Annotated in this window: 49 protein-coding genes, 2 tRNA genes and 1 pseudogene; 30 read left to right on the top strand and 22 right to left on the bottom strand. The window is 71.5% G+C overall.

Features of this window, described 5'->3' with window-relative positions:
- Positions 1 to 93: 93 nt before the first annotated feature.
- Positions 94 to 1,212, bottom strand: a complete 1,119-nt coding sequence (locus ACYVAQ_RS22375; RefSeq protein ID WP_460792802.1) for a glycoside hydrolase family 6 protein — start codon at positions 1,210 to 1,212, stop codon at positions 94 to 96.
- Between the two features lie 252 nt (positions 1,213 to 1,464).
- Between ACYVAQ_RS22375 and ACYVAQ_RS22370 the strand changes: the two genes are divergently transcribed.
- The 8 genes from ACYVAQ_RS22370 (at position 1,465) to era (ending at position 9,582) form a co-directional block, all read left to right on the top strand.
- Positions 1,465 to 2,397 (top strand): ABC transporter ATP-binding protein, encoded by a 933-nt coding sequence (locus tag ACYVAQ_RS22370; RefSeq protein WP_460792801.1) that lies wholly within the window; start codon positions 1,465 to 1,467, stop codon positions 2,395 to 2,397.
- Positions 2,394 to 3,182: an ABC transporter permease gene (locus ACYVAQ_RS22365; protein ID WP_460792800.1), complete on the top strand. Its 789-nt coding sequence runs from the start codon at positions 2,394 to 2,396 to the stop codon at positions 3,180 to 3,182. Before ACYVAQ_RS22370 ends, ACYVAQ_RS22365 begins: the two co-directional genes overlap by 4 nt.
- Positions 3,183 to 3,206: 24 nt before the next feature.
- Positions 3,207 to 4,337 (top strand): sensor histidine kinase, encoded by a 1,131-nt coding sequence (locus ACYVAQ_RS22360; protein ID WP_460792798.1) that lies wholly within the window; start codon positions 3,207 to 3,209, stop codon positions 4,335 to 4,337.
- Positions 4,334 to 4,948 (top strand): response regulator, encoded by a 615-nt coding sequence (locus tag ACYVAQ_RS22355; protein WP_460792797.1) that lies wholly within the window; start codon positions 4,334 to 4,336, stop codon positions 4,946 to 4,948. The genes ACYVAQ_RS22360 and ACYVAQ_RS22355 overlap by 4 nt, the downstream gene beginning before the upstream one ends.
- A gap of 53 nt (positions 4,949 to 5,001) precedes the next feature.
- The gene (locus ACYVAQ_RS22350; protein WP_460792796.1) at positions 5,002 to 6,375 is read left to right on the top strand and encodes an FAD-binding oxidoreductase; all 1,374 of its coding nucleotides are present in this window, start codon (positions 5,002 to 5,004) and stop codon (positions 6,373 to 6,375) included.
- Positions 6,372 to 7,679 (top strand): class I SAM-dependent methyltransferase, encoded by a 1,308-nt coding sequence (locus tag ACYVAQ_RS22345; protein WP_460792795.1) that lies wholly within the window; start codon positions 6,372 to 6,374, stop codon positions 7,677 to 7,679. The genes ACYVAQ_RS22350 and ACYVAQ_RS22345 overlap by 4 nt, the downstream gene beginning before the upstream one ends.
- A gap of 71 nt (positions 7,680 to 7,750) precedes the next feature.
- Entirely contained in the window at positions 7,751 to 8,545 is a 795-nt protein-coding gene (locus ACYVAQ_RS22340; protein ID WP_460792793.1) for a siderophore-interacting protein, read from the top strand.
- Entirely contained in the window at positions 8,542 to 9,582 is a 1,041-nt protein-coding gene (era, locus tag ACYVAQ_RS22335; RefSeq protein ID WP_460792792.1) for a GTPase Era, read from the top strand. The genes ACYVAQ_RS22340 and era overlap by 4 nt, the downstream gene beginning before the upstream one ends.
- A 73-nt stretch (positions 9,583 to 9,655) precedes the next feature.
- Here the strand turns inward: era and ACYVAQ_RS22330 are convergent, their stop codons facing one another.
- From ACYVAQ_RS22330 to ACYVAQ_RS22320, 3 genes are read right to left on the bottom strand one after another with little or no spacing between them, the layout of a single operon-like run.
- A complete protein-coding gene (locus ACYVAQ_RS22330) occupies positions 9,656 to 10,456 on the bottom strand; it encodes a septum formation family protein (protein ID WP_460792791.1) in 801 nt (266 codons plus the stop codon).
- Positions 10,456 to 11,253 (bottom strand): septum formation family protein, encoded by a 798-nt coding sequence (locus ACYVAQ_RS22325; RefSeq protein ID WP_460792789.1) that lies wholly within the window; start codon positions 11,251 to 11,253, stop codon positions 10,456 to 10,458. The genes ACYVAQ_RS22330 and ACYVAQ_RS22325 overlap by 1 nt, the downstream gene beginning before the upstream one ends.
- A 10-nt stretch (positions 11,254 to 11,263) precedes the next feature.
- Positions 11,264 to 11,776 carry a flavodoxin family protein gene (locus ACYVAQ_RS22320; RefSeq protein ID WP_460792788.1) on the bottom strand — a complete coding sequence of 171 codons (513 nt, stop codon included), beginning with the start codon at positions 11,774 to 11,776 and terminating at the stop codon, positions 11,264 to 11,266.
- A 149-nt stretch (positions 11,777 to 11,925) separates the two neighbouring features.
- On the opposite strand from ACYVAQ_RS22320, the gene leuA reads away from it, so the two are divergent.
- Both leuA and ACYVAQ_RS22310 read left to right on the top strand, forming a co-directional pair.
- Positions 11,926 to 13,671 carry a 2-isopropylmalate synthase gene (leuA, locus tag ACYVAQ_RS22315; RefSeq protein WP_460792787.1) on the top strand — a complete coding sequence of 582 codons (1,746 nt, stop codon included), beginning with the start codon at positions 11,926 to 11,928 and terminating at the stop codon, positions 13,669 to 13,671.
- 3 nt (positions 13,672 to 13,674) lie between these two features.
- The gene (locus ACYVAQ_RS22310; RefSeq protein WP_460792785.1) at positions 13,675 to 14,490 is read left to right on the top strand and encodes a shikimate 5-dehydrogenase; all 816 of its coding nucleotides are present in this window, start codon (positions 13,675 to 13,677) and stop codon (positions 14,488 to 14,490) included.
- A 75-nt stretch (positions 14,491 to 14,565) separates the two neighbouring features.
- Here ACYVAQ_RS22310 and ACYVAQ_RS22305 read toward each other — a convergent pair whose 3' ends face one another.
- The 3 genes from ACYVAQ_RS22305 to ACYVAQ_RS22295 are packed head-to-tail and all read right to left on the bottom strand — an operon-like array spanning position 14,566 to position 18,196.
- The gene (locus ACYVAQ_RS22305) at positions 14,566 to 15,642 is read right to left on the bottom strand and encodes an esterase/lipase family protein (RefSeq protein WP_460792784.1); all 1,077 of its coding nucleotides are present in this window, start codon (positions 15,640 to 15,642) and stop codon (positions 14,566 to 14,568) included.
- A 29-nt stretch (positions 15,643 to 15,671) separates the two neighbouring features.
- Positions 15,672 to 16,583, bottom strand: a complete 912-nt coding sequence (locus ACYVAQ_RS22300) for a diacylglycerol/lipid kinase family protein (RefSeq protein WP_460792783.1) — start codon at positions 16,581 to 16,583, stop codon at positions 15,672 to 15,674.
- Positions 16,580 to 18,196 (bottom strand): FAD-binding oxidoreductase, encoded by a 1,617-nt coding sequence (locus tag ACYVAQ_RS22295; protein ID WP_460792782.1) that lies wholly within the window; start codon positions 18,194 to 18,196, stop codon positions 16,580 to 16,582. The genes ACYVAQ_RS22300 and ACYVAQ_RS22295 overlap by 4 nt, the downstream gene beginning before the upstream one ends.
- A gap of 17 nt (positions 18,197 to 18,213) precedes the next feature.
- Here ACYVAQ_RS22295 and ACYVAQ_RS22290 point away from each other — a divergent pair, with 17 nt between their 5' ends.
- Both ACYVAQ_RS22290 and ACYVAQ_RS22285 read left to right on the top strand, forming a co-directional pair.
- Positions 18,214 to 18,807: a TetR/AcrR family transcriptional regulator gene (locus tag ACYVAQ_RS22290; protein ID WP_460792781.1), complete on the top strand. Its 594-nt coding sequence runs from the start codon at positions 18,214 to 18,216 to the stop codon at positions 18,805 to 18,807.
- Positions 18,804 to 20,348 carry a glycerol-3-phosphate dehydrogenase/oxidase gene (locus tag ACYVAQ_RS22285; protein ID WP_460792780.1) on the top strand — a complete coding sequence of 515 codons (1,545 nt, stop codon included), beginning with the start codon at positions 18,804 to 18,806 and terminating at the stop codon, positions 20,346 to 20,348. Before ACYVAQ_RS22290 ends, ACYVAQ_RS22285 begins: the two co-directional genes overlap by 4 nt.
- A 65-nt stretch (positions 20,349 to 20,413) precedes the next feature.
- Here the strand turns inward: ACYVAQ_RS22285 and ACYVAQ_RS22280 are convergent, their stop codons facing one another.
- Positions 20,414 to 21,169 (bottom strand): ion transporter, encoded by a 756-nt coding sequence (locus tag ACYVAQ_RS22280; protein ID WP_460792779.1) that lies wholly within the window; start codon positions 21,167 to 21,169, stop codon positions 20,414 to 20,416.
- Between the two features lie 19 nt (positions 21,170 to 21,188).
- On the opposite strand from ACYVAQ_RS22280, the gene recO reads away from it, so the two are divergent.
- The 3 genes from recO to ACYVAQ_RS22265 all read left to right on the top strand — a co-directional run bounded on the left by recO (position 21,189) and on the right by ACYVAQ_RS22265 (position 23,011).
- Complete coding sequence (recO, locus tag ACYVAQ_RS22275; protein WP_460792778.1) at positions 21,189 to 21,941, top strand: DNA repair protein RecO; 753 nt, start codon at positions 21,189 to 21,191, stop codon at positions 21,939 to 21,941.
- A gap of 38 nt (positions 21,942 to 21,979) precedes the next feature.
- Entirely contained in the window at positions 21,980 to 22,138 is a 159-nt protein-coding gene (locus ACYVAQ_RS22270; RefSeq protein WP_460792777.1) for a hypothetical protein, read from the top strand.
- A gap of 66 nt (positions 22,139 to 22,204) precedes the next feature.
- Positions 22,205 to 23,011 (top strand): isoprenyl transferase, encoded by an 807-nt coding sequence (locus tag ACYVAQ_RS22265; RefSeq protein WP_460792804.1) that lies wholly within the window; start codon positions 22,205 to 22,207, stop codon positions 23,009 to 23,011.
- Here ACYVAQ_RS22265 and ACYVAQ_RS22260 read toward each other — a convergent pair whose 3' ends face one another.
- From ACYVAQ_RS22260 to ACYVAQ_RS22235, 6 genes are all read right to left on the bottom strand, one after another.
- Positions 23,012 to 23,926 (bottom strand): SDR family oxidoreductase, encoded by a 915-nt coding sequence (locus ACYVAQ_RS22260; protein WP_460792776.1) that lies wholly within the window; start codon positions 23,924 to 23,926, stop codon positions 23,012 to 23,014.
- Between the two features lie 127 nt (positions 23,927 to 24,053).
- Positions 24,054 to 24,914 (bottom strand): metal ABC transporter permease, encoded by an 861-nt coding sequence (locus ACYVAQ_RS22255; RefSeq protein WP_460792775.1) that lies wholly within the window; start codon positions 24,912 to 24,914, stop codon positions 24,054 to 24,056.
- Positions 24,911 to 25,708 carry a metal ABC transporter ATP-binding protein gene (locus ACYVAQ_RS22250; protein ID WP_460792774.1) on the bottom strand — a complete coding sequence of 266 codons (798 nt, stop codon included), beginning with the start codon at positions 25,706 to 25,708 and terminating at the stop codon, positions 24,911 to 24,913. Before ACYVAQ_RS22250 ends, ACYVAQ_RS22255 begins: the two co-directional genes overlap by 4 nt.
- Complete coding sequence (locus tag ACYVAQ_RS22245) at positions 25,705 to 26,661, bottom strand: metal ABC transporter substrate-binding protein (protein ID WP_460792773.1); 957 nt, start codon at positions 26,659 to 26,661, stop codon at positions 25,705 to 25,707. Before ACYVAQ_RS22245 ends, ACYVAQ_RS22250 begins: the two co-directional genes overlap by 4 nt.
- Before the next feature lie 45 nt (positions 26,662 to 26,706).
- Complete coding sequence (locus ACYVAQ_RS22240; protein WP_460792772.1) at positions 26,707 to 27,264, bottom strand: TetR/AcrR family transcriptional regulator; 558 nt, start codon at positions 27,262 to 27,264, stop codon at positions 26,707 to 26,709.
- On the bottom strand, positions 27,261 to 29,504 hold the full coding sequence (locus ACYVAQ_RS22235) for a molybdopterin-dependent oxidoreductase (protein ID WP_460792771.1): 2,244 nt from the start codon (positions 29,502 to 29,504) through the stop codon (positions 27,261 to 27,263). Before ACYVAQ_RS22235 ends, ACYVAQ_RS22240 begins: the two co-directional genes overlap by 4 nt.
- 50 nt (positions 29,505 to 29,554) lie before the next feature.
- Here ACYVAQ_RS22235 and ACYVAQ_RS22230 point away from each other — a divergent pair, with 50 nt between their 5' ends.
- From ACYVAQ_RS22230 to ACYVAQ_RS22205, 6 genes are all read left to right on the top strand, one after another.
- Positions 29,555 to 29,860 carry an antibiotic biosynthesis monooxygenase family protein gene (locus ACYVAQ_RS22230; protein ID WP_460792770.1) on the top strand — a complete coding sequence of 102 codons (306 nt, stop codon included), beginning with the start codon at positions 29,555 to 29,557 and terminating at the stop codon, positions 29,858 to 29,860.
- Positions 29,861 to 29,919: 59 nt separating this feature from the next.
- Positions 29,920 to 31,317 carry a glycine--tRNA ligase gene (locus tag ACYVAQ_RS22225; protein ID WP_460792769.1) on the top strand — a complete coding sequence of 466 codons (1,398 nt, stop codon included), beginning with the start codon at positions 29,920 to 29,922 and terminating at the stop codon, positions 31,315 to 31,317.
- 4 nt (positions 31,318 to 31,321) lie between these two features.
- Complete coding sequence (locus ACYVAQ_RS22220; RefSeq protein ID WP_460792768.1) at positions 31,322 to 32,026, top strand: hypothetical protein; 705 nt, start codon at positions 31,322 to 31,324, stop codon at positions 32,024 to 32,026.
- On the top strand, positions 32,023 to 33,195 hold the full coding sequence (dusB, locus tag ACYVAQ_RS22215) for a tRNA dihydrouridine synthase DusB (RefSeq protein WP_460792767.1): 1,173 nt from the start codon (positions 32,023 to 32,025) through the stop codon (positions 33,193 to 33,195). Before ACYVAQ_RS22220 ends, dusB begins: the two co-directional genes overlap by 4 nt.
- Positions 33,196 to 33,319: 124 nt before the next feature.
- On the top strand, positions 33,320 to 34,150 hold the full coding sequence (locus ACYVAQ_RS22210; protein ID WP_460792766.1) for a mucin-2 protein: 831 nt from the start codon (positions 33,320 to 33,322) through the stop codon (positions 34,148 to 34,150).
- A 31-nt stretch (positions 34,151 to 34,181) separates the two neighbouring features.
- Positions 34,182 to 35,405 (top strand): deoxyguanosinetriphosphate triphosphohydrolase, encoded by a 1,224-nt coding sequence (locus ACYVAQ_RS22205; RefSeq protein WP_460792765.1) that lies wholly within the window; start codon positions 34,182 to 34,184, stop codon positions 35,403 to 35,405.
- 76 nt (positions 35,406 to 35,481) lie between these two features.
- Here ACYVAQ_RS22205 and ACYVAQ_RS22200 read toward each other — a convergent pair whose 3' ends face one another.
- Positions 35,482 to 36,405, bottom strand: coding sequence for a hypothetical protein (locus tag ACYVAQ_RS22200; RefSeq protein ID WP_460792764.1), 924 nt, complete (start codon positions 36,403 to 36,405; stop codon positions 35,482 to 35,484).
- Positions 36,406 to 36,468: 63 nt separating this feature from the next.
- Positions 36,469 to 37,272: a L,D-transpeptidase gene (locus ACYVAQ_RS22195; protein ID WP_460792762.1), complete on the bottom strand. Its 804-nt coding sequence runs from the start codon at positions 37,270 to 37,272 to the stop codon at positions 36,469 to 36,471.
- A 164-nt stretch (positions 37,273 to 37,436) separates the two neighbouring features.
- Between ACYVAQ_RS22195 and ACYVAQ_RS22190 the strand changes: the two are divergent.
- From ACYVAQ_RS22190 to ACYVAQ_RS22180, 3 genes and pseudogenes are all read left to right on the top strand, one after another.
- Positions 37,437 to 37,622: pseudogene (locus ACYVAQ_RS22190) on the top strand (CHC2 zinc finger domain-containing protein); the annotation flags it as partial.
- 417 nt (positions 37,623 to 38,039) lie between these two features.
- Complete coding sequence (gene dnaG, locus ACYVAQ_RS22185; protein ID WP_460792803.1) at positions 38,040 to 40,247, top strand: DNA primase; 2,208 nt, start codon at positions 38,040 to 38,042, stop codon at positions 40,245 to 40,247.
- 81 nt (positions 40,248 to 40,328) lie between these two features.
- Positions 40,329 to 40,401: transfer RNA gene (locus ACYVAQ_RS22180), tRNA-Asn, on the top strand.
- 24 nt (positions 40,402 to 40,425) lie between these two features.
- Here ACYVAQ_RS22180 and ACYVAQ_RS22175 read toward each other — a convergent pair.
- Both ACYVAQ_RS22175 and ACYVAQ_RS22170 read right to left on the bottom strand, forming a co-directional pair.
- The gene (locus ACYVAQ_RS22175; protein ID WP_460792761.1) at positions 40,426 to 41,292 is read right to left on the bottom strand and encodes an SCO6745 family protein; all 867 of its coding nucleotides are present in this window, start codon (positions 41,290 to 41,292) and stop codon (positions 40,426 to 40,428) included.
- A 55-nt stretch (positions 41,293 to 41,347) separates the two neighbouring features.
- Positions 41,348 to 41,749, bottom strand: a complete 402-nt coding sequence (locus ACYVAQ_RS22170) for a hypothetical protein (protein ID WP_460792760.1) — start codon at positions 41,747 to 41,749, stop codon at positions 41,348 to 41,350.
- Between the two features lie 117 nt (positions 41,750 to 41,866).
- On the opposite strand from ACYVAQ_RS22170, the gene ACYVAQ_RS22165 reads away from it, so the two are divergent.
- The 4 genes from ACYVAQ_RS22165 (at position 41,867) to ACYVAQ_RS22150 (ending at position 45,778) form a co-directional block, all read left to right on the top strand.
- Positions 41,867 to 42,577: a response regulator transcription factor gene (locus ACYVAQ_RS22165; RefSeq protein WP_460792758.1), complete on the top strand. Its 711-nt coding sequence runs from the start codon at positions 41,867 to 41,869 to the stop codon at positions 42,575 to 42,577.
- On the top strand, positions 42,577 to 43,971 hold the full coding sequence (locus ACYVAQ_RS22160; protein WP_460792757.1) for a sensor histidine kinase: 1,395 nt from the start codon (positions 42,577 to 42,579) through the stop codon (positions 43,969 to 43,971). The genes ACYVAQ_RS22165 and ACYVAQ_RS22160 overlap by 1 nt, the downstream gene beginning before the upstream one ends.
- Before the next feature lie 83 nt (positions 43,972 to 44,054).
- Positions 44,055 to 45,683: an LCP family protein gene (locus ACYVAQ_RS22155; RefSeq protein WP_460792756.1), complete on the top strand. Its 1,629-nt coding sequence runs from the start codon at positions 44,055 to 44,057 to the stop codon at positions 45,681 to 45,683.
- A 21-nt stretch (positions 45,684 to 45,704) separates the two neighbouring features.
- Positions 45,705 to 45,778 (top strand) — tRNA-Ile (locus ACYVAQ_RS22150).
- Here ACYVAQ_RS22150 and ACYVAQ_RS22145 read toward each other — a convergent pair.
- The 3 genes from ACYVAQ_RS22145 to ACYVAQ_RS22135 are packed head-to-tail and all read right to left on the bottom strand — an operon-like array spanning position 45,776 to position 48,665.
- Entirely contained in the window at positions 45,776 to 46,831 is a 1,056-nt protein-coding gene (locus ACYVAQ_RS22145; protein WP_460792755.1) for a DNA adenine methylase, read from the bottom strand. The two genes, ACYVAQ_RS22150 and ACYVAQ_RS22145, sit on opposite strands and share 3 nt — an antisense overlap.
- Positions 46,832 to 46,840: 9 nt before the next feature.
- Complete coding sequence (locus ACYVAQ_RS22140) at positions 46,841 to 47,671, bottom strand: DUF72 domain-containing protein (protein ID WP_460792752.1); 831 nt, start codon at positions 47,669 to 47,671, stop codon at positions 46,841 to 46,843.
- A gap of 34 nt (positions 47,672 to 47,705) precedes the next feature.
- Positions 47,706 to 48,665, bottom strand: coding sequence for a serine/threonine-protein kinase (locus ACYVAQ_RS22135; RefSeq protein ID WP_460792751.1), 960 nt, complete (start codon positions 48,663 to 48,665; stop codon positions 47,706 to 47,708).
- A 105-nt stretch (positions 48,666 to 48,770) separates the two neighbouring features.
- Here ACYVAQ_RS22135 and tyrS point away from each other — a divergent pair, with 105 nt between their 5' ends.
- Together tyrS and ACYVAQ_RS22125 are read left to right on the top strand one after the other, a co-directional pair.
- Positions 48,771 to 50,042: a tyrosine--tRNA ligase gene (gene tyrS, locus ACYVAQ_RS22130; protein WP_460792750.1), complete on the top strand. Its 1,272-nt coding sequence runs from the start codon at positions 48,771 to 48,773 to the stop codon at positions 50,040 to 50,042.
- Positions 50,042 to 51,079: an alpha-hydroxy-acid oxidizing protein gene (locus ACYVAQ_RS22125; RefSeq protein WP_460792749.1), complete on the top strand. Its 1,038-nt coding sequence runs from the start codon at positions 50,042 to 50,044 to the stop codon at positions 51,077 to 51,079. The genes tyrS and ACYVAQ_RS22125 overlap by 1 nt, the downstream gene beginning before the upstream one ends.
- A gap of 93 nt (positions 51,080 to 51,172) precedes the next feature.
- Here the strand turns inward: ACYVAQ_RS22125 and ACYVAQ_RS22120 are convergent.
- Positions 51,173 to 51,398 (bottom strand): hypothetical protein (locus tag ACYVAQ_RS22120; protein ID WP_460792748.1); only part of this gene is annotated, 226 nt, incomplete at its 5' end.

Below are 51,398 nucleotides of genomic sequence, written 5' to 3'. Positions count from 1 at the left end.
TCTTGACCTTCGACAAGCCAAGAATCCCGCGCCAGACAGGCACTTCCGTGCGTTACGCGCCGTACTCAACCCCGGCGACATGAAATCTCGAGGCTAGGGCCCGGCCGGGCTGGTGGTGTCGGTCGCGCTCGACGGGGACGGCGTCCACGAGCCCCCGCCCGTCACGTTCACCATGCTGTACGGCGTGGTCCGGGCCGCCTGCAGCGCCCGCGCACGGTTGTACGGCGAGGCCTGGCGGGTCAGCCACGGGCGTCCGAACCAGAGGTAGCCGTCGACGTACTGGGCGCGGTAGGTGCCGACGTTCCACGTGGGGGCGTGCCCGAGGGTGACGCACTGCGTGGCCGTCGGCGAGGTGCACACGGCCGCGTTGTTGAAGTCGGAGCCGAGCTTGCCCTCGTGCGTGTGCCAGTAGCCCCAGGTGAACCCGCGCCCGTCGTCGGCGGTGTCGAGGACGGCGTGCTTGCCGGCGTACCCCTGCGACGCGAGCGAGGTCTGCAGCGCCCTGGCGTAGGCCACGTTGCTCGCGATCGGCGAGTAGTGCGTGGCGCCGAGCGCGAAGCCGCGCGCGTACTGCACGCCCGACCTGACGAGGAGCGTCGTCGCCTTGTCGACCGGCAGCCAGTCGGCATCGCCGGAGTCGAGGTAGACGGTCGTGTTCGGCAGCGCCGAGAGCTGCTGAGCGGCGGCCCGCACGAGCCCCTCCCGCTTCGCTGCGTCCGGTACGACGGGAGCACTCGTCCGGTTCGGCGGCGCCAGCTCGGCCAGGTCCGGCTCGAGCACCACCACGGCGCGCGTCGAGCCGATCGCGCTGACCGCCGCCTGCATCCACGCCTGGTACGCCGCCACCTCGGCGTCGGTCATCCGCTGGTCGCGGTTGGCCTCGCCGCGCGGGAAGATCCGGAACAGCGCCATCGGCACCAGGGCGTTCGGCCCGTCGAGCGCCTGCACCTTGGCGATGTAGCGCTGGATGACCGTCACGACGTTCGAGGTCGGGATGCCCATGGTGAACCAGCGCACCCGCGACTGCCCCTCGATCCTCCCGAGCAGCGCCTTCGTAGCGCCGGTCTGGACGGCCCATTCCTGCGCGAGGTCGTCGCCCGCGTCCCGACCCCACGGCCCTCCGGCGAGGGGGTTCACGGTGCTGCCCGCGACGGCGGCGCTGGCCGGACGCACGACCAGCGATCCGGCGTACGCCATCATCAAAGCGGCCACGAGGGCGCAGAGAGCGGCGGATCCTGCACGTCGGGTGCGAGGGGAGCGCAGGTCGTTCACGGGGACTCTCCAAGGTCGTCGGCGGACGGCGTCAGTCCGTCCCGAGTACCCATCGGCCCGATGCGCAACAGCCTGAGCGCCCACCATGGCATCTCCGCTGGGGCAGGTGGGGCGGATCGGCTGACAAATGTCAGGGGTGGGTCGTGACGCCTGGTCGAGGTCCTGCGGCCCCGGACGGGGCAGGCTGCTGCCATGACCACGAACCCCCTGTCCGTCCCCGCGATCCGGCTGGACGGTGTCACCAAGGACTTCGGGTCGGTGCACGCGGTGCGCGGCATCGACCTGGAGATCAACGCCGGCGAGGTGGTGGCCTTCCTGGGCCCGAACGGCGCCGGCAAGACCACGACCATCGACATGATCCTGGGCCTCTCCACCCCCACGTCCGGTACGGCGGAGGTCCTCGGGCTCAAGCCCCGCCAGGCGATCGCCCGCGGCCTGGTGTCCGCGGTCATGCAGACCGGCGGCCTGCTCAAGGACCTCACGGTCCGGGAGACCGTCGAGTACACCGCGAGCCTGTTCGCCGACAGCCGTCCCGTCGACGAGGTGCTCGCCGGCGCGGGCATCACCGGCATCGCCGAGCGCAAGGTCGGCAAGTGCTCGGGCGGCGAGCAGCAGCGGCTGCGGTTCGCCATGGCGCTGCTCTCCGATCCCGCCCTGCTGCTGCTCGACGAGCCCACCACGGGCATGGACGTCGAGGGCCGCCGGGCCTTCTGGTCCGCGATCCGCGAGGACGCGCAGAAGGGCCGCACCGTGCTCTTCGCGACGCACTACCTCGAGGAGGCCGACCAGTACGCCGACCGCATCGTGCTGGTCAGCCACGGCCGCATCGTCGCCGACGGCAGCGGAAGCGAGATCAAGGCCCTCGCCTCGGGTCGCACCCTGCGGGCCACCCTGCCGACCGACGCCGAGCGGATCGCCGGCGACCTGCGCGGCATGGCCGGCGTCGACAGCGTCGAGCTGCGCGGCGACAGCGTGATCGTGCACGCCAAGGACAGCGACGCGATCGCCCGGCACCTGCTGACCACCACCGACGCCCGCGACCTCGAGGTCGCGGCGAAGGGCATCGAGGAGGCGTTCCTGAGCCTCACCGGGGACCAGTCCGACACCGAGGAGAACCAGCGATGAGCACCACCACCTACGACCCGAGCGTCCGCCGGGTCCCCCCGATGGGCGGCTTCAGCCTCGCCGTCCTCCGGATCGAGCTCAAGCGGATGCTGCGCAACCGCCGCACGATGATCTTCACCCTGGTCATGCCGGTGCTGCTCTACCTGCTGATCGGCACGAACTCGTCGTACGGCTCCGAGCGCGAGGGATCGGGCAACGTCTCGGCGTACATCATGATCAGCATGGCGGTGTACGGCGCCGTTCTCGCCTCCACCAGCGGCGGCGCCATGGTGGCGACCGAGCGGGCCCTCGGCTGGTCCCGCCAGCTGCGGCTCACCCCGCTGTCGCCGACGGCCTACATCCTGATCAAGTCGATCGTCGCCATGGGCCTGGGCCTGCTCTCGGTGCTGGCCGTCAACGTGATCGGTCTCGTCAACGGCAAGGCCGAGATGCCCACGCACGCCTGGATCCTCGCCGCGCTGCTGGCCTGGCTCGGCTCGATCGTGTTCGCCGCGTTCGGCCTGTTCATGGGCTACCTGCTGCCGTCGGAGAACGTCATGCAGATCCTCGGCCCGGTCATGGCCGGTCTCGCCGCCCTCGGCGGCCTGTGGTTCCCGATCGCGCCCCACTCGGTGCTCGGCCACATCTCGGCGCTCACCCCGATCTACGGTCTGGCCGAGCTCGCCCGCTGGCCCCTGTACGGCGGCGCCCCGCACGTCGGCTGGGTCGCGAACCTGGTCTTCTGGCTGGCTCTCTTCGTCGCCGGTGCGGCGTGGCGGATGAGCAAGGACACGGCGCGGGTCTGAGACCCGGCTAGCGTGCCGACCATCATGCAGCAGAACGGCGTCAGCCCCGCCGAGGCGGACCTCATGGAGTCGGGTCCGCGTCGGTGGGGCGCGCTGTTCGCCGCCGTCTGGATGTTCTACCTGCTCCAGCCGATCGAGGCGGGCTGGGACCGCGGCGACCTGCGCGGCTGGGTCGCGATCGTGGCGGTCGTGGTCTTCGCGGTCGTCTACCTGGGCTGCTTCGTCGTGCTGCGCTCGCGACGCCCCCTGGGCGGCCCCTTCCGGATGGTCGTCCGCCCGGCCGCCGCGGCCGCGCTGGTCGGTGCCGAGATCGTCCTCGCCGTCGTCACCGCGGTCTGCGTGGGCCAGACCGCCACCTCGATGGCCGTGTACGTCGCCGTGACCTCGATGCTCTGCCTCGGCAGCCTGTGGGGCTGGGTGACCGTCGTGGTCGTGGCCGCGGGCGCCTACGGGGCGGGCGTCCTCGTGCCGGGATGGCACGAGGAGTCGGGTCTGCTCGCCGGCATCTTCGTGGCGGCGCTCGCGATCTGGGGCATCGGCCAGGCCATCAACCGCAACGTCGCGCTGCTGTCGGTCCGCGAGGAGAACATCCGCCTGGAGCTGGCCGACGCCCGCAACCGGTTCGCCCGCGACCTGCACGACATCCTCGGCCACTCGCTCACCGTGATCACGGTCAAGGCCGAGCTCGCCCAGCGGCTGCTCGACCACGACCTCGAGCGCACCCGTGCCGAGCTGGCGGACCTGGAGCGGCTCTCGCGCGACGCCCTCGCCGACGTACGCCGCGCGGTGGAGGGCTACCGCGAGATCACGCTGCCCGGCGAGATCGCCCGGGCCCGCAACGCCCTGCGGACCGCGGAGATCCGCGCCGTGCTGCCCAACTCGACCGACGACATACCGACCGACGTGCGCGAGCTGTTCGCGTGGACGGTCCGCGAAGGAGTGACCAACGTGATCCGCCACAGCGCCGCCTCGACCTGCACGGTCCGGCTGACCCCGACGAGTGCCGAGGTCCGCGACGACGGTCGCGGTGCCGACGCGCCCGGGGGCATCGGTCACGGGCTCGTCGGCCTGCGCGAGCGCGCCGAGGCGGTCGGGGCGACGGTCACCGCCGGTCCGGTCGACGGTGGCTTCAGCCTGAAGGTCACGCGCGCATGAGCACGCCGATCCGCCTGCTCCTCGCCGACGACCAGGCGCTCGTGCGGGGCGCGCTCTCCGCGCTGCTGCAGCTGGAGTCCGACCTCGAGGTCGTGGCCGAGGTCGGCACGGGCGACGAGGCCGTGGCGAAGGCGCGCGCGCTGCAGCCCGACGTGGCGCTGCTCGACGTCGAGATGCCCGGCCTGGACGGCATCTCGGCGACCGCCGAGGTGATCAGCGCGTCCCCGGGCACCCGCGTGCTCATCGTGACCACCTTCGGCCGGCCCGGCTACCTGCAGCGCGCGCTGCAGGCCGGCGCCTCCGGGTTCGTCGTCAAGGACACCCCCGCCGCGCAGCTGGCCGACGCCGTACGCCGGGTGCACCAAGGCCTGCGCGTCGTCGACCCCGCGTTGGCCACCGACTCCCTCGTCAGCGGCCAGTCGCCCCTCACCGCGCGGGAGACCGACGTGCTCCGGGCCGCCCGCAACGGCGCGTCGGTGGCGTCGATCGCGAAGACGCTGTTCCTGTCCGACGGCACCGTCCGCAACCACCTGTCGGCGGCGATCGGCAAGACCGGCGCGGCCAACCGCACCGAGGCGGTGCTCATCGCCGAGCGGAACGGCTGGTTGTGATCCGCAACAACCCGCCGAGACGGCTGTCCTTTCCTGGTAGTAGCGTTTCTGCCATGCCGGAAGCACGGGAAGTCGGCTGGGACAGCCACCGCGATGCGGTGGCCCGGCTCGCCGCGTCGTACCAGCGGATCGCGCCGGGCCAGCCGGTGCGGCTCGCGAAGCGCACCACGAACCTGTTCCGCCAGCGCTCGGCCTCCGACGCGCCCGGGCTGGACGTCGGCGGCCTCGACGGTGTCATCGAGGTGCTCCCCGACAGCCCCGACGGGCCGGTCGCCGAGGTGCAGGGCATGTGCACCTACGAGCGGCTCGTCGACGCCACCCTCGCCCACGGCTACATGCCGTACGTCGTCCCGCAGCTGCGCACCATCACGCTCGGTGGTGCGGTCACCGGTCTGGGCATCGAGTCGACCAGCTTCCGCAACGGCCTGCCGCACGAGTCGGTGCTGGAGATGGACGTGTTCACCGGCGCGGGGGAGGTCGTCACGACGCGACCGGGCGAGGAGCTGTTCGACGCGTTCCCGAACTCCTACGGCAGCCTCGGCTACGCCACCCGGCTGCGGATCAGGCTCGAGAAGGTGCTCGGGGACGTGGCGCTGCGCCACGTGCGCTTCGACGACGCCGCGCTGCTGGCCAAGACGATCGCCGAGATCACCGCGACCAGGGAGTACGCCGGCCAGCGGGTCGACGGCCTCGACGGCGTGGCGTTCGCGCCCGACGAGCTCTACCTCACGCTCGCGCGGTGGACCGAGGAGGGAGGCGTCACCTCCGACTACGCCGGCCAGGACATCTACTTCCGCTCGATCCAGGAGCGCGAGACCGACCTGCTCACCGCCTACGACTACCTGTGGCGTTGGGACACCGACTGGTTCTGGTGCTCGGGCGCGTTCGGCGCGCAGGATCCCCGGATCCGCCGGTTCTGGCCGCGACGCTGGCGCCGCTCGGACGTCTACATGAAGCTGCTCCACCTCGACCGCCGCTTCGGCATCGCCGACCGGCTCGACCGTCGCGCCGGCCGACCCGAGCGCGAACGCGTGGTGCAGGACATCGAGGTCCCGCTGGACCGGCTGCCCGAGTTCCTCACCTGGTTCGACCAGGAGATCGGGATGCGCCCGGTCTGGCTGTGCCCGCTCGTGGCGACCCGAGCCTGGCCGCTCTACCCGCTGACGGCGGGGGAGCCCTACGTCAACGTCGGCTTCTGGGGCACCGTCCACGTCGGCCCCGAGGCCGCGAGCAGCCCGAAGAACCGGGCGATCGAGGCGAAGGTGCACGAGCTGGACGGACACAAGTCGCTCTACTCCGATGCTTTCTACGACGAGCCGACCTTCGCGGCGCTCTACAACACCGGCCACCTGGAGCGGGTCCGTGAGCGCTTCGACCCTCAGGGCCGGTTGACCAACCTCTACGACAAGGCGGTGAAGCGGCGATGAGCGTCAAGATCGCTCCGGCTATCGACTCCCTCTTCGACGGTGGACTCCCGTTGCGGCTGACGGCGTACGACGGAAGCAGCGCGGGCCCCAGCGACTCCGAGTACGCCATCGAGCTGGTGCGTCCGCGCGGGCTGGCCTACATCCTCACCGCCCCCGGCGACCTCGGCCTGGCGCGTGCGTACGTCGCTGGCGACCTCGTCCTGCACGGCGCGCACCCGGGCAACCCGTACGGTCCGTTCAGCCTGCTCAAGAGCCACACCGACTTCGGGACCCCGCGACCGAGCCAGATCGCCGATCTGGTGCGGGCTCTCGGCATCCGCAACCTGCTGCCTCCGGCTCCGCCGCCGCAGGAGCACCTGCCCGGTTGGCGGCTGCGGGTCGAGGCGCTGCGCAGCAACGTGGTCGGTGCGCTGATCGGCTGGGGCCGGCACTCCCAGGAGCGCGACGCTGACGCCATCCGTCACCACTACGACGTCTCCAACACCTTCTACGAGCACGTCCTCGGTCCGTCGATGACCTACACCTGCGCGGTGTACCCGACGGCCGACGCGACCCTCGAGGAGGCGCAGTTCCACAAGTACGACCTGATCTGCCGCAAGCTCGACCTGCAGCCCGGCCAGCGGCTGCTCGACCTCGGCTGTGGCTGGGGTGGCATGGTCCGGCACGCCGCGAAGCACTACGGCGTGCAGGCGCTCGGCGTCACCCTGTCGCGCGAGCAGGCGTTCTGGGCCGAGCAGCGGATCAAGGCCGAAGGACTCGACGAGGTCGCGGAGGTGCGCTTCTCCGACTACCGCGACGTGGCCGAGGGCGACTTCGACGCGGTGAGCTCGATCGGGCTCACCGAGCACATCGGCGTGGCCAACTACCCGGCGTACTTCGCCTTCATCGAGGGCAAGCTCAAGCCCGAGGGCCGGCTGCTCAACCACTGCATCACCCGCCACGACAACGCCACGTCCGAGCGCGCGGGCGCGTTCATCGACCGCTACGTCTTCCCCGACGGCGAGCTCGCCGGTTCGGGCACGATCGTCAGCGCGGTCGAGGACGCCGGGCTCGAGGTCCAGCACCACGAGAACATCCGGATGCACTACGCGAAGACCCTCCAGGGCTGGAGCGAGAACCTGGTCGAGCACTGGGACGAGTGCGTCGCCGAGACCGACGAGGGCACCGCCCGCGTGTGGGGCCTGTACATGGTGGGATCGCGGATCGCCTTCGAGCGCAACGAGATCCAGCTGCACCACGTGCTCGCCACGAAGAACGCCGAGGGCAGCAGCGGCTACCCGCTGCGTCCGGACTTCGGCGTGTAGTCGTTGGTCGAGTAGCCCGAGCCGCTAGGCGAGGGCGTATCGAAACCAACGGGACCGATAGCCTTGCCCTGATGAGCAGACGGGCCGAGGAGTACGCCGCGCAGGTGCTGCGCCGCGAAGAGCTGAGTGACCACTTCGTGCGGCTGACCCTCGGCGGGGACGGTCTCGCCGGCTTCGCCTCGACGAGGATCCCGGACGAGTGGGTCGGTCTGGTCGTGCCTGGCCAGTTCCAGAGCCGCTACTACACGGTGCGCTCGTGGAGTGGCGCCGAGCTCGTCGTCGACGTCGTCGTCCACGAGGTCGGCCTGGTCACCGAGTGGGCACTCGGCCGCGCGGGCGACCCCGTCGGCCAGACCGTCACGATCACCGAGCCGAAGGGCTCCTTCGCGCTGCCCGAGGACGCGGGCTGGCTGCAGCTGGTGGGTGACCTGACCGCGATGCCGGCGATGGCCCGGATCGCCGAGACGTACGCCGACCGGCTGCCCGTGCGCATCCACGCCGAGGTGCCGGACGACCCGGAGACGCTCGCCGGGTACCTCCCGGGCAGTGCCGAGGTCACCTGGGCCCAGGGCCACGGCGACGGCCTCGCCGCCTCCGTCGAGGGCTCCGAGCTCCCGGCCGGCACCGGCTACTTCTGGATGGCCGGTGAGTCCGCGCAGATGCGCGCGATCCGCAAGCACCTCATGCGCGAGGTGAGGATGCCGAGTTCGCACTACGACGTGATGGGCTACTGGCGCGCGGTCAAGGAGCGCCAGCTCCGCGCGGTCGACCCCGGGCCGATCTGGCGGGCGGGCAAGGCGGCCGGCAAGTCCGACGACGAGATCTGGGCGGACTACGACGCCGCCCGGGCAGGGGGAGACCAGTGAGCCGGGAATTCGACCACGAGGACGACGCCTTCGATGACGAGCTGGACGACGACCTCGACGAGGACTTCGCCGGTCTGCCCGCGCCGGCTCCGGCGCCCGCGTTCGGGTCCGGCGACGTGCCGGAGGGCTACCGCAGCGGCTTCGCCTGCTTCGTCGGCCGACCCAACGTCGGCAAGTCCACGCTGACCAATGCACTCGTCGGCCAGAAGATCGTCATCACCTCCGACAAGCCGCAGACGACGCGCACCGTGGTCCGCGGCATCGTCCACCGCGAGGACGGCCAGCTGATCCTCGTCGACACCCCCGGCCTGCACCGGCCCCGCAACCTGCTCGGCGAGCGGCTCAACGACCTGGTCAAGGCCACCTGGGCCGAGGTCGACGTGGTCGCGGTCTGCTTCCCCGCGGACCAGAAGATCGGCCCGGGCGACCGGTTCCTCGTCGAGGAGCTCGGCAAGGTCCGGCGTACGACGAAGATCGCGGTGGCCACCAAGACCGACCTGGTCGACCACGAGCGCCTCGGCGAGCACCTCCTCGACATCGCCCGGCTGGGCCAGGAGACCGGCACCGACTGGGCCGAGGTCGTTCCGGTGTCGTCGGTGTCCGGCCACCAGATCGACCTGCTGGCCGAGCTGCTGATCGGCCTGATGCCCGAGGGCCCGCCGCTCTACCCGGACGGCGACCTCACCGACGCGCCCGAGGAGATCCTCGCCGCCGAGCTGATCCGCGAGGCCGCGCTCGACGGCGTCCGCGACGAGCTGCCACACTCCATCGCCGTCGTCGTCGAGGAGATGGGCCTGCGCGAGGACCGCCCCGAGGACCGGCCGCTGCTCGACATCCACGCCAACCTGTACGTCGAGCGCGACTCCCAGAAGGGCATCGTGATCGGCAAGAAGGGCGCCCGGCTGCGCGAGGTCGGCACCAACGCCCGCCAGCAGATCGAGGCGCTCCTCGGCACCCCGGTCTACCTGGACCTGCACGTCAAGATCGCCAAGGACTGGCAGAAGGACCCCCGCCAGCTCCGCAAGCTCGGCTTCTGATGCGTCGTACCTGGCGTTCTGGCTGACTTTCGCGTGTCTGGGCAGCCGAATCGCCGGGTACGACGGAGCCGAGTCAGCCCTTGAACCAGCAGATCCCGTAGTGCTGGTCGAGCGACCAGTCGCCCGCGGTGGGCCACTCGTAGCTCCACTGGAAGCTGAGCGGGTCGGACGTCACAGCCCCCGCGGCGTCCTCGCAGCGCACCTTGCCGGCGGCCTTGGCCGCCGCGCGACCGGGGTAGCGCACGCCGGCGATCGGGACGACCGCGATGGCGCGCCAGGAGTGGCGGGTGCCGCACTGGACGCGGTGGAACCCGGGCGCTCCCGGGGCCGCGGTACCGCACATCGCGAGCGCGGTCCGGCGCTTCGGGGCCCTCAGCGCGCCGTGCAGGCTGGCCTTCAGCGTCGACAGCGAGTCGGAGTCGGCGACCGCGACGGCGTCGCAGCGGAACCAGTTCGCGCCCTGGCCGGACTGGGCGACGGTGGGCGTGAACCAGACGGCGCGCACCATGCTCAGCCGGGTCTGGGCCGTCGTACCGCCGAGGAAGCCGCCCAGCCGGCGGCGGCAGGTGTCGGCGACCTGGGCCGAGACGTGGTCGGAGTCGACGGCGAGCAGGTGGCCGTCGACGTAGGTGTCGAGCTGGCCGACGTAGTAGGTCTCGGTCGTGTGCGCGGCCGTGCAGGAGGTCGGGGTGACCTGGCTGGTGGGCGCCACGGCCTGCGTCATCGTCATCGCGTAGCAGGCGTGCGGGGCCGGCGCCGCCGGGGGCGCAGGTGCGGGCGCCGGCGTCGTCGGCGCGGCGACCGGCGCGGTGGGGGAGCTGCACCCGGCGAGCAGCAGCGCGCCGGTCAGCAGGAGTCCGAGGAGGCGCGCCATCAGCTCGTCGTCATCGCCCAGCAGACCGAGCGCCGGTTGCCCAGCTCCCACTCGGCCTGGTGGAAGAACGTGTAGCCGTACTGGAAGGTCGCCGGGTAGTTGAGCCACGCCTTCACCGAGCTCGCGCAGAACGCGTCGCTGCGGGAGTCGGCGACCCGGTCGCCCGGGTAGGCGTCGCCGGGCTCGCCCAGCTTGATGGTGGTCACGGCCCGCCAGTTGTGCTTCTCCGAGCACGCGACCTTCGTGGCCTGGGGGAGCGTCGGGCCGACCGCGCAGGCGAGCCAGTGGTCGTCCGGCCGACCCGCGAGCATCCCCCTCGCGTCCGCGGGCAGCGGGCGGTACGTGGTGCTGGTGGAGTTGCCGCCGACGACGTCGCAGCGGTACCACCGCGCGCCCTTGCCCCACGCCTTCTGCGAGGGCCGGAACCAGGCCCAGCTGATCGTGGTGCGCAGGACCAGGCTCTCGTCGGCGCCCACGAACTTCTCGAACGCGCTGGAGCAGGTCGCATAGGCCCACCGGCTCAGCGACTGCGCGTCGTAGTCGACCTGCGCGAACTGGCTTGGCAGGTCACCCACGGCGTACGTCTGCGCGGTGTGCCGGCTCGTGCACGGCACCGTGGCCGTCGCGTTGGCCGGTTGGGCCACGTCGGCGGGCGTGAGCAGCCGGCAGGCGCCGTTCGGCGGAGGAGTCACGGCGTCGACCTGGGCCGGGTCGGTGTTCGAGCCCTGCTGCTGCGCGCTGCACGCGGTCACCGCGAGCGCGAGAGCGAGGATCCCGAGAGCGCTGCGGAGCGTCACACGGCCCCCTTCAGCCCATCGACAGCAGTGCCGAAATCGTAGCGCCCAGCTCGTAGGCGCCCTCCCGCGCCTGCTCGTCCACGTCGCCGATCACCCCGAGCACGTCGTACCCCTGCTTCCAGCCGAGCGCGCCCACGATCGACTGCACCGACCGGATCGCCCCCGTCAGGTCGTAGCGGCCGTGCAGCCACAGCCCGTACGGCCGGCCCGCCGTCTCGCCGCTCTGCTGGTCGGTGGTTGAGCCTGTCGAAACCCCGCCGCTGTCGTCCAGCGCGCCGCCGACCGCGAGGAAGGTCGAGTCGAAGAAGTGCTTGAGCGCGCCGCTCATGTAGCCGAAGTTCGCGGTCGTCCCGAGGACGTACCCGTCCGCCGCCAGCACGTCCTCCGCGGTCGCCTCCAGCGCCGGACGTACGACGACCTCCACGCCCTCGATCGCCTCGTCGCCCGCGCCCGCCACGACCTGCTCGAGCAGCGCCTGCATGGAGTGGCTGGGGGAGTGGTGGACGACGAGAAGCCGGGTCACGCTTCAAGCCTAGGGGCTGTTATGGTGGAGACATCATGATGCGCGCACTGCTTCTTAGCGGCCGCAGCGAGGTCTGACGAAGCCGGACCCCCTCGCTGCGGAGTGAGTCGCGCGCCCGGCAATCCGTCTTGAACGAAGCCGAGGAAATCATGACCACCATCCCTGCTCAGCAGCCCAGCGGTATGCCCTTCGAGCGCTACCGCGCCTTCGAGCCCGTCACGGTCCCCGACCGCACCTGGCCCGACCAGAAGATCACCCACGCCCCGCGCTGGCTGTCCACCGACCTGCGCGACGGCAACCAGGCCCTCATCGACCCGATGAGCCCGGCCCGCAAGATGAAGATGTTCGAGCTGCTGGTCCAGATGGGCTACAAGGAGATCGAGATCGGGTTCCCGGCCGCGAGCCAGACCGACTTCGACTTCGTCCGCCAGTTGATCGAGGGCGACAAGATCCCGGACGACGTACGCGTCTCGGTGCTGACCCAGGCCCGCGAGGACCTGATCGCGCGCACCGTCGAGTCGCTGCAGGGCGCCGACAAGGCGACCGTCCACCTCTACAACGCGACGGCTCCGCTGTTCCAGCGCGTCGTCTTCAACGTCACCGAGGCCGAGTGCATCGCGATCGCGACGCGCGGCACCGAGTGGGTGATGAAGTACGCCGAGCAGATGCTGGCCGGCACCGACTTCGGCTACCAGTACAGCCCGGAGATCTTCACCCAGACCCCGACCGACTTCGCGCTCGAGGTCTGCGAGCGGGTCTCCGACGTGTGGCAGCCCGAGCCGGGCCGCGAGATCATCCTGAACCTGCCGGCGACCGTCGAGATGTCGACGCCGAACACCTACGCCGACCAGATCGAGTACTTCGGCCGGCACCTGACCCGCCGCGACGTCTCCGCGATCAGTCTGCACCCGCACAACGACCGCGGCACCGCCGTCGCCGCCACCGAGCTGGCGCTGATGGCCGGCGCCGACCGGGTCGAGGGCTGCCTGTTCGGCCACGGCGAGCGCACCGGCAACGTCGACCTGGTGACGCTGGCGATGAACCTGTTCAGCCAGGGCATCGACCCGCAGGTCAACCTGTCCGACATCGACGAGATCCGCCGGACCGTCGAGTACTGCACCCAGCTGCCGGTCCACCCGCGCCACCCGTACGCCGGCGACCTGGTCTACACGGCCTTCTCCGGCTCTCACCAGGACGCCATCAAGAAGGGCCTGGAGGACCTGGACCGGATCGCCGCGGAGCAGGGCCGCAGCGTGCGGGACATCCCGTGGGAGGCGCCGTACCTGCCGATCGACCCGAAGGACGTCGGTCGCACCTACGAGGCGGTCATCCGCGTCAACAGCCAGTCCGGCAAGGGTGGCGTCGCCTACGTGCTGAAGGCCGAGCACAGCCTGGACCTGCCGCGTCGCGCGCAGATCGAGTTCAGCCGGGTCATCCAGCAGCGCACCGACACCTCCGGTGGCGAGGTCACGCCGGACGAGATCTGGTCGATCTTCCAGCACGAGTACCTGGACCGCGAGGAGCCGTACGAGCTCGTCAGCTTCTCCTCGACCACGAGCGAGGACGGCGAGGACCAGCAGGAGGTCAAGCTGGTCGTCCGTGGCGAGGAGCGCAGCTTCACCGGCCTCGGCAACGGACCGGTCGCGGCGTTCGTCGACGGCATGCGTCAGGCGGGTGCGGACATCCGCGTCCTCGACTACGCCGAGCACGCCCTGTCGGCCGGCGGCGACGCCGTCGCGGCGGCGTACGTCGAGTGCGAGATCGCGGGCGAGATCGTGTGGGGCATCGGCATCCACCACAACATCGTCACGGCCTCGCTGCGCGCGGTCGTGTGCGCGGCCAACCGCGCCCAGGCAGTGACGATCCCCGCGGAGCCGATCCCGCCGATCGGCTGACGCGTGCCGATCCTCCACAAGGACCAGCAGCTCTGCGTGTCCCTGGCCGCCCGGCCGAGCAACATCGGGACCAGGTTCCACAACTTCCTGTACGACGAGCTCGACCTGCCCTTCGTCTACAAGGCGTTCGCGCCGACCGACATCGAGCAGGCCGTCGCCGGCGTACGCGGGCTGCCGATCCGTGGAGCATCGGTGTCGATGCCGTACAAGGAGGCGGTGATCCCGCTCCTGGACGGCCTCGATGCCAGCGCGCGGGCGATCGACTCCGTCAACACGATCGTCAACGACGACGGTGTGCTCACCGGCTACAACACCGACTACCTCGCCGTGGAGACCCTGCTGCGAGGCTGGTCGGTCGACCCGTCGTCGAGCGTGCTGCTGCGCGGGAGCGGCGGCATGGCCAAGGCCGTGCTCGCCGCTCTCGCCGGCGTGGGCTTCACCGACCTCACCGTCGTGGCCCGCAACGAGGAGGCGGGGCGAGTACTGGCGGAGGCGTACGACGCGCGCTGGGTCCCGGAGGTCGGCGACCGCACCGCGCAGGTCCTCGTCAACGTCACCCCGCTCGGCATGCAGGGCCCGGAGGCCCACGTGCAGTCCTTCGACGACGCCGCTGTGGCGGCGGCCGAGGTCGTCTTCGACGTCGTCGCCCTGCCCGCGGACACCCTGCTGGTGCGGGCCGCGCAGGCCCGGGGCAAGCGGGTGATCTCGGGTGCCGAGGTGATCGCGCTGCAGGCGGCCGAGCAGTTCCGCCTCTACACGGGTGTCACCCCGACGCCCGACCAGGTGCGGCGGGCGTCGGCGTTCTCGCGCGAGGCCTGAGCCTCAGCAGCCTGTCGCGAAGACGTAGACGACTGAGTGAGCGGGAGCGCCGAGCGAGGGACGAGCTCGCAGCGCTCAGCGCGAGCGATGGAGACACACGCGAAGCGTGTAGCAGCGCAGCGGCGGCTCGGCCTTGAGCATCGGGGCACCGGAGAAGGTGACCATCGGCAGCGAGGTGCTGAGCAGGCTCGGCAGGGCGCTCAGCGGCTGCAAGTAGGTGTCGAGGTTCGCCGGGTCGACGTACGGCATGGAGAGCTTCGAGCAGCTTGTGGTGCCGATCCGGGCGGGGGAGGCCGGGCCGCGGTGGGTGAGCGCATCCATGACCAGGTCGTACGTCGTCGGGTCGACCGTGCCGACCAGCAGGTGCTCGTCCAGGTCGGTGGGGCACACGTCCTGGGTGGCCACGTTCGTGATCCGGCCGTTGCCGGTGTGCAGCGAGGAGGACGAGCTCGCGGCCGTGCTGTTGGGCACGACGACCTCGTCGGTGTGCGTGTAGATCTCGGTGTAGGAGATGCCGGCGAAGGTCTCGGCGCGGCTGTTGAGCGCCTTGATGAACCGCGCGTCCGCCTGCTGCTGCCACACCGCGGGCGTGCAGGTCGTGACGCCGAGCTTGCCGCACACGGGCAGCGCGGTCGTGCCGTGGTTGGAGGCGGCCATGCCGATCACGTCGTCGACCATCGGACGGGTGTCCGGCCAGAAGCGCAGCGCCCAGCGCATGCTCATCCCGCCCTGGCTGTGACCGAGGATGCCGATCCGGCGGCCGGTCCGTGCGTGCATCGAGCGGATCGCGTGCACCAGGTACTGCCCGGCGGTCTGGATGTCGCCGAAGGTGTGGAACGGCATCGTCACCGCGCACCAGTACCGCTGCTGCGCGGTGAACGCCTTCTCGTAGGTCCAGGAGTAGTCCTGGTCGGGTGTCACGCTGGTCGCCGGGTTGAGCAGCACGGGCTCGCCGCCGCTCCGGGGGTTGCCGTGGCAGGCCAGCGACGCCCTCAGCTTCGCGGGGTCGACGGACAGCCGCGGGCCCGGCCGGTCGATCGGTGCGTACGCCGACCCGCCGGCCGCCTGCGCGGGCGCGCTCGCCGCCACGGGGACGGCCACCGCGAGGGCGAGCAGGAGCGAGGAGAGGACGGTAACGCGGCGTACCAACATGCCGGTCAAACTACCGACAGGCGCCGAGGTCACGCCAGGACGCGCAGCGCGCCGGCCAGCAGGTCGACCGTCAGCGCGTCCGGGCCGGCGGGGAGCGGGGTCTGCTGCTCGCCGTCCGCGCCCACCGGCACGGCTCCGCCGCCGACGTACGCGCCGGACAGCCGGACGTGCCGGCCGGTCCGCACGGTGACCTCGGGCAGGGCGACGTGCCCGCCGTCGTACACCTTGGGCAGGGAGCGGATCAGCTCCAGGCGGGAGGCGGCCTCGATGACGACGACGTCGAGGAGGCCGTCGTCGACGGAGGCGGAGGGAGCGATCGCCATGCCCTTGCCGTAGTAGCGCGAGTTGGCGACGACCACGGTCGCCGCGCGGTGCGTGGTGCGCTCCCCGTCGACCTCGAGCACCGCGTCGAAGGGGCGGTACGCCGCCAGCGCGCGGACCGCTGCCAGCGGGTACTGCAGCGTCGACGGCATCCACCGCGACCGGTCCACGATCTCCGAGGCGCGCGCGTCGACCCCGGCGTACACGGAACCGGCGACGACGGAGGTCGTGCCGGTCGCTGTGGTGGTGCGGAGCAGGTCGATGCGTCGTTCGTTGCCGTGCAGCAAGAGGCGGACCTGGACGTCGAGGTCGGTCGGGACCTCCAACATCCGGGCGAAGTCGTTGCCCCGTCCGGCCGGTACGACGGCGAGCACGCCGTCCGCGTCCGCGACCGCACCCGCGACCGACGACAGCATGCCGTCGCCGCCGACAGACGCGACGACCGAGCCGTGCGCGACGGCCTCGGCGACGAGCGAGGGGCTCTCGGCCGCGGTGGTCGTGTAGCTGACCTCGACCTCCGCACCGGCCTCGCGCAGCGCCCGGGCGAGGGGGACGACGACCTTGGGGCCGGCGCCGCCGCCCGACAGCGGGTTGACGAGGAAGGAGAAGGAGCGCGTCACGGGATCAACACTCCCGGGTTGAGGATGCCGACCGGGTCGACGGCGTCCTTGACCGCGTGCAGGATCCGCGCGCCGACCTCGCCGATCTCGGCGGTCAGGTAGGGCTTGTGGTCGGTGCCGACGGCGTGGTGGTGGGTGATCGAGGCACCCGCCGCGACGATCGCCTCGCACGCGGCGGCCTTCGCGGGGAGCCAGCGTGCCAGCGGGTCCTCACCGCCCGGCGCGGCGACGGTGAAGTAGAGCGAGCACCCGGTCGCGTAGACGTGCGAGACGTGGCAGAGCACCATCGCGCCCTCGCCCAGGCTCGTCTCGAGCGCGGCCTTCACGCGGGTGTAGAGGTTCTCGCGGTTGCTCCAGAAGGTGACGGTCTCGAGGGTCTCGACGAGCACGCCGGCGTCGAGCAGGCTGTCGCGGAGGTACGGCGCGTTGAACCGGCCGTGCGCCCAGGAGGTGCCCGGCTCGGCGCCGAGCGGCGTACCGCCCAGGTCGGTGAGGAGGGTCGTGACGGCGAGCTTCTTGGCCGCCACCGCGGACGGGGTGCCCTCGTAGCCGACGATCATCAGGCAGCCCGCGGCCGACTCGCCGCCGATGCTCTCCGGGTCGGCGAGGTTGATCGCCGTCTCCGCCTCGTCCGAGAGCCGCAGCACGGTCGGCAGCAGATCGGCCTGCGCCAGCTGCCGCATCGCGTCGGCCCCCTCGGCGAAGCTCGGCCAGCGCCAGCCCTCGTACTCCTTGACCTCGGGCAGCGGGCGCACCCGCACGGTGACCTCGGTGATGACGCCGAAGGCGCCCTCGGAGCCGAGGAAGACCTCGCGCAGGTCCGGTCCCGAGGCGTTCGCCGGCGCCGACCCGAGGCGTACGTCGCCGGTCGGGGTGGCCACGCGCAGCCCGACCACCATCGCGTCGAACCGGCCGTAGCCGGCGCTCGACTGGCCGCTGCTGCGGGTCGCGGCGAAGCCGCCGATCGTCGCGAACTCGAAGGACTGGGGGAGGTGGCCGAGCATCAGGCCGTGTCGCGCCAGCAGCGCTTCGGCCTCGGGACCGCGCAGGCCGGGCTCGAGGGTCGCGGTCGAGGAGACGGGGTCGATCGCGAGGAGCCGACGCATCCGACCCAGGTCGAGGGAGACCACGCCGGTGAGGCCGGCGCCGGCCGGGTCCGCGACCAGGCCACCCGTGACCGCCGTACCGCCACCGAACGGGACGACCGCGACCCGCTGCTCCTGGGCCCAGGCGAGGACCGCGGCGACCTCGTCGTGGTCGGCGGGCCGGACGACCACGTCCGGTGCGTCCCCCAGGTCGCCGGTGCGCTGGCGGAGCAGGTCGGGCGTGGACTTGCCTCGGGTGCGCACGCGGCGGACGGCGTCGTCGGTCACGACGTTGTCGGCGCCGACCAGGGCGGCGAGGGCGGCGACCTGCTCGGCGGCCAGCGAGGACGCCGGCAGCGTGACGTCGGTGCGGGCGGGGGAGTCCTGGATCGGGAAGACCAGCGATACCAGGTCGCGCACCCCGTCGGGGAGCGGCGCCGCCTGCGCGGGGTCGCCCCAGCGGGTGGCGGGCATCTCCGGCTGGAGGTCGGTCGCGGTCTCGGGCGAGCTCAGCTGGTTCGCGGTCATGTGTTACAGTGTGACATATGGCGTCACAACGTCACAACACCCAGGATCCCGCAACGCCTCGCGACGGCTACCTCGACGCCGCCCGGGCGTGCATCCTCGACGTCGGTTGGCGGCGTACGACGCTCACCGAGGTCGCCCGCCGCGCCGACGTCTCGCGGATGACGATCTACCGGGCATGGCCGGACATGCCGGCCCTCCTCGCCGACCTGATGACGCGCGAGTGGACCGGCGTGGTCGAGGGGCACGTCGCGGACCGCTCCGCCACGCCCGAGGCGATCGCGGACGCCGTCCTGGCCACGGTCGCCGCGCTGCGCGACAACGAGCTGTTCAGCCGCATCGTCGAGCTCGACCCCGAGCTCGTGCTGCCCTACCTCTTCTCACGGCGCGGCCGGTCGCAGGAGCTCATCGTCGGCCTGCTCGCCGAGGCGATCCGCTCCGGTCAGGGGACCGGGGCGGTCCGCACCGGTGACCCGGTGCTGCTGGCGCGATCCCTCGTGCTCGCCTGCCACGGCTTCGTCCTCTCCGCCCACACGATGGTCGACGACAGCGTCGACCTCGCCGCCCTCGACGCCGAGCTGCACACGCAGCTGACCAGGAGCCTCCAGCCATGACGATCACCGCAGGACTGTCCGGCGTGCCCAGCGAGGTCGACGTCGTCGTCGTCGGTCTCGGCGTGACCGGCGCGGGTGTCGCCCTCGACGCGGTGTCGCGCGGCCTCACCGTGCTCGCGGTCGACGCGCACGACCTCGCGTTCGGCACCTCGCGCTTCTCCTCCAAGCTCGTGCACGGCGGGCTGCGCTACCTGGCCTCCGGCCAGGTCGGCGTGGCCCACGAGAGCGCGGTCGAGCGCGGCATCCTGATGGAGGTCACCGCTCCGCACCTGGTGCACCCGCTCGCCTCGATCATCCCGCTCGCCGCCTCGGTGAGCCGGCCGATGGGGCTCCTCGCCGGTGCGGGGTTCGTCGGTGGCGACCTGCTCCGCCGGGCCGCGCGCACCAGCAGCGCCACGCTGCCGCGCCCGCGCCGCCTGAGCGCGGCTGAGACCCGTCGGCTCGCGCCGACGCTGCGGTCCGTCGGGCTGCGCGGCTCCTTCCTCGGCTGGGACGGCCAGCTCGAGGACGACGCGCGGCTGGTCACCACGATCGCCCGCACGGCCGCCGACCACGGCGCGTCGGTGCACACCCATGCACGGGTGCTCTCGGCGACGGGCACCACGGTCGAGCTGCGCGACGAGCTGACCGGTGCGACCGCGACGGTGCGGACCCGGACCGTCGTCAACGCGGCCGGCGTGTGGGCGAGCGAGCTCGTGCCCGACGTACACCTCCGGCCGTCACGGGGCACGCACCTGGTCCTGCGGGCCGAGGCGCTCCCGGATCTCGACGTCGCGGTCTTCGCGCCGATCCCAGGCGAGGTCAACCGCTTCGTGCTGGTCCTCCCGCAGCCCGATGGCCAGTTCTACGTCGGTCTCACCGACGAGCCGGCCGAGGGGCCGGTGCCGGACGTGGCCGAGCCGACGGAGGTCGAGATCGGCTTCCTGCTCGACGTGGTGTCCGCGTCGTTCGCGACACCGCTGCGGCGCTCCGACGTCGTGGGGGCGTACGCCGGGCTCCGCCCGCTCCTCGACGGCGGCGACGCGTCGACCGCTGACCTCTCCCGCAAGCACGCGGTGCTGACCAGTTCCGACGGCGTGGTCACGATCGTGGGCGGCAAGCTGACGACGTACCGCCGGATGGCGCAGGACGCGGTCGACGCCGCCGTCGCTGCCGCCGGACTGACCGCGGGGCCTTGCGTCACCGCGACCCTGCCGCTGGCCGGCGCCGCCCCACGGGAGGACCTCGCCGAGGCGGCGGCCCGCGCCGGTCACCCCGGCAGGGCCCGCCTGGTCCGCCGGTACGGCGCCGACGCCGCCCTCGTCCTCACCACCTCCGTGGAGGCCACCGGTTGGGACGAGTCCGAGCTGCTCGCCCCGATCGTGCCGGGCAACCCGGCCGTCCCGACGGTCTGGGCCGAGCTGGTCTTCGGCGTGACCCACGAGGGCGCGGCCACCGTGGGCGACTTGCTGGACCGGCGTACCCGGATCGGCCTGGTCCCCGCCGACCGCGAGCTGGCCCTCCCCGCCGCCGAGAAGGTCCTCGCCCTCCTCCGCCCCTAGCGCGAGTTCGGGCTTGTGGTCGACCCAAACCAGGGATTCGGTCGACCACGGGTCAGAACTCGCGCTCAGGTGAGTCCGGGCTGGCGGACCGCGATGCGCAACTGCTCGGCCGAGTTGGCGATGACGTCGGAGATCAGCTCGGTGGTGCGCGGGTCGTCGAGGGCACCGTTGATCAGCCGCAGCACGGTGTCGGTGACCATCGTGACCAGCTCGTCGTGGAAGGGCAGCCGGCGCAGCTTGCCGGTCGCGACGTCCTCGCGGATCAGCTCCACGACGAGGGCCTCGAGCTCGATCCGGTTCTCGTCGAGCGCTGCCCGGAGGTTGGTGGCGTAGGTGCCCTCGTGGATCACGTTGACGACCTCGTCCAGGACCGCGATCGTGATCGGCCGCTTGATCGCGGTGACGATCGGGTCGGAGAAGTGCCGCACCAGGTCGGCGGTGACGCGGTCGCCCAACACGTTGTCGGTGCGGTCGACGGTGCGGACCAGTCGCGCGACGAGCACCACCAGGAGCACGCTCTTCCACTCGCCGACGGTCGGGACGATGAGCGGAAAGAGGGCGATGACCTCCCACCACTGCTTGCGCAGCAGCCGTCGGCCGGCCCGGAACCGCAGCCAGCGCCAGCAGATCGCCAGCCCGAGCAGCACGCAGATCACCAGGTCGGCCACCTGGATCCCGTGCCGGAGGTCGTACGTGCGCGGAGGGAAGAACAGCAGCCACCCGTTGGCGAGGACAGAGGCCCAGGTCAGCACCACCAACGCCCAGTCCGTGACGGATCCGCGGGGTCGCGTCGGTGCGCCGTACCGGGCTGTGTCGGTCATGCTCGGCACAATAGGAGACGTGCCTCTGTATCGCGACGAGGCGATCGTGCTGCGCACCCACAAGCTGGGGGAGGCCGACCGCATCATCACCCTGCTGACCCGTCAGCACGGACGCGTGCGCGCGGTGGCCCGCGGGGTGCGTCGTACGACCTCGCGGTGGGGGTCCCGGCTCGAGCCGTTCACCCACGTCGACCTGCAGCTCGCCGACGGGCGCAACCTGGACACGATCACCCAGGCCGACACCCGGGGTGCCTACGCCGCCGAGATCGGCTTCGACTACGACCGCTACACCGCCGGCACCGCCATGCTCGAGACCGCGGAGCGGCTCGTCGCCGAGGAGCGCGAGCCGGCGGTCCAGCAGTTCCAGCTGCTGCTCGGCGCGCTGCGCGCGATGTCGTCGGGGGAACGCGCGCCCGGCCACGTCCTCGACTCCTACCTGCTGCGTGCGATGGCGATCGCCGGCTACGCGCCGTCCTTCGTCGACTGCGCCCACTGCGGCCGCCCGCCGGTCCTCGGCACCGGCGAGCTCGTCACCCACCGCTGGTTCAACCCCTCGATGGGTGGCGTGCTCTGCTCGACCTGCCGGATCCCCGGCTCCGCCACCCCCGCCGCCGACACCCTGCTGCTGATGGGCGCCCTGCTCGCCGGCGACTGGCCGGTCGTCGAGGCCGCCGAGCCCCGCCACGTCCGCGAGGCCAACGGGCTCGTCGCCGCCTTCACCCAGTGGCAGCTGGAGCGCGGCCTGAGGTCGCTGGCGTACGTCGAGCGCTGACGCGGTTCAGTCCGTCGCAGACGGGCATCCGCGGCAGCTTGTCCTACGCCGACGACTACATCCAGCTCAGCATCCCCAAGAGCGAGGTCGGCGCGGGCGCGCAGTCCTTCCGGACCTCCGGCCTCACGATGCAGAACTCCAGCTGCGGCTGCGGCTACCTGGACCAGTCCGCCAGGACGTCGTTCACCGTGCGCTGACCGCGGACGTCATACGGACGGAGCGCTGCAGCGCCCCGTCCGTATGACGTCCGGCCACGCAATAGGCTGCACCCCGTGCCGCGTCGTACCCCCGTCCGCCCGCCGACTCCGCACCCGAGCGGCGCCCGGCCGCCAGCCATCCCGGCCGAGCTGGTGCCGCACCACGTGGCGATCGTGATGGACGGCAACGGCCGCTGGGCCAAGGAGCGAGGCCTGCCGCGGACGAAGGGCCACGAGCAGGGCGAGTCGAGCCTGTTCGACGTGGTCGAGGGCGCGATCGAGATCGGCGTGAAGGCGGTGTCGGCGTACGCCTTCTCCACCGAGAACTGGAGCCGCAGCCCCGACGAGGTGAAGTTCCTGATGGGCTTCAACCGCGACGTGATCCGCCGGCGTCGCGACGAGATGAACGACCTCGGCGTCCGGGTCCGCTGGGCCGGCCGTGCCCCCCGCCTCTGGAAGTCGGTCATCAACGAGCTCAAGATCGCCGAGGAGCTCACCAAGGACAACGACGTGCTGACGCTGACGATGTGCGTCAACTACGGCGGCCGCTCCGAGCTCGGCGACGCCGCGCGCCGGCTCGCCGAGGACGTCGCCGCCGGCCGGCTCAAGCCGGGCAAGGTGGACGAGAAGACGCTCGGCCGCTACCTGTACGTCCCCGAGCTCCCGGACGCCGACCTGATCTGGCGCACGTCCGGCGAGGAGCGGCTCTCCAACTTCATGCTCTACCAGGCCGCGTACGCCGAGTTCGTGTTCTCCGACGTGCTCTGGCCCGACGTCGACCGGCGTCACCTGTGGCAGGCGATCGACACCTACGCGCGTCGCGACCGACGCTACGGGGGAGCGGTGCCCAACGAGGTCCGGCCTCGGTCGTGATCAGGGCCGCTGCTGCGTGAGGCGGATGGCCTCCGCGCGCAGGTAGTCGCTTGCCGCCCGAGGCGTGATGCCGCGCTCCCTCAGGGCTGCGTCGTCCCAGTCGGCGGCGCGGAGGTCTTGCAGGAGGCCGGCTCCGAAGGCCGACGCGAGCGCATCATTGCGCTTGTTCAGCATCCGGATCGCCATCCGAGCGACGGGCCTGGGCATGTGCTGGACCTTCATCCGGCGTCCCGTCGCCTCCTCCACCAGAGCCACCGCCTCGTTCTTGGTGAGGGCTTCGGGCCCACCGACGGTGATCAGGCTCGGTGGGTCGTTCTCGACTGACACCGAGGCCACGAGGGCGGCGACATCCGCGGTACTGACCCATCGACGCTTGCTGTCACCCCGACCGATGATGGCGATCTTCCCTGCCGCGACGTCGAATCGCGCGGCGGCCCCGAGGTGGATCTCCTGGAACGCGTCGGGTCGCACCACGACCCCCTGCATCGATGAACCGCGCAACCGCTCCTCGGTCGCGAGCTTGGCGTGCTCCAGGGGCGTGCCGATCGCCTTGTCGACCCCGGGGAACGACAGGTACACGAAGCGCTGCACCCCGGCGGACTCCGCCGCCGCGATCAGGGACGCCATGCCCATCTCGTCAGCCTGGTGGATCGTTGGCAGCGCCTCGCCGCCGAGCCTCCTCGCGATCATCGTGGCTGTGGCCACGACCGTCGTGATGCCTTCGCACGCAGCGGCGAGGGACTCGGGCTCGGTGAGGTCGCCCCGAACCAGCTCCACTCCGAGCTCGCGCAGGGCGGCGTCGTCACTCGTCCGGCGAACCAAGCAGCGGACCTCTTCGCCCCGCTCGCTCAGGATGCGGGTGACGCGTTCGCCGAGATCGCCGGTGCCACCGACAATGAGGATCAATTCGATCACCGCCGTTCGTCGGGTCTTTCATCATGCTCCCGATACCTGCCCCGTGCCTAGGCACGGGGTGGAGCAAGACGTTCCGGAGGTTGCCCACCTCCGCCCTCCGTGCCGGCCCCGGCGACCGGACGCGGGGCTACGGAGCCGGATCAGCGGTCGGTACGCCGACCCGTCGGCGCCGCAGCAGCACCCCGGTCGGCCACGCCACCACGAAGCAGGCGAGCGCGAGCAGCACGATGCTCGGGCCCGGGGCGACCGTCGCGTGGAAGGACGCGAACGTCGAGATCAGCAGCCCGCCGAGGGAGGCGACGAGGCCGAGCACCATCGCGAGGCCGAGCGTGCTGCGGAAGGTCCGGGTGAGCTGCTGCGAGGTCGCGACGGGGATGACCATCAGCGCCGAGACCAGCAACAGCCCGACGGTGTGCATCGCGACCGTGACGCTGACCGCGGCGAGGGTGGCAACGAGCAGGTTGTACCAGCGCACGGGCAGCCCGGCGACCTGCGCGAAGTCGCGGTCGTTCGCGACGGCGTACAGCTGCGGCGCCAGGCCGAGCCCGATCACCAGGACCACCGCGGCGAGTGCCATCGTGATGAGCACGTCGCCGATGCCGATCGTCGTGATCGAGCCGAACAGGTACTCCTGCAGCGTCGCGGCCGACTTGCCCGCCAGGCCCGAGAGCAGCACGCCGCCCGCGAGGCCGCCGTAGAACAGCAGCGCCAGCGCGACGTCACCACCGGCGTGTCCGCGCTCGCGGATCAGCTCGATGGCGACCGCCCCGAGCACGGCCACGATCACGGCGGTCCACGTCGGCGACGTACCGGTCAGCAGGCCGAGGGCGACACCGGTCACGGCCACGTGCCCGAGGCCGTCGCCCATCAGCGACAATCGCCGCTGCACCAGGTAGGTGCCGACGATCGGCGCGGCCAGGCCGGTCAGCGTGGCGGCGATCAGGGCGCGCTGCATGAAGCCGTAGGAGAAGAGGTCCCAGGCGCTCATTCGTGATCACACTCCAGCGGTGAGGCCACCTGCGGGGTCGGTGGGTGGTCGTGGCGGGCGGGCACCTCGTGGTGGTGGCTGTGCTCCTCGCCGAAGAACACCGGCCCGTGCACGTCGTGGTCGGCGAGCGGGACGCCGTCGTACGCCTTGTGGCCGTCGCGCATCACCACGGTCCGGTCGACCAGGCCCGCCAGCGGGCCGAGCTCGTGGGCGACGAGCACGATCGTGCGGCCCTGCTCCTTGAGCATCCCGAGCGTGTCGGCGAGAACCTGCTGGTTGGGCAGGTCGACGCCGGCCGTCGGCTCGTCGAGGAAGAACAGGTCGGGCTCGCCGGCCAGTGCGCGCGCGATGTAGGCGCGCTGCTGCTGTCCGCCCGAGAGGTCGGTCACCGGGTCGGAGGTGCGGTTGCTCAGACCGACCGTCTCGAGTGCGGAGGAGATGATCCGCCGGTCGGCGCGGGACAGCGGACGGAACAGGCCGCGCCGGCCCAGGCGGCCGGACGCGACGACCTCCCACACCGAGGTTGGGATGCCGGAGGACGCGTTGGCCCGCTGCGGCACGTAGCCCAGCCGCGGCCAGTCCTTGAACCGGTCGACCGGCTCGCCGAACAGCCGCAGCGAGCCCGCCGCCAGCGGCCGGAGCCCGGTCAGCGCCCGGACCAGCGTGGACTTGCCCGAGCCGTTGGGGCCCATCAGGGCGATGAAGTCGCCGTCCTCGACGGTCAGGTCGACGCCGCTGATGAGCAGTCGCCCGCCGGCGGCCACGGCCCCGTCGGTGAGCTCGATCGGGTTCATCGACAGCCGTTCGCGGTGCGGAGTGCGGCGAGGTTGGCGCGCATGAGGGAAAGGTAGTCCTCGTGCGAGGTGGCGGAGCTGAGTCCCTCGATAGGGTCGAGCACCGCGGTCCTCGCTCCGGTGTCCTGCGCGATCGTCCGGGAGAGCGCCGGGGACACCAGGCGCTCGCCGAAGACGGTGGTGATCCCGTCGGTCCGGATCAGCTGCTGCAACCGGCCCAGGTCGGCGGGCGTCGGTTCGGCGTCGGGGGAGAGGCCGGCGATGGGCTCGACGTCGAGCCCGTAGCGCCACAGGTAGCCGAACGCGTTGTGGCTGACCACGATCACGTGCCGCTGGCAGTGCGCCAGCCCGGTGGCGTAGTCGTGGTCGAGAGCCTTCAGCTTCGCCGAGAGGGCATCCGCGTTGGCGTGGTACGACGCTGTGTCCGCCGGGTCGACCGACGCCATCTTGTCCGCCAGGGCCTGGCCCACGGCGGCGAGCTTGAGCGGGTCCTGCCAGAAGTGCGGGTCGAGGTCGCCGAGGTCCTTCGCCGACTGCTCGGCCTCCTGGTCAGCGGTCACGCCGGGCTGGTGGCTCACGTCGTCGTGGCCGCCGTGGGAGAGCGGCTCGAGCCCGGCGACGGGCGTGACGTCGAACGCGGCGTCGCTGTTCGCCTGGGTCACGGCCTGGTCGACGGCGGCCTGCAGGCCCTTCTCGTAGACGATCACATCGGCCGACACGACGTCGCCGACCTCCTTGGGCGTGAGCTCCAGGTCGTGCGGCTCAGCGCCTGGCTGGGTCAGGTCCTCGACCTGGGCGTGGTCGCCGACGACCTGCTGGGCCACCCACTGCAGCGGGTAGAGGCCGGCGACCACGGTGAGCCCGTTGCTCGCGCTCGGCCCGTTGTCGGAGAAGGCCGCACAGCCGGACAGCGCGAGGGCCAGGGTGGTCGCTCCGAGGAGTGGCTTCAACATGAGAACGATTCTCATTTACATCAGGAGCCGCTGTCAAACCGGAGGTCAGGCGGAGCCCCACATCGTCACGAGGCTGCGCCCGGCCGACCGGAGCGGCTCCACGGACCGCTGAGCCCGGCTGACCAGCAGGGCGCCCTCGATCGCGCAGATCGCCAGGTTGGCTCGCGCCTCCGCCTCCTCGAGAGGTACGCCGGAGCGGGCGAACGCCTCGCGCAGCAGACCCGACCACCCGGCGAAGGCCGCCGCGGCCGCCTCCCGTGCCGCGGGCGTCTCGTCCGCCGCGAGCGCCGACGCCGCGACCGGGCACCCCTGCTCGAAGTCGCTGCGCTCGAGCCGTCGGCACCAGATCTCGACCAGCTCCGTGACCGCGGCGCCGGGGTCACCGGCCGAGGCCAGCTTGGTGATGAGCCCATCGGTCAGGACCCCGGCCCGGGCGGCCGCGGCCGCCGCCAGCTCGTCCTTGCCGCCGGGGAAGTGGTGATAGATCGACCCCCGCGGCGCGCCGCTGTGCTCGACGACGTCGCGCAACGACGTACCGGCCACGCCACGGCGCGCGAACAGGTCGATGGCGCCGTCGATCATCGTCTCCCGTGCCGAGGTCACACCCGCTCCAGCCGTGCGGGCACGTACTTGTGCCACGGCGTGCCCGCGAGGAAGTCGCGGTGGTGCAGCGAGGTGAGCTCGTTCGGAGCGACACCGGGGGTGCCGTCCTCGTGGGCCACCCCGAGGCCGTTGGGCAGGGACATGTGGCCGGGCTGCATCTGGTCGGTCACCTCGACCACCGCGACGGCCTCCCCGCGCTCGGTCACGACCCGCAGCGAGTCGCCCGACTCCACGCCGTACGCCGACGCGTCCGTCGGCGACAGCCGCAGCGCGCCCTGCCGGTCGCGACGCCGCCACGACGGGTCGCGGATGATCGTGTTGGCCGTGAAGGCCCGCCGCTCGCCGGCCGACAGCACCATCGGGAAGTCCTCGGTGGTCCACGAGCTCGGCTCGGTGGCCAGCGCGCGCAGGTGGTCCAGGAGCTCGGGGATCTCCAGGGTGAACCGGCGGTCAGGCCGGCGGACGTAGTCCCACGCGTTCTCGTGGTCGTCGCGGGTGAACACCACGGCCTTGCCGCTGAGGATCCGCGAGAACAGGGCGTTGCCCGGTTCGAAGCCGGTGCCGCCGAAGCCGGCCCGCGCCACCGACGCCGGCTGCGCCATCGCGCACAGGTGCGCGACACCCCACAGCGCGGCGGTCCCGCGCGCGGACCCGAGGGTCGGCCCGAGGGTCTCGTACAGAACGTGACCGGCCAGGCCCATCAGCCGGGGGTCGGCGCCGATCGCCGCGAAGAAGGCATCGGCGTACGCCGCGAGGCCGTTCTCGGCCGCCTTCCGCAGCGGCGACAGCGTCGCGTCGTCGACGACCCCGAGCGCCCGGATGACGCGGGCGTAGATCTCCGGCTCGTCGAGCGTGCCCTCCAACGGCTCCATCAGCGGCGCGCGCAGGTGGAAGACGTTCTCGGGGAAGTCGACGTTGAAGAAGGTGCACTCCCACTTCTCGAACTGGGTGGCCGCGGGCAGCACGTAGTCGGCCTCGCGCGCCGTCTCGGTCATCGCGACGTCGATGACCACGCTGAGCTCCAGCTTGCGCATCGCCCGGCGGAAGGCCGCCGAGTCGGCGAGGGAGTGGGCCGGGTTGACGCTGTCGATCCACATCGCCCGGAACCGGTCGGGGTGGTGGGTGTCGATCTCCTCGGCGATCGAGTTGCACGGCACCAGGCCGGAGATGATGCGCGCCCCGGTCACCGGGGTCACCTTCGACCCGCCGCCACCGGTCCCGCCCGCCAGGGCGGCGAACGTCGAGTGCAGGAACATCCCGCCCTGCTTCGCGAAATTGCCGGTGAGGATCCACAGCATCTTGTTGAGGTAGGAGCTCAGCGTGCTGTGCGGCGCCTGCTGGATGCCGAGGTCCTCGTAGGTGCACGCGCTCTTCGCGGCCGCGATCCGTCGGGCGGTACGCCGGATCAGCGACTCGTCTACGCCGCACCGCTCCGCGTAGTCGGCGATCGGGACCTCGGCGTACGCCGCCAGCACCGCCTCGGCGCCGGTCGTGTGGTCACGCACGAAGTCGTGGTCGATGAGGTCCTCCTGGACCAGCACCGCACCCAGCGCGGCCAGGCACCAGGCGTCCGTCCCGGGTCGCACCTGCAGGTGGATGTCGGCCATCGCCGCGGTCTCGCTGCGGCGCGGGTCGATCACCACCATGCAGCGGTCCGGGTCGGCCGCCATCTCCTTGAGCACCGGCCGGGCGCGCGGGAAGGAGTGCGACTGCCACGGGTTCTTGCCGACGAAGACCACGACCTCGGCGTGCTCGAAGTCGCCCTTGGTGTGGCCGCCGTACAGCCGGCCGTCGACGTACATCTCGCCGGTCTTCTCCTGCGCGAGCGCGTTGGACCGGTAGCGCACGCCGAGGGCCGCCTGCAGCGACTGTTGGTAGCCCGCGCCGAGGTGGTTGCCCTGCCCGCCGCCTCCGTAGAAGAAGATCTTGTCGCCGCCGTGCTCGTCGCGGATCGCCGCGAGCCTGGCCGCGATCTCGCTGATCGCCACGTCCCACGGGATCTCCTCGTAGCTGCCGTCGTCACGGCGGCGCAGGGGAGAGGTCAGCCGCGACGTCCCGTTCTGGTAGCGGTCCAGCCGCAGCGGCTTCTCGCAGGTGTAGCCCTGGGAGGAGGGGTGTGACTTGTCGCCGCGGATCCTGACCAGGTGCCGGTCCTGCACCTGCACCTCGATGCCACAGTTGCACTCGCACAGGATGCAGGCGGACTTCTGCCACGTCGGCTCGGTCGTCGCTTGGGTCATCGAAGGCTCCTCAGAGGGTTATGACAGTCGTCATAACGTAGGATCGGTCCGTGCTCGTCGTCAACCGGTTCCGTGGCGATGACGCCCTGCGCGCCGACCTCGAGTCGGTCCATGCCCTGCTGAGCGACCAGCCCGGCTACCTCGACGGCGCGATCGGCCGCAACCTCGACGAGCCCGATCTCTGGGTGCTCACCACCCGCTGGATCAACGTCGGCGCCTACCGGCGGGCCCTGTCGTCGTACGAGCTGAAGATGTACGGCGTCCCGGTGCTCAGCCGCGCGATCGACGAGCCCGGCGCCTACGAGCTGGTGGAGCCGTCCGGAGTGCTGAACGAGGCCGGTACCCGCGTAACCTAGGCGCGATACGCACGACCGCACGGCAGCCGGCCGCGCGGCCCGAACCGAAGGATCCTCCTGTGGCCAAGCCGCCCCCCTCCACCGTCGACAACGTCGTCTCCCTGGCCAAGCGCCGCGGATTCGTCTACCCGTGCGGCGAGATCTACGGCGGCACCCGCTCGGCCTGGGACTACGGGCCGCTGGGCGTGGAGCTGAAGGAGAACATCAAGCGCCAGTGGTGGCGCTCGATGGTGCAGAGCCGCGACGACGTCGTGGGACTCGACTCCAGCATCATCCTGCCGCGGCAGACCTGGGAGGCCTCCGGCCACGTCGCGACGTTCAACGACCCGCTGACCGAGTGCCAGTCCTGCCACAAGCGCTACCGGGCCGACCACCTGCAGGAGGCGTACGCCGAGAAGAAGGGCATCGCCGACCCTGACACCGTGCCGCTGAGCGACATCGCGTGTGCCAACTGCGGTGCCCGCGGCGCGTGGACCGAGCCGAAGCAGTTCTCCGGCATGCTCAAGACCCACCTCGGTGTCCTCGAGGACGAGTCCGGCCTGCACTACCTGCGCCCCGAGACCGCGCAGGGCATCTTCCTCAACTTCGCCAACGTGGTCACCAGCCAGCGGATGAAGCCCCCGTTCGGCATCGCCCAGATGGGCAAGAGCTTCCGCAACGAGATCACGCCCGGCAACTTCATCTTCCGCACCCGCGAGTTCGAGCAGATGGAGATGGAGTTCTTCGTCAAGCCGGGTGAGGACGAGGAGTGGCACCAGTACTGGATCGACACCCGCCTGGCCTGGTACGTCGACCTCGGCATCGACCCCGACAACCTCCGGCTCTACGAGCACGCCAAGGAGAAGCTGTCGCACTACTCCAAGCGCACCGTCGACATCGAGTACCGCTTCAACTTCGCGGGCTCGGAGTGGGGCGAGCTCGAGGGTGTCGCCAACCGCACCGACTTCGACCTGGCGACGCACATGGAGCACTCCGGCAAGGACCTGCGCTACTTCGACCAGGCCGCCAACGAGCGCTACGTGCCCTACGTGATCGAGCCCGCAGCCGGCCTGTCGCGCAGCCTGATGACCTTCCTCGTCGACGCGTACGCCGAGGACGAGGCTCCCGACACCAAGGGCGGTGTCCGCAAGCGCACCGTGCTGCGGCTCGACCCGCGCCTCGCGCCGATCAAGGCCGCCGTGCTGCCGCTGAGCCGCAACGCCGACCTGACCCCCAAGGCGCAGGCACTGGCCGCTGAGCTCCGCAAGAACTGGTACATCGACTTCGACGACGCCGGCTCGATCGGCAAGCGCTACAGCCGCCAGGACGAGGTCGGCACGCCGTACTGCGTCACCGTGGACTTCGACACCCTCGAGGACCAGGCCGTCACCGTGCGCGAGCGCGACTCGATGAGCCAGGAGCGGGTCGCGCTGGACAAGCTGACCGCCTACTTCGCCGAGCGATTCGTGGGGTGCTGACGTCGTGAACCGTCGGATTCTCGGGGTCATCGGAGCGCTCGCGCTGGCGCTCCCCGCGTCGGCGTGCGGCTCGGGCAGCCCGACCGCCGCACCGAGCGACTCGTCCTCGCCGACCGTCGCTCCGTACCTGACCGCCGTGCCGTCGGGCGTCTCACTGACGACCCCGGGCTCGGCGCTGAAGCTCGGCGACCACGCGGTCATCGCGTGGCACCCGAAGGTGTCGACGACGGCCGTGCTGGACGTGCAGATCACCCGGATCGAGCGCACGACGTACGACAAGTCGTTCCAGGGCTGGAAGGTCAGCTCCGCGCAGGCCGCGACCACGCCGTACTTCGTGCGCGCGGTCGTCACCAACGAGTCGACGACGCCGTTGAACCGCCTCGCCGTGCCGATCTGGGCCGAGCAGGACGGCGGCACCCTGGTCGCCGCGCAGCCGTTCCAGCAGCGCACCTTCCAGCCGTGCCACCCCTACGTCACGCCGGCGTCGTTCGCGCCCGGTGCGCGGATCGACATGTGCTTCGTCTTCGCCATCTCGCCGGGCCAGGACCTGAAGTCGGTGACCTTCCGTCCCTACGACGACAGCAACCAGCCGCTGCAGTCGGTGACCTGGACCGGTCGCGTCAGCACCAAGGTCCAGCCGCCGGTGACCAAGAAGCCGAAGAAGAAGTCCACCAAGGGGCCGAAGAGCACGAAGAGCGCGAAGCAGTGACGCTTCGGCTGGGCTCGCTCGAGGTCGCGACCCCCGTCGTCCTCGCGCCGATGGCGGGCGTGACGAACGCCGCGTTCCGCCGGCTCTGTGCCGAGTACGGCGCCGGCCTCTACGTCTGCGAGATGATCACCAGCCGCGGCCTGGTCGAGGGTGACGAGACCACCAAGCGGATGCTCGTCTTCGACGAGCTGGAGTCGGTGCGCTCGGTGCAGCTCTACGGCACCGATCCGACGTACGTCGTCAAGGCCGTCACCATCCTCTGCGAGGAGTACGACGTCCGCCACGTCGACCTCAACTTCGGCTGCCCGGTCCCCAAGGTCACCCGCAAGGGCGGCGGCGGAGCGCTGCCCTGGAAGCGCGGCCTGCTCGGGCGGATCCTGGAGCAGGCGGTCGCGGCCGCGGCGCCGTACGACGTCCCGGTGACGATGAAGACCCGCAAGGGCATCGACGACGACCACCTCACCTACCTCGACGCGGGCCGGATCGCCCAGGAGGCCGGGTGCGCGGCGATCGCGCTGCACGGCCGGACGGTCTCGCAGGCCTACTCCGGCACCGCCGACTGGGAGGCCATCGCCGAGCTCAAGCATTCGGTGACCGAGATCCCGGTCCTCGGCAACGGTGACATCTGGGAGGCCTCCGACGCGCTCCGGATGGTCGAGGAGACCGGCGTCGACGGCGTCGTCATCGGGCGCGGCTGCCTGGGCCGTCCCTGGCTGTTCCGCGACCTGGCATCCGCCTTCGCCGGCCGCGATCGTTGGTTGAGTAGCGGCGAGCGAGGAACGAGCGAGCCGCGTATCGAAACCACCCTCCCGAACCTCGGCGAGGTCGCCGTGATGATGCGCCGGCACGCCGAGCTGCTCAGCGAGCACATGGGGGAGGAGCGCGGCTGCAAGGAGTTCCGCAAGCACGTCACCTGGTACCTCAAGGGCTTCCCCGCGGGTGGTGACCTTCGTCGCACCCTCGGCCTCATCGACTCCCTCGCGACCCTCGACGACCTGCTCGCGAGCCTCGACCACAGCGCCCCGTTCCCCACCTCCGAGCTGGGTGCTCCCCGCGGCCGGCAGGGTGCTCCGCGGGCCAAGGTGGTGCTGCCCGAAGGGTGGCTCGACGAGGCCGACGGCTCGCAGATCCACCTCACCGAGGACGTGTCGGAGACCACCGGCGGGTAGTGCTCACGCTGAGCAGAACCCCGTGTGCCGATTCGGCGGAGCCGTGCGCGTGTGCGATGGTCGTTGACCGACCCCCACACCAGCAGCACCGAGACAGCATCCGCGAAACGAAGGAATCAGCGCCGTGGCCATCAGCCACAAGCGGGAAACCGCACGCCGCAAGCCCAAGGCCGCGCTCATCGCCGGCCCCCTCGCCGTCCTGGCGACCGGAGTCACGGTCGCGGTCGGCGTCCTCGGCTCCCAGCCGAGCACGACCCTCGCCGCCGACAGCGCGCAGGCCGACCTCGCCAACGTCGCGACGTCCGGCCAGAGCCGTCCCGCGACGGTGTCGCGCAGCTACCAGCGCCCCTCGGCGCGGCCGGCCCTGAAGCCGGAGCCGATGGTCCCGATGTGGACCACCGACGCCCTCAACCTGTGGACCGGCCCCGAGGACAGCGCCGCCCAGCGCGGCGAGATCGAGGCGCGCAAGCGGGTGCTGACGACCGGTGCGGTGCAGTCGGGTCGCGAGGAGATCGTCGTCGACGGCGCCACGCTGTGGGTCACCCAGGGCTACCTGGCCAAGAACAAGCCGCCGGCGGACCCCGCGCAGCAGGCCCTGGTGTTCAAGCCCTGTGGCGACATGAGCGTCACCCGCGGCCTGGTGCCCGACATGGTCCGTGCCTACGAGGCCGTCTGCAACGCCTTCCCGGCCGTCACCTCGTACGGCGGGCTCGGCAACCGCCCCGAGCACAACACCGGCCACGCGGTCGACGCCATGGTCTACGGCGACCGGGCGCTCGGCCAGCAGATCGCCGACTTCCTCCAGGCGCACGCGAGCGAGCTGAACCTCTACGACATCATCTGGTACCAGCACATCTGGACCCCCGTCCGCTCCTCCGAGGGCTGGCGGCTGATGCCGAACCGGGGCTCGGCCACCGCCAACCACATGGACCACGTCCATTTCGCCGTCAACTGAGCGACCGCCTCAGAGCCGATAGGGTCCGAGCGTGGACCCGGTCGAGGAGCGGTACGACGCGCACGCGCGCGAGCGCATCGTGCCCGAGCCGCCGAAGCGGGTCGACGCCCCCGAGCGGCTCCCGTTCGAGCGTGACCGCGCCCGCGTCGTGCACGCCGCCTCGTTCCGGCGGCTCGCGGCGAAGACCCAGGTGTGGGGGCCGGCCACCGACGACTTCATCCGCAACCGGCTGACGCACAGCCTCGAGGTCGCCCAGATCGCCCGTGACCTCTCGCGCGCCCTCGGCAGCCACCCGGACATCGCCGAGACGGCGGCCCTCGCTCACGATCTCGGCCACCCGCCGTTCGGGCACAACGGCGAACGCGTCCTCGACGAGCTCGCGGCGGCGTGCGGTGGCTTCGAGGGCAACGCGCAGACCCTCCGGCTGCTCACCCGGCTCGAGTCCAAGACGCCCGGTGCCGGCCTCAACCTCACCCGGGCCACGCTCGACGCCTGCACCAAGTACCCCTGGGCCGTCGGCGAGGGCCCGGACCCGGCGAGCCCCAAGTTCGGTGTGTACGCCGACGACCTGCCCGCCTTCACCTGGGCCCGCACCGGAGCCCGCGGCCTGCAGCGGTGCGTCGAGGCGCAGATCATGGACCTGTCCGACGACGTCGCCTACTCGGTCCACGACGTCGAGGACGGTGTCGTGGCCGGGATGATCGACCTGCGCCACCTCGACGAGGCCGCGGTCGGCTCCACCGCCGCGCTGTGGTTCGGCGCGGTCGACGGCGAGTCTCTGGCGGCCGCCCTCGGCAGGTTGCGTGAGGTCGGCAGCTGGCCCACCTCGTCGTACGACGGCACCCGGGGCAGCCTGGCCGCCCTGAAGAACCTCACCAGCGACCTGATCGGGCGGTTCTGCGGCGCGGTGCAGCAGGCGACGTTCGGCGCCAGCGACGGACCCTTCGTCCGGTACGCCGCCGGCCTGGTCGTCCCCGACGAGACCTGGGCCGAGATCACCCTGCTCAAGTCCGTCGCGGCGCACTACGTCATGCAGGACGCCGGTCGCGTGGCCGCCCAGGAACGCCAGCGCGAGCTGCTCGCCGAGCTGGTCGGCGCGCTCGTCGACCGCGGGCGCGACGCCCTCGAGCAGAGCTTCGCCGCGGACTGGGATGCGGCGCCGGACGATCCGGCCCGGCTGCGCGTGGTGATCGACCAGGTGGCCTCGCTGACCGACGCCAGCGCCGTCACCTGGCACGCCGACCTCTGCCGCTGACCCACCGGGCAAAAGCGGCGATCGGCCGCGACCCCCGGAGGAGTCACGGCCGATCGGCGTACCGTGCAGGTCTGCGTCAGCCGGTGACAGCGGCCTTGGTGTGCGTCGGCGTCGGGGTCGGCGCGTTGGACGTGACCGTCCGGTGCGCCACGTTGCCGCAGGTCGCGGAGGTCACGATGATCTCCTGGTTCTGCAGGATCGGGAGGTCGATGACGATGCCGTCGACGGTGAAGGTGCCGTCGGAGTTGAGGGTCTGGCGGTTCGTCTCGATCTTCACGACGCCGGGGATCTCGACCTTGGCGTTCTTCTGGTTGGTGTCGACGTTGATCGGCAGGCCCAGCAGGTTCAGGTTCGCGACGTTGAACGTGCCGGTGTGGCCGTGGCACTCGGTGGTGACGGCGTCGGCGCCGACGACGCTCGCGGTGCCGGCGAGCACCTTGCACAGGCCCGAGAGGTCATCGGGGAGGAGCTTGGAGAGATCGATGGCCTTGACGAGGCTGAGGTCGATGCCGGTGCCTCCGCTGACCGCGTCGAGGATCGGACCGAGGACGGTCAGGTCAAGGGTGCCGGTGCCCTGCTTGACGGCGTTGGTGACCTGGTTGAGCGGCACCTGCTTGAGCGCGGTGCAGACCGGCCCGAGCTGGCTCGTCAGCGTGGAGAGCTGGCTGGCGAGACCGTTGAGGCCGTTGCCGATCACGCCGAGGTTCGTCACGTCGGAGTGGGCGTAGCCGTTCTTCGCCTTGACGTTGACGACGCCGCCCGAGAGCAGCGGGTTGGTCGGGATCGAGACGAGCGAGTTCTTCGCGAGCTTGCCGTCGGTCGAGACCACGGTCGGGGTCTTCTGGATCGGGATCGGCCCCGTGGCGACCAGGCCGAACGCCGACGACGGCGCCTGCGCGGCGTGGCCGGAGCTGAGGCCGCCGACCAGCGCCACCGAGGCTCCGGCGGTGACGAGGGCGAGCGTGCCGCCGACGGCGGCGAGCTGGCGCTTGAGCTTCATGGGTGTCCCCTTTTCCTTCACAGAACTGCACGGTACGTGGTGTCGCGGTTCCCCGCTGGTGAATCAGGTGTTGGTGATGAGAACCGCTGTTCCCAGCGGGATGGTGCTGAGCCGCTCCAAGGCGCTGGAGGGCACTCGGATGCAGCCGTGCGACACGGCGTTTCCGAAGACTGAGGCGTCGGGCCACCCGTGGATCGCCACCGTCCCGGGCCCGCCGCCGTAGCTGTCGAGCGTGGCGCTGTGCGTGCCGAGCGGCAGGATGACCGGCGAGAACGACTGGTTGTCGTCCACCACCTGGCCGAGCAGGAAGGTGCGGCCGGTCGGGGTCGGCGTACCGGGCGCGCCGATGGCGACGGTCCACGACCCGACCAGCGTGGTGCCGTCGAAGAGCTGCAGCTGGCGGCTCGCGAGGTGCACCTGGATCTGGTACGGCGACTTCGCGTGGTCCAGCCCGCCGTTCTGCATCCACGCGGTGGAGCCGTCCGGACGGGAGGGGAGCAGCACCTGGACCCAGGACCCGGCGTGGGCCACGACCGGCAGCCAGGTGTCACCGAACTGGGTCGGCTTGATCTTGGCGAACGCCCGGCCACCCGGCTTGGTGAACAGCGCGGTCACGCGGCGGGGGTGCACGACGGTGCCGTCGGGCGCGAGGTCGGCCGCGGTGTCGCGCGGTGCGCCGGGGATGCGGGTGTCGGTGCTGCTGAAGGGGAGGCCCTTGAGGCTGACCTTGCCGTGGGACGCCACGGGCGTCGCGTCATCGGTCTTGTTCATCGAGCGCAGGGCGACGATCAGCGCGGCGCACAGCAGGAGGGCGATCACCAGGGCGACGGGCCACGTCGAACGCGATCGCGCAGACAGGTCGCTCATGATGTCCCTTCCTCCCGAGAAGGCTCCGCGCGGCACCCTCCGCACCGCGCGTCCGATGTGACCAACGACATGGAGCCTGCCGGGTCACGTCCGGAGGGTACCGGATACGGGCCGTCGGCGTGACCAGCGCGGTCAGGTCGGAGCCCGTCAGTAGGATCGCGCTCGTGGCAGGCCGGATCCGTGACGAGGACATCGCGGCGGTCCGGGAGAAGGCCCGGATCGACGACGTCGTGTCGGCGTACGTCACGCTCCGCAACGCCGGCGGCGGATCGCAGAAGGGCCTGTGCCCCTTCCACGACGAGAAGTCGCCGAGCTTCCACGTCAACCCGTCCCGCGGGTTCTACCACTGCCTCGCCGGCGAGACGCGGGTCCTGACCTGGGACGGCCCTCGCGAGATCCGAGAGCTCGCGGGCGGCGTGCACACCGTCCTGAACCGGCACGGCGACTGGGTCGAGGCGCCGTTCAAGTCGTACGGGGTCCAGCGGCTCCTCAAGATCACCCTGACCCGCAACAGGCAGCGCAAGGAGCTCTTCGCCACTGACGGCCACCGGTGGTTCGTCCGGTCGGGCGCCGGTGACCGATCGAGCAAGGAAGTGCTCACCTCCGACCTGCATGCCGGTCACCGCCTCGTCGCGAAGTTCCCACGGTCGCGCATCGCGAGGACGACGCTCTCACCCTTCGGCATCGCGCACGGATTCACCTACGGCGACGGCACGCGCATAGGGAACGGGAGCCTGGCGCTCGTGTGCCCGCCGAAGGACATCGCGATGCTGAAGTGGTTCCCGAACAGCCACACGACGATGAAGGACGAGACGAACATCCTCGTCCACCACCTTCCGGGCTTCTTCAAGGATCGGCCCCCGATCGACGAGTCGGTGTCGTACCTCTACGGCTGGCTCGCCGGCTACTTCGCCGCAGACGGCTGCGTCGCGAAGGACGGCACGGTCATCATGAGCTCGGCCGATCGCGACGATCTCGAGTTCTTCCGCACGATCTGCACCAGGCTGGGGATTGCGACGTACGGCATCACCAGCCACCGGCGCCTCGGCTACGGCGCCGAGAACAGCGACCTGTTCCGCATCCACCTGGTGAACGAGGACCTCAAGACCGACTTCTTCCTCCTCGACGAGCACCGTCGGCGATTCGAGTCCGCCGAGAAGAAGTTCGCGCGCCGGGGGTGGGTCGTGGAGAGCGTGGAGGAGACCGACCGACTCGAGGAGGTGTTCTGCGCCGAGGTCGCGGACGGCCACGCCTTCACGCTCGAGGACAACATCCTCACCGGAAACTGCTTCGGCTGCGGAGAAGGCGGCGACGTCATCAGCTTCCTGATGAAGATCGACGGCCTCAGCTTCACCGAGGCCATCGAGCGGCTGGCCGACAAGGTCGGCATCGAGCTGCGCCGCGAGGAGGGGGACGCCTCCGACCGGCCGAAAGGCCCGCCGCGGCGGCGCCTGATCGAGGCCCACGCCGCCGCGCAGGAGTGGTACGCCGAGCAGCTGCTCACCCCCGACGCGCTCGTCGCCCGCCAGTTCCTCGACCAGCGTGGCTTCGACCGCGAGGCCGCCCTGAAGTTCGGGGTCGGCTTCGCGCCGCGGGAGGGCCGCGCGCTCAACGAGCGCTTGCGCAGCAAGGGCTTCACCGTCGAGGAGATGACGGTGGCGGGTCTGATCGGTCCGTCGGGCTACGACAAGTTCCGCGGCCGGCTGCTGTGGCCGATCAGGGAGGGCTCGGGGGAGACGATCGGCTTCGGCGCCCGGCGGCTGTTCGACGACGACCGGATCGAGGCGAAGTACCTCAACACGGCCGAGACGCCGATCTACAAGAAGAGCCACGTCCTCTACGGCATCGACCTCGCCCGCCGCGAGATGGCGCGCACCTCGCAGGTCGTCGTGGTCGAGGGTTACACCGACGTGATGGCCTGCCACCTGGCCGGTGTCGGCACCGCCGTGGCGACCTGTGGCACCGCGTTCGGTGACGACCACGCGCGCATCGTGCGCCGGTTCATCGACGACCACGACGAGTCGCGCGGCGAGGTGATCTTCACCTTCGACGGCGACGCGGCCGGACAGAAGGCGGCGCTCAAGGCGTTCCAGGGCGACCAGCGGTTCGTCGCCCAGACCTACATCGCCGTCGCCCCAGACGGCCAGGACCCGTGCGAGCTGCGCATCAGCGCCGGTGACGCCGCGGTCCGCGACCTGATCGCCGGTCGCCGGCCGCTCTACCGCTTCGCGCTCGAGGCGGTGATCGGCCGCTACGACCTCGACCGCGCCGACGGCCGGGTCGATGCGGTGCGCGCGGGGGCCGAGCTGATCGCGAGCGTCCGCGACCAGGGCAAGGTCCAAGCCTTCGCGCGCGAGCTCGCGGGCCTGGTCGGCGTCGACCCGAACGAGACCCTGGCGCAGGTACGCCGCGCCGCCAAGCAGCCCCGCAGCACGACCACCGAGCAGCGGCGTACCCCCACCCAGGACGCGCCCGAGCGCCCGGCCGCCCCGCCGCTGCCCGACCCCCGCGACCCCCGCTTCGCGATCGAGCGCGAGACGCTGAAGGTCGTGCTCCAGCACCCCGTCGCGATCGGCCGGAGCACGGCCCAGATCACGCCGGAGGACTTCACCCATCCGACGTACCGGGGCGTCTGGCAGCTCGTCGCCGCCGCCGGCGGGCCGGCCGCGGGTGACGGCGACGCCGGCTGGGCCGGCCGGATCCGCGAGGCCGCCACCGACCCGAGCGTTGCCGCCGCGGTCAGCGCCCTGGCCGTCGAGCCGCTGCCGACCGCCCGCGAGGCCGACGCCGAGTACGTCGCCTCCCACGTCTTCCGGCTGCTCGAGCTCACCGCCCAGCGCCGGATCGCCGACGTCCGCTCCAAGCTCCAGCGCACCGACCCGAACAGCCCGGACTTCGCCGGCCTCTTCGCCGAGCTCGCATCGCTGGAGCAGGGCCGTCGTACCCTCCGCGACCGCATCGTCGGCGCCCCCTGATCCGGATCCCGCCCGATTTCGGCAGGCCGCCGCGGACTTGCTAAGGTTTGGCCGCTGTCGGTCCCCGGACCGGAGCCGCTTTCCCCCATAGCTCAACTGGCAGAGCATTCGACTGTTAATCGAAGGGTTATTGGTTCGAGTCCAATTGGGGGAGCCGAGGAACAGCCGCTGACGAACGTCAGCGGCTGTTCGGCTTTTCGTCGAGCCGCAGCCCCATCGGCGCCGCCGCGGGGATGTCGCCGCTCGCGACGACGGCGGCGGTGAGCGGCTCGAGCAGCGCCACCAGCTCGCCGCGCTCGTCGTCACCGAGGCAGTCGTACGCCGGCGCCGCGAGCTCGTCGGTCAGCTGCTCGATGCGCGCGTCGACCGCGCGCCCCTCGGTGGTCAGCGCGCCCTCGCCGATCAGGCCGCGCGAGGCGAGGGACGCCGTGCAGGCCGCCCACTCCTCGCCGGTGAAGTCGCGAGCGGTGGTGTACGTCGACCGCGGGATCCCGGTCGCGGCCGCCCGGAAGACGTGCGCCTCGCGTCCGCCGATCCCGTGGGCCTGCAGGGCGACGACGTGGCTGTCCCCGCGGTGCTCGCGGAGCAGCGTCGCGGCGTGCCACAGCCGTGCAACCGGGTCCTCCGGCCACGGCAGAGCGGCGTTCGCGGCGTACAGCGGCCGCCCCTCGGGTGCGGCGGACGCGGCCGCACGGTGGGCGAGCTCGGAGGCGCGCGCGAGTCGATCGCCGTCGACATCGCCGAGGACCCGGTGCAGGGCCGCCACGGACCCGGTCAGCCGTGCCTCGAGGGCCGCCGACGGCGTACCGAACCCCCAGGCGTCGGGCAGCGCGCCCTCCACCCGAGCGGCCGAGAAGTTGTAGAAGATCGCCCGGACCAGCTCGGGGCCGACGGCGCCCAGGGGTGCCGCCCGGCCGGCGAAGTAGCCCATCCAGTAGCCCCGGTAGCCGACCTCGCGGAGCGCGGTCAGTGGTTCGGGGGAGAAGTAGACGACGGCGTGGAGCGGCTCGAGCAGACGCCAGAGCGTGCGTGGGTACGAGGACACGCCTCGGTTCTACTGCGCGCGGGCGAGCGTGTCGATGGCGTTTCCGTGCCGCGGTTCAGCTCGACGTGGTCGATCCAGGCTGCTGACCCGGCAGTCCCGAGAAGCCCTGTCCCGAGAAGCCCTGCCCCGGCACGCCCTGCCCCGGGACGCCCGGCATGCCCGGCATCCCGCCGGGCATGCCGGGCCCCTGCCCGGAGCCGAACCCGAGCCGACCGGGCTGCGACCGGCCGTCGCCGTGTCCGCCGGTGACGGCCGTGAGACCGGCGCCCGTCGCCCCGCCCACGATGACGCCCGCCGCCGCGACGGCGAGGACGGCCCGGAGCCGGAAGACCCGGTCGCGCAGCCGTGGTGCTGCCGGTGGTGCGGGGTCGCTCGGTGGGGTGGGCGGAGCGGGGGCGGCGACCGGCGCCGGGTCGTCGGTGCTGCTCGCGGCGATGTCGGACGGGTTCTCGGACATGCCCCGAGGCTGCTCCGGCGATCTGTGCCGGCGCTGGACCGAACCTGTGCGGAACCCGTGAGATCCTCCCAGTGCGCGCACAGCCGCTTCACAGACTCAGGCGGGAGGATCGGCGACGTGACCGAGACACGACCCGACGGATCCCCGCTCCGCGCCCTCGTCGTCGACGACGAGGTGAACATCGCCGAGCTGCTCGCCATGGCCCTGCGCTACGAGCGGTGGGACGTCGACGTCGCCCACACCGGCACAGCTGCGGTGAAGGCGGTGCGCACGCAGGAGCCCGACGTGGTCGTGCTCGACATGATGCTGCCGGACTTCGACGGCTTGGAGGTGCTTCGGCGCATCCGCGCGATCGCGCCCCACGTGCCGGTCCTGTTCCTCACCGCTCGCGACGCGGTCGAGGACCGGGTGGCAGGGCTGACCGCGGGCGGCGACGACTACGTCGTCAAGCCGTTCTCGCTCGAGGAGGTCGTGGCCCGCCTCCGAGGTCTGGTACGCCGAGCGGGCATGGCCTCCGAGGCGAACGGGTCGGTCCTCGCGGTCGGTGACCTGGTGCTCGAGGAGGACAGCCGCGAGGTGTCGCGCGGCGGGGTGCCGATCAGCCTGACCGCCACCGAGTTCGAGCTGCTCCGCTTCCTCATGCGCAACCCGCGCCGCGTGCTCAGCAAGGCACAGATCCTCGACCGGGTGTGGAGCTACGACTTCGGCGGGCAGGCCAACGTCGTCGAGCTCTACATCTCCTACCTGCGCAAGAAGATCGACGCGGGCCGCGAGCCGATGATCCACACCCTGCGCGGCGCCGGCTACGTCCTCAAGCCGGCCATCTGATGCGCCTGCTCCCGACGCTCACCTCGCGGCTGGTCATGACGGCGGTCGCGCTGGTGGCCGTCGTGTGCGTCCTGATCGCCACCACCACGACCCTCGGCATCCGCTCGAACCTGATGAGCCGCCTCGACGACGACCTCGCGACGCTGTCGCACCGTCCTGGTGGCGGCTTCGGACCTGACGGACAGCTGAACGTGACCCCCGGGACCCTCATCGCGATCATCCCCGCGAACGGCCAGGCGTCCGGATTCGTCGGCACCTTCGACCGCAGCGCACCCGATGCACTCGGCTCCGGCGCGCTCGGCGCGGTCGCGGACGTCCCGGTCGGCTCGACCCCGCACACCGCGCACGTCCCCGGGGAGGGCAGCTACCGCGTGATCGCGCAGAGCGGCACGACCGCGTCCGGCGCGAGCGTGACCGTGGTGCTGGGCATGCCCACCCGCGAGGTCGACGCGACGATCGAGAACCTGGTCTGGTGGGAGGCCGCGCTGACCCTGCTCGGCGTCGTCGGTGCGGGGATGGCCGGCACGGTCGTCGTACGCCGTCAGCTCCGGCCGCTCAACGAGGTCGCACGGACCGCCCACGCGGTGGCCCTGCAGCCGCTGGACGCCGGCGAGATCGCCATCTCCGAACGCGTGCCCGCGCACCTGACCGATCCGCGCACGGAGGCAGGCCAGGTCGGCGCTGCGCTCAACACGCTGCTCGAGCACGTCGAGTCCTCGCTGGACGCGCGGCACCGCAGCGAGCAGCAGGTGCGGCAGTTCGTCGCGGACGCGTCGCACGAGCTGCGCACGCCGCTCACCACGATCGCCGGCTACACCCAGCTCGCCCGCCAGCACCCGGAGGCGGTCGACGTCGCGCTCGGCAAGGTGGACGAGGAGTCGCGCCGGATGACGGCCCTCGTCGAGGACCTGCTGCTGCTGGCGCGCCTGGACTCGGGCCGACCGCTGGAGCGGGCGCCGGTGGACCTGAGCCGGATGCTCGCGGCGGCGGTCGACGACGTACGCGTCGTGGACCCGGAGCACGACTGGCGCCTGGAGCTCCCCGACGATCCGCTGGTCGTCGTCGGCGACGCGGGACGGCTGCACCAGGTCGTCACCAACCTGCTGACCAACGCGCGGAAGTACACGCCCGCCGGCACGACCGTGATCACCCGGGCGCTGTCCGACGGCTTCGAGGTCCAGGACGGCGGGCCCGGCATCCCGCCCGACCTCGCCCGGGTCGCCTTCCAGCGCTTCACCCGCGGCGACGCGGGGCGCCAGCGCGCCGGCGGCGTCGGCCTCGGACTGGCTCTGGTGGACGCGATCGTCCGCGCCCACGGCGGCACCGTGCGCCTCGCGAGCGTGCCGGGTGACACCCGGTTCGAGGTTAGGCTGCCGCGGGCCGCGAGCTCCTGAGCCGGGGCGGCGCGCGCTCCCGCAATGGGGTGATGCACCGGCACCGCCGGTAACCTGTGGCGACTCTTCAGCCGGAGGTACCGATGTCGATCGAGGTCGACCGCACCCGCGCCGGAGGCGCACGGCGCGCCTCACGGTCGGTCCGGCTGTCCCGTCGTGAGCGACGCGCGCTCCGGCGCGACACGACCCACTCCGCCGGCCGTCGGGCTCTGCGGCCCGGCGACGCGGCACCCGCCCGGCCCGCCGACCTGCCGCGCGGCGGGCGTCGGATCGCCCGCGTCCGCCGGCGCACCCACGGCCTCCCGGGCACGGTCGGCATGACCTTCCTCGGTGCCGTCATCCCCGGCTCCGGCTACCTGTACGCCGGACGCAGGCTGGTCGGCGGCGTCGTGCTCGCGGGTTGGCTGGCGATCGTCGTCGGGCTGCTGGTCCGCTTCGGCACCGACTGGCACCGCGCGCTCGACCTGGTCTTCGACCCGACCGCGCTCCGCGTCGCCGCGGCCGTGGTCGGCCTGCTGCTGCTGATCTGGGTCGGCGTGGTGTGGACGTCGTACCGGATGGTCCGCCCGCGTCGTCGTACCCGCCTGCAGACGGTCGTCGGCAACCTCGCCGTGGTCGTGATCTGCCTGGTCGTGGCCGCGCCCGTCCTCCGGGCGGCGCAGTACGCCGTGGCGACCGCCGGTCTCGTGACCAAGGTGTTCGACAACAACACCACCGCGACCACGCCACACCTGGACGCGAAGGACCCGTGGGCCGACAAGGCGCGGGTCAACGTGCTGCTGCTCGGCGGCGACGGCGACATCGGCCGCGAGGGCGTCCGCACCGACAGCATGATCCTGCTGAGCATCGACACCCAGACCGGCAAGACGACGACCTTCAGCCTCCCGCGCAACCTGGCCAACGCCCAGTTCCCGCCGGACAGCCCGCTGCGCAGGCTCTACCCGAACGGCTTCGGCGACGGCGACCCGGCCGACGGCAACTACATGCTCAACGCCGTCTACCGCGACGTGCCGATGTACCACCCGGGGGTGCTCGGCAAGAGCAGCAACGAGGGCGCCGACGCGATCAAGGAGGCGATCTCGGGGACGCTCGGCCTCCCCGTCGACTACTACCTGCTCGTCAACCTCAGCGGCTTCCGCGAGATCGTCAACGCGATCGGTGGCGTGACCGTCAACGTCAACGAGCCCATCGCGATCCAGGGCGACACCAGCGACCACATCCCGCCGATCGGCTACATCGCGCCGGGGCCGAACGAGCACCTCGACGGCTACCACGCGCTGTGGTTCGCCCGCGGTCGCTGGGGCGCCGACGACTACCAGCGGATGGACCGCCAGCGCTGCATGATCAAGGCGATCATCGACGCCGCTGACCCGGCGACCCTGCTGACGCGCTACCTCGACGTGGTCAAGGCGGGCAAGAAGATCGTCCTCACCGACATCCCCAAGGAGATGGGTCCCGCCTTCGTCGAGCTGGCCCTGAAGATGAAGGACGCCAAGGTCCGCTCGGTGGTGTTCAAGACCTCCGCGCAGTTCAGCTCCGCCGCCCCGGACTTCGACTACATCCACCAGACCGTGCAGGCCGCGCTCGACCCGGCGAAGCACCCGCACCACACGTCGTCCAACCCGCCGGAGAACCCCACCGATGTCTGTGGCTACCACCCGACGGGCAGGACGGTCGCCGACGCCGAGGCCTACGACGCCCAGTTCAAGTAGACCACTAGCCTGATCCCTCGAGGGGCGGTAGCTCAGTCGGTCAGAGCAGAGGACTCATAATCCTTGGGTCGTGGGTTCGAGCCCCACCCGCCCTACTCGGAGCCCGCCACCCGCGCGGCCGCCTCGACCCGCTCGGTCGGTCCGGCGATGAAGAGGTACTCGACGTTGCGCAGGTGCGAGACCCTGCCGACCTTCTCCCCACCCGGGTTGAAGATGCCGATCTGGGCGCCGACATACCGCTTGCTGTCGAAGGCGAGCATCCGCACGTCCTCGTGCCCGGCGTCGCGCAGCGAGTCCACCATCTGCTCGGCGGTGATCCAGGACTCGTCGTTGTACGACACCACGACGACCTCGGCGCGGGCCCGCTGCACGAGCCCTGCCAGCGCCACCGGCATCTCCCGCTTCACGTTGAACACGCTCCGCGTGGCTGCCTCGCGGCTGTCGATCCGCTTGCACGCCACCCCGTAGTGCTCGGGAGCGTCCCACCGGACCAAGGTCTCCCAGATGTGGTAGTTCGTGAAGTAGCGGTGCTGGTTGTACGGCGGGTCGAGGTACATCAGGTCGACGGGCGGCAGCTCGTCGATCGTCTCCAGCGCGTCGCCCCTGACCGTCGTGCCACCGCCCGGCAGCAGCGCGGGCGCGCGCAGCTCGAGGTCCCGGTGGGCGCGCGGCGCCCACTCCTTCAGGTACGCCATCTGCAGCCCCGTCGTGGAGTCCACGCGGTCGGCCGCCAGGATCAGGCTCGTCAGCAGGATGGGGTAGAGCGGCGACGACCGGTACTCCTCCTCCAGCACGGTGCGGATCGCGTCGACCCGGGCGCCGTTCTTGGGCTGGAAGAACCGCGACCGCACGCAGAACGTCTCGGTGAAGTAGCCCGGGTCTCCCGGAAGGGCGGCGAGCCGCCTCAGCTCGTCGTCCAGCTCCTGCACGTCGATCTCCGTCGCGTCGGTCGCGATGTAGCAGTCGCTGAGCACCTGGCTGTACGTCGCCACGTCGGTCGCCGTCACGGTGAGGCCGCGGCGCTTGAGCTCCTGCGCGACGCGCGTCGTGCCGGTGAACAGGTCGACGGCCGTCTCGGCCTCCACGGCCGCGGCGATGTCGCCGAGCACGGGCACGAGCGTTCGCTTCGAGCCCAGGTACTTGATCACAGGGTGAGGCTACGGCTCCGCGGCCGGCCCGAGTCGCTCCAGCAGCGCCACGGCGTCGTACGGCGCCCGCCCGTCGGCGTCGTTGTCGAAGTAGACCAGCACGTCGGTGACCCCGGGGGAGTCCGCCCAGTGCCGGCATCGCTGCGCCCATCGATCGAGCGAGGCGTCGGGGTACCCGCCGTCGTACAGCTTGCTCTCGCCGTGCAGCCGCACGTAGACGACCGGGCTGGTGACGGCGTCGATGCACGGGAACCGGCCGGCGGAGTCGGCCACGACGCACCCGATGTCGTGCTCGCGCAGCTGGGCGATCGCTGACGGCTGGGCGAAGCTCGGGTGCCGTGCCTCCAGCACGTGGCGCAGCGGGCGGTCGGCGTCCGTCGTGGTGTGGGCACGGTCCTCGGGGACGCGCTCGTCGTGGTGGTCGGCCAGCTCGGCGGCGGCGCGCGTGGTGCGCGGCAGGAGGCGGAGGAAGTGCTCGAGCAGGTCGGCGTCGTACGCCACGCGCTCCGGGAGCTGCCACAGCACCGGGCCGAGCTTCGGGCCGAGCACCAGCGGCCCGGAGGCGAGGAAGTTGGCGAGCGCCTGCTCGACGTCACGCAGCCGCTTGAGATGCGTGATGTAGCGGCTGCCCTTCACCGCCAGCACGAAGTCGTCCGGCGTCGCCTCGCTCCAGCCGAGGTACGACGACGGCCGCTGCAGCGAGTAGAACGACCCGTTCAGCTCCACGGTCGTCATCCGCTCGCCCACGTAGCCGAGCTCGTCGCGCTGGCGCAGACCCCGTGGGTAGAAGTCGCCGCGCCACCGCGGGTAGCTCCACCCCGACACGCCGACCCGGATCACCGCCGTCGAGTACCCGAGGCTCCTGCCCGCATGCTCAGCGCGCGCCCGCGATGAGCAACCGCCCGCCCCTCCGCACCAGGTCGAGCGTGACCGTCTCTACGTGGGTGCGACCGCCGAGCCGGTAGCGGTAGGTGTACGTCACCGACATCGTGGCCGGCCGCGCCGCCACGCGCACGACCTGCGGCGCGTCCACGGCGGACCAGAACTGCACGTAGCGCGGGCTCTCCCGTTGGTACGCCGCCGTCAGCATCCCGAAACCGGTACTCGGCTCGCTGCTGGCCGTCGTCACGTAGCGGCGGGCGAACGCCGCCAGCTCCCGTGCCGACGGCCGCGTGTGCCGCGCGCGCTTCGGCGGGGTGGTCGGCTGCGTGGACGTCGTGGCTGGAGAGCTGGTCGGCACGAGCGGAGGCGGTGCCGCGGCGGGGGTGTGCGGACCGGTGCGGTGTCCGAGGACGAGCACGACCGCCACGATCCCGAGCGTCACGACGAGCGCGGCGAGGACCAGCACCAGCATCGCCGTACGCCGCCGCGGAGGCGGCTCGTCCATGGCCACCTCGGCCGACTCGGCCAGTGCCTCCGGGATGGTCGGCTCCGGCTCGCTGGCCTGCCGGGCCTGGAGGTAGTCCGCGACCTCGGCCATGTGCGGCCGCTCGGCCGGGTCGGTGGCGAGCATCATCTCCACCAGGGGTCCGAGCCAGCCGGCCCGCCGCAGCCGTGCGGGCTGCTGCGCCGAGAGCTCGTACGGCGGATGCCCCGCGATCGCGTGGAAGAGCAGGGCACCGACCGACCACACGTCGGTCGCGGTCGTCGGCGCCTTGCCCGCACTGACCTCGGGAGCCACGTACGCCGGGTCCAGCGACCCAGGCACCAGGCCGCGCACGTGCTCGCCGACGAGCGTCTGGACCAGCGGCAGCGCCGCGCGGGCAGCCTCGTTGGGGCTCATCCGGGCACCGCCGTGCAACGAGGCGACGAGGTTCCCGGCGTACTCGCTCACCCTTCCGACACTAGGACATCTGCAGTCCGCAAATCCGCCTCGATGGGCGCGGCGCGGCGCGGATGCGGCAGGCTTGGCCCGACCCGACCAAGCGAAAGGACCATCGTGTCTGTCGACCCCACGCTCCTCGACGATCTGGAATGGCGCGGCCTCATCGCGACCTCCACCGATCGCGACGCCCTGCGCACCGCGTTGAGCGAGGGCAGCGTGCGGTTCTATGTCGGCTTCGACCCGACGGCACCCAGCCTGCACATGGGCAACCTGGTCCAGATCGTCACGGCCAAGCGCCTTCAGGACGCCGGTCACACGCCGTACCTCCTGGTCGGTGGCGCGACCGGCATGATCGGCGACCCGCGCGACTCGGGTGAGCGCACGCTCAACTCCCTCGACACCGTCCAGGAGTGGACCGAGCGCGTACGCCGCCAGGTCTCCGCGTTCGTCTCCTTCGAGGGCGACAACGCGGCCACGGTCGTCAACAACTACGACTGGACCTCCGGGCTGTCGACCATCGACTTCCTGCGCGACATCGGCAAACACTTCCCGGTCAACCGGATGCTCGCCCGCGAGACCGTCAAGCGCCGCCTCGAGTCCGGCATCAGCTACACGGAGTTCTCCTACGTGCTGCTGCAGTCGATGGACTACCTCGAGCTGTTCCGCCGGCACGGTGTCGCGCTGCAGTTCGGCGGCTCCGACCAGTGGGGCAACCTGACCGGTGGCGTCGAGCTGATCCGGCGCGCGGACGGCGGCCACGCGCACGCGTTCGCGACGCCGCTGATCACCAAGGCCGACGGCACCAAGTACGGCAAGACCGAGGGCGGTGCCCTCTGGCTCGACCCGGAGATGATGTCGCCGTACTCCTTCCACCAGTTCTGGCTCAACGTCGAGGACGAGAAGGTCGGCGAGCTGCTCCGGATCTTCACCTTCCTCCCGCGCGCCGAGATCGAGGCGCTCGAGGCGCGTCACGCCGAGGCCCCGTTCCGGCGCGAGGCCCAGAAGGTGCTGGCCGACGAGGTCACCACGCTGGTGCACGGAGCCGACCAGACCGAGCAGGCCAAGGCCGCTGCCCAGGCGCTGTTCGGCACCGGCGACATCACCGCGCTCTCGGCGAGCACCCTCGCCGCCGCGCTGGGTGAGGCCGGCGCGACCGAGGTGCCCGCTGCAGACGGCATCCCGAGCGTGGTCGACCTCTTCGTCCTGACGGGACTCGCGTCCTCGCGCGGCGAGGCGCGCCGCACCGTCGGTGAGGGCGGCGCCTACCTCAACAACGTCCGCGTCGAGGACCCCGAGCAGGTGCCGTCGTCCGACGACCTGGTCGACGGGGCCTGGCTGGTGCTGCGCCGCGGCAAGAAGAAGTTCGCCGGGGTCCGGGTCTCCTGATGTCCGGCGGGTGGGCAGCCGATCTTCGTCGTACGGCGGAGGAGCGGCTGCCCGCTGTCGTCTCCCGCTACTTCGCCGCGGGCAGTGGCGACGAGGTCACCCTCGGCGAGGCCACCGCCGCCTGGCGGTCGGTCCGCTTCGCCTCCCGGGTCCTTCGTGGCGAGGTCGTCGTCGACACCCGCACCGACCTCTTCGGTACGACGTACGCCCGCTCGTTCGGGATCGCACCCACCTCGCTCCAGCGCTGCGCCGACCCACGCGGTGAGCTCGCCATGGCCGAAGCCGCAGGAGAGGCGGGCGTCCCCCACGTCGTCTCCTGCAACGCCGGCCACCGCTTCGCCGACATCGCCGCCGTGGGAGCGCCCTGGTGGCTGCAGGCCTATGTCTCCTCCGACCGGTCCGCCACGCTCCGGATGCTCGACGCCGCCGTGGCTGCGGGCGCGGGCTGCGTGGTCCTCACGGTCGACACCCCGGTACCGGGCGCGAAGCAGGGTGCGTCCGACGCGGACTTCGTCGACGTCGACCTCTCCTGGCATCGCACCAACTACCCGTCGGCGCCGGCGCGCGGACAGCGCGGCGCCTGGGCCCTCGACCTGGGTCTGGACGACATCGGCTGGCTGGGGGAGCGGACCGGACTGCCCGTCGTGGTCAAGGGGGTGCTGCACGCCGACGACGCCATCGCCGCCGTGGAGGCCGGCGCAGCCGCGGTGTGGGTGTCCAACCACGGCGGGCGCCAGCTCGACCGGGCCGTCGACACCGCGACCGCGCTGCGGTCGGTGCGGAGCGCGGTCGGGGCGGACTGCCGCGTGCTCGTGGACGGCGGGATCCGCTCGGGCCTCGACGTGCTGGCCGCGCACGCCCTCGGCGCCGACGCGGTGTTCCTGGGCCGGCTACCGCTGTGGGCGCTCGCTGCGGGTGGCCGAAAAGGCGTTCTGACCTGCATGGATGCGGTCGCGAGCGAGCTGGAGGAGGGGCTCCTCCTGGCCGGCGTGGGTACCCCGCGGAGGGCCGCAGAGGCCCTCCAGAAGGCCGTGTGACCGCGGACACCCCACCCCGATTTGTGCTCCCCGCCGGGTGTCTGTAATGTTCTCTTTGTCGCCAGGGAGCGGCGGGAAACAAGGCGCTGGCCGTCAGGTCAGCGAAGGGTTTCCGGCCCCGGGCGGAAGTCGATCGATCAAGACCAGCGCTTTCGCGCCGCGGCCAAATCGGACGGCCACCAGTGGGAAGAAGAGTTCGCAAGGGTGAACTTCCAACGCGTGTGATGTTTGAGAACTCAACAGTGTGTCATGCATTTGATTGTTGTGAAATGTTTGTGCGGCGACCTTAGGGTTGTCGGAGTATTTTCGGCAATGAATG

Source organism: Nocardioides maradonensis, assembly GCF_054777115.1.
Note: the sequence above shows the minus strand (reverse complement) of the source record. Positions and strands in the feature narration are given on the sequence as shown.

Coding starts and splice junctions, on each gene's coding strand:
- dnaG (WP_460792803.1), top strand. CDS start 38,040: ATGCTGAAGTGGTTCCCGAACAGCCACACGACGATGAAGGACGAGACG.
- ACYVAQ_RS22200 (WP_460792764.1), bottom strand. CDS start 36,405: ATGAAGCTCAAGCGCCAGCTCGCCGCCGTCGGCGGCACGCTCGCCCTC.
- ACYVAQ_RS22365 (WP_460792800.1), top strand. CDS start 2,394: ATGAGCACCACCACCTACGACCCGAGCGTCCGCCGGGTCCCCCCGATG.
- ACYVAQ_RS22290 (WP_460792781.1), top strand. CDS start 18,214: ATGGCGTCACAACGTCACAACACCCAGGATCCCGCAACGCCTCGCGAC.
- ACYVAQ_RS22245 (WP_460792773.1), bottom strand. CDS start 26,661: ATGTTGAAGCCACTCCTCGGAGCGACCACCCTGGCCCTCGCGCTGTCC.
- ACYVAQ_RS22235 (WP_460792771.1), bottom strand. CDS start 29,504: ATGACCCAAGCGACGACCGAGCCGACGTGGCAGAAGTCCGCCTGCATC.
- ACYVAQ_RS22370 (WP_460792801.1), top strand. CDS start 1,465: ATGACCACGAACCCCCTGTCCGTCCCCGCGATCCGGCTGGACGGTGTC.
- ACYVAQ_RS22285 (WP_460792780.1), top strand. CDS start 18,804: ATGACGATCACCGCAGGACTGTCCGGCGTGCCCAGCGAGGTCGACGTC.
- ACYVAQ_RS22340 (WP_460792793.1), top strand. CDS start 7,751: ATGAGCAGACGGGCCGAGGAGTACGCCGCGCAGGTGCTGCGCCGCGAA.
- ACYVAQ_RS22330 (WP_460792791.1), bottom strand. CDS start 10,456: ATGGCGCGCCTCCTCGGACTCCTGCTGACCGGCGCGCTGCTGCTCGCC.
- ACYVAQ_RS22345 (WP_460792795.1), top strand. CDS start 6,372: ATGAGCGTCAAGATCGCTCCGGCTATCGACTCCCTCTTCGACGGTGGA.
- ACYVAQ_RS22160 (WP_460792757.1), top strand. CDS start 42,577: ATGCGCCTGCTCCCGACGCTCACCTCGCGGCTGGTCATGACGGCGGTC.
- ACYVAQ_RS22170 (WP_460792760.1), bottom strand. CDS start 41,749: ATGTCCGAGAACCCGTCCGACATCGCCGCGAGCAGCACCGACGACCCG.
- ACYVAQ_RS22125 (WP_460792749.1), top strand. CDS start 50,042: ATGTCCGGCGGGTGGGCAGCCGATCTTCGTCGTACGGCGGAGGAGCGG.
- ACYVAQ_RS22355 (WP_460792797.1), top strand. CDS start 4,334: ATGAGCACGCCGATCCGCCTGCTCCTCGCCGACGACCAGGCGCTCGTG.
- ACYVAQ_RS22280 (WP_460792779.1), bottom strand. CDS start 21,169: ATGACCGACACAGCCCGGTACGGCGCACCGACGCGACCCCGCGGATCC.
- ACYVAQ_RS22155 (WP_460792756.1), top strand. CDS start 44,055: ATGTCGATCGAGGTCGACCGCACCCGCGCCGGAGGCGCACGGCGCGCC.
- ACYVAQ_RS22360 (WP_460792798.1), top strand. CDS start 3,207: ATGCAGCAGAACGGCGTCAGCCCCGCCGAGGCGGACCTCATGGAGTCG.
- ACYVAQ_RS22195 (WP_460792762.1), bottom strand. CDS start 37,272: ATGAGCGACCTGTCTGCGCGATCGCGTTCGACGTGGCCCGTCGCCCTG.
- ACYVAQ_RS22305 (WP_460792784.1), bottom strand. CDS start 15,642: ATGTTGGTACGCCGCGTTACCGTCCTCTCCTCGCTCCTGCTCGCCCTC.
- ACYVAQ_RS22350 (WP_460792796.1), top strand. CDS start 5,002: ATGCCGGAAGCACGGGAAGTCGGCTGGGACAGCCACCGCGATGCGGTG.
- leuA (WP_460792787.1), top strand. CDS start 11,926: ATGACCACCATCCCTGCTCAGCAGCCCAGCGGTATGCCCTTCGAGCGC.
- ACYVAQ_RS22250 (WP_460792774.1), bottom strand. CDS start 25,708: ATGAACCCGATCGAGCTCACCGACGGGGCCGTGGCCGCCGGCGGGCGA.
- ACYVAQ_RS22295 (WP_460792782.1), bottom strand. CDS start 18,196: ATGACCGCGAACCAGCTGAGCTCGCCCGAGACCGCGACCGACCTCCAG.
- ACYVAQ_RS22255 (WP_460792775.1), bottom strand. CDS start 24,914: ATGAGCGCCTGGGACCTCTTCTCCTACGGCTTCATGCAGCGCGCCCTG.